Here is a 54,537-nt window from a genome sequence, read left to right on the forward strand (position 1 = left end):
TGCTCGCCCTCAACGCCGCCATCGAAGCCGCGCGGGCTGGCGAGCAGGGTCGCGGTTTCGCCGTGGTGGCCGACGAGGTGCGGGCGCTGGCGGCGCGTACCCAGGATTCGACCAAGGACATCCAGGCGCGCATCGAGCGCCTCCAGGCCGGGGTGCAGAACGCCGTGCGGGCCATGCAGTCGGGCAGCCTCAAGGCGCGCGACAGCGTCGAGCGCGCCGCCGGGGTCGACGGCGTGCTGGCCGCCACCGGCGACGCGGTGGGGCGGATCAACGACCTCGCCGCGCAGATCGCCTCGGCCTGCGAGGAGCAGAGCCGGGTAATCGACGAAATCGCCCGCAACATCAGCGAGGTGCGCGAGCTTTCCGCCCAGGCGGCGGAACATTCGGAGCAGGGTACCGGGGCCAGCCGCCGGCTGTCCGAGCTGTCCTCGGAACTGGCGCGGCTGGTCGGCCGTTTCCGCGTCTGAAGCGCCGCCGCCTAGCGCGGCGCCAGCCAGATCGCCACGCCGGCCAGTGCCGCCGGGACCAGGAAGACCAGCAGCAGGATCGGCAGTTCTTCGCGCAAGCCGTAGCCGGCGTGCTGGACGCCGACCCACAGGTTGACCAGCGCGACGGCCAGCCAGGTCGGCAGGAACAGGCCGGCAGCGAGCGCCGGCCCGGCATCCCAGAGTTTGCCGAAGAGCAGGAACAGGCCGAGCAGGACGATGCCGCCGGCGATTACCAGGGTCACGTGCATGAAGGGTTTCCGCAGGCAGGCAGCGACCGCCGTGGCGGCCGCTGCGTGGCTCACTTGGTGGAGAAGCCGCCGTTGATGAGGATGGTCTGGCCGGTGATCCACCAACCTTCGCTGACCAGGTGGCGGATGAACGGCACCACGTCGTCGATGTCGGTCAGGCCGGTTTTGGAGAACGGCGACAAGGCCGCGGCGTTCTTCAGGTAGTCCACCGCATCGGCACCTTCGGCGGGGTAGAAGAAGGGCGTGTCCATGGGGCCCGGGCCGACCGCGGTGACCGAGATGCCGCGCGCGCCGAACTCCTTGGAAGCGGCACGGGTGAAGTGCTCCACCGGCGCCTTGGTGCCGGCATAGGCGGCGTAGTACGGGGTATAGGCGCCAAGCAGGGAGGTCACCAGGGTGCAGATCTTGCCGTTGTCGTTGACGTGCTTGCCGGCTTCGCGCAGGAAGAAGAACGCAGACTTGGAATTGACCGCGCTCATCTCGTCGTATTCGGTCTCGCTGATCTCGGTGATGGGTTTCTTCAGCACCTTGCCGACGGTGTTGATGGCGATGTCCGGCTTGCCCACCGCGGCGATGGCGTCGGCGAACAGCTTTTCCATGGCCGCGGCGCTGGTGAGATCGCCCTGCAGCGCTACCGCCTTGGCTCCGGCTGCCTGCAGCGCGGCGACGGTGGCGTCGGCATCGGCCTTGCTCGCGGCGCTGTTGTAGTGGATGGCGATCGCCTTCGCGCCGTGGGCGGCGAGATCACGGGCGATCAGCCCGCCCAGGTTCTTGGCGCCGCCGGTGATGAGGACGGTCTTGCCTTTGATGGAGTGGTCGACCATGGGGTGTTTCTCCTGCGGTGAGTGGAGAACCCAGTCTAGGGAGGGCGGCCTTGCGGAGTAATCGCGGCGGCCTGGATAGATTGTCCAGAAACGCCGATCAATTCCCGCCTCCGGAGGAGCGCAGCCGCCTGCACGAATCTTCTAGAACCCCGGGACGGGCGCGTTATAGTCGCGGCGACGAAACCAACGAGTGGGAAGACCTGACGCACGATGGGGAGCCGAGACTGGATCGACCTGGCCCGCGACGCCGAGACCGGGATCGAGACCCTGCGCGCCCATTTCGAGGGCCACGCCTACGATCCGCACTGGCACGACAGCTACCTGATCGGCTACACCGAGATCGGCGTGCAGCAATTCAACTGCCGCCGACGCCGACACGACAGCACCGCCGGCCAGGTATTCCTGGTCGAACCGGGGGAGATCCACGACGGTCGCGCGCCGATCGCCGGCGGCTTCACCTACTCGATGCTGTACCTGCAGCCGGACTGGCTGCGGCGCGAACTGCGGGCGACCTTCGACGATGCGCCCAGCGACCGCGACCCCGGCTTCCACGCCAACCTCACCGAAGACCCGCGCCTGACCCTGGCCATCGCCCAGGCCTTCCGCGTCCTGCATGGCCGCGAGCTGCGACTGCTGCGGCAGACCGCCCTGGAGCTGGTGCTGGAGCGGCTGCGCGTGCACCTCGGCTGGCGCGAGGCGAAGCCATTCGATCCGCGCCTGCCGCTGGTGGCGCAGAAAGCCCGCGACTACCTGCATGCGCACTTCTACGAGGACATCGGCCTGGACGAGCTGGCCAGCGCCTGCGGCACCGACCGCTTCCGCCTGAACCGTGCATTCAAGGCCGCCTACGGCTTGCCACCCTACGCCTACCTGGTCCAGTTGCGCCTGGCCAAGGCGCGGCAGATGCTCGCTGTCGGCGGGCAACCGGCGGACCTCGCCAGCGCTCTCGGTTTCGCCGACCAGAGCCATCTCGGCCGCTGGTTCCGGCGCGCCTACGGGATGACCCCGGCGGCCTACCGCCGGCAGTGCACCCAGCTTCCAGACTGAGGCCCGGCGCGTCGCCAGGATGAAGGCTCCCCCGCCACAGGAGCCCGTCCATGCAATCCCTCGTGCCCTTCCTGCTGTTCGCCGTCGTCGCCTCGATCACCCCCGGACCGACCAACATCCTGGTCCTGAGCAACAGCCAGCGCCACGGCCTGGCCGCCGCCTGGCCGATCGTGCTCGGCGCCTGCGCGGCGGTGGCGGCGCTGATCCTGCTGCTCGGGCTCGGCCTGGGCGAGTTGCTGCGACGCCATCCGCTGCTCCAGCAGGGGCTCGCCTGGCTCGGCGTCGGCTGGCTCAGCTACCTGGCCTGGAGCCTGTTCCGCAGCGCGGGCGGCATCGACGGCGCGGAGCCGCCGCGGCGCCTCGGCGTGCTCGGCGGCGCGGCGTTGCAACTGGTCAATCCCAAGGCCTGGATGATGGCCCTCGCCGCGCTGGCACTGTTCGCCGGGGAAGGCGCCGGACAGGCCGGGCGGATCGGCCTGCTGGCATTGCTGTTCTTCCTGGTTTCGCTGCCGTGCCTGGCCAGTTGGGCCTTGCTCGGCGTCGGCAGCGCGCGGCTGCTGCGCTCGCCGTCGCTGATGAAACGCTTCAACCAAGGCATGGCGCTGTTGTTGCTGGCATCGGCCTGGGCCGCCCTGCTGCTCTGAGGCGGTCCGGTAGCTTCCTGACAAACCTGTGGGTTGGTACGCCGGGCCCGGGTTGGCTATGGTGGGACGATCCGTAGCCATGGCGCGGTCGCCGTCAGCACGCCGCGCAAGGAACCTCCATGTTGAAACCCGACATCACTGCCTTCTTCGACCCGGCCACCTCCACCTACAGCTACGTGGTGCGCGACCCGTCCAGCCGCGCCTGCGCCATCGTCGACCCGGTGCTCGACTACGACCCGGCCGCCGGGCGCACCAGCCATGCCAGCGCCGAACGCCTGATCGCCCATGTTCGCCAGCACGACCTGCAGGTGGAATGGCTGCTGGAGACCCACGTGCACGCCGACCACCTGTCGGCGGCCATCTTCCTGCAGCGCGAACTGGGCGGGTGCCTGGCCATCGGCGCGCGAATCACCCAGGTGCAGGCGAAATTCTCCGGCCTGTTCAACCTCGGCGAGGCGTTCCCGGTGGACGGCCGCCAGTTCGAGCACCTGTTCGAGGACGGCGAGTCGTTCCGCATCGGCGCCCTGGAATGCCGCGCGCTGCATACCCCGGGGCATACCCCGGCGTGCATGACCTACCTGGTCGGCGACAGCGCCTTCGTCGGCGATACCCTGTTCATGCCCGACTACGGCACCGCCCGCTGCGATTTCCCCGGCGGCGACGCGCGCCAGCTGTATCGCTCGATCCAGCGCCTGTTCGCGCTACCCGACGCGACCCGCCTGTTCATGTGCCACGACTACACGGCTCCCGGCCGCGACGAGCACCGCTGCGAAACCAGCGTCGGCGAGCAGCGCCGGCACAACGTGCACGTCCGCGAAGGCGTCGACGAGGAGGCGTTCGTCGCCATGCGCCAGCAGCGCGATGCCACCCTCGGCATGCCGACCCTGATGCTGCCGGCGATCCAGGTCAACATGCGCGGCGGCAACCTGCCGCCGGTGGAAGGCAACGGGGTGCGTTACCTGAAGATCCCGCTGGATCTGTTCTGATCAGCTGCGGCGACGTAGCAGGAGAATGAAGAACAGCCCACCGATGGCCGCGGTGGCGATGCCGATGGGCAGGTCCTGGGGGGCGATCAGGGTGCGCGCGGCGACATCCATCCAGACCAGGAACAGCGCGCCGAGCAGGGCGCACACCGGCAGCAGCCGGCGGTGCTCGGCGCCCACCAGCAGGCGCGCGGCGTGCGGCAGCATGAGTCCGACGAAGCCGATGGCGCCGCTCACCGAGACCAGCACGCCGGTCAGCAGCGAGCAGCAGATGAAGACCCACAGGCGTACGCGACGGGCGTCCAGGCCGAGGGTCACGGCGGTCTGTTCGCCGGCCATCAGCGCGTTCAGCGCACGGCCCAGCCCGAGCAGTACCAGCAGGCCGCCGGCCACGCACAGCGCCGGCAGCCAGATCAACGACCAGCGCGCCAGGCCGAGGCCGCCGAGCATCCAGAACAGCACAGAGGAGGCGGCGCGGTGGTCGCCGAGGAACAGCAGCAGGTTGGCCAGCGCCAGGAGCACGAACGACACCGCGACCCCCGCCAGCAACAGCCGGTCGCTGCCCAGGCGGCCGCCGCGACTGGCCACGCCGAGCACCAGCAGCATGCTGCCGAGGGCGCCGAGGAAGGCCGCCAGCGGCAGGGTCAGCAGGCCGATCACCTCGCCGATGTAGAGCACCACCAACACCGCGCCGAGGGTCGCGCCGGAGGTGGCGCCGAGCAGGTGCGGATCGGCCAGCGGATTGCGCGTGACCGCCTGCAGGGCCGCTCCCACCAGCGCCAGGCCGGCGCCGACGCAGGCGCCGAGCAGTACCCGTGGGGCGCGGATCAGCCAGACGATGTGCTCCTGGCCGGCGCTCCAGGCACCGGGCTCCGCCGCCACGCCGAACAGGCGCTGGAGGACGATGCGGCCGACCAGGCCGCTGTCCAGTCGCGCCGGACCGAAGCCGAGGGCGACCACGCAGGACAGGCCGAGCAACATGACCAGGCTGCCCAGCAACAGGCAATAGGCGCGAGGGCTGCGGAACAGGGTCATGGACGTGGCGCCCGAGGGTGGAGGCCGGCGACCAGGGTTTCTATCGCCGCGGCGTTGCCGATGCCCGGCGTGGCCTGGTTATAGGGCAGGACGATGAAGCGTCGCTCGCGGATCGCGGTCAGGCTGCGCAGCGCCGGGTTCTCTTCGAGGAAGCGCTGCTTCTGCGCGGCGCTGGTCTCGCCGTAGTCGACGATGACGATGACCTGCGGATCGCGGGCGACCACGCTTTCCCAGTTGACCTGGGTCCAACTGGCCGCCACGTCGTCGGTCACGCTGCGGCCGCCGGCGGCCTCGATCAGCGCCTGCGGCATGCCCAGGCGGCCAGAGGTGAAGGGGCGGTCCTCGCCGCTGTCGTAGAGGAATACCCGCGGCGCCTCGGCGTTCGCCGGGATGCCGGCGCGGGCGCGCTCGATGCGTGCCTGGAGGCTGGCGACCAGGCGCTCGGCGCGCGGTTCGACGTCGAAGATCCGCCCCAGGTTGCGCAGGTCGCGGTACAGCTCGTCGAGGCTGGCGCGGCGCGGCTCGCCGATCTGCGCGCAGGATTCGCTCAGCTCGTAGACCTTCACCCCCAGCGGCTCCAGGCTGGCCGGAGTGAGGTCGCCGCCGACGCGCATGCCGTAGCCCCAACCGGCGAAGAAGAAGTCGGCGTCGACATCGAGCAGGGTTTCCGCCGTGGGGTAGCGCGCCACCAGCTCGGGCAGCGGCTTGAGCGCGGCGATCAATCCGGGATCGGCATTCTTCCACCAGCCGCTGATGCCGGTATAGCCGACCATGCGCGTTTGCAGACCGAGGGCGACCATCATCTCGGTGAGGTTGATGTCGTGGCTGACTGCGCGCGACGGCGCGCGCTCGAACGTCACTTCGCGCTCGCAGCTGCGCACGCTGAGCGGGTAGCGCTCGGCCAGCGCGGCATCGGCGCAGGCGAGCAGGGCGCAGAGCAGCAGGTGGTGCAGGATCGGGTGCTTCATGCTTGGGTAATCCAGGTCAGGCGCGGGTGGTCGGCGAGGGGGTGGCGGTCGACCAGGGCGCGGACGCCGAACACCCGCCACAGCAGGTCGGCGTCGAGCACCTCGGTCGGCGTGCCCTGGGCGACGATGCGGCCGCCGTCGAGCACGTAGAGGCGGTCGCAGAAGGCCGCCGCCAGGTTGAGGTCGTGGAAGCTCGCCAGGGTGCTCAGGCCGAGGCTGCGCAGCAGGCGCAGAAGCTCCAGCTGGTAGCGCGGGTCGAGGTGGTTGGTCGGTTCGTCGAGGATCAGCAGGCGCGGCTCCTGAACCAGCGCGCGAGCCAGCAGGGCGCGCTGCTTCTCGCCACCGGAGAGGCTGGCGAAGGGGCTCGCGGCACGCCCTTCGAGACCGACCTGGAGCAGCGCCTGGCGGACCCGCTGGCGGTCGTCCGCGCCGTGGCCGTCGAACAGGCCCTTGTGCGGCGTGCGGCCCATGGCGACCACGTCCTCGACGGCAAGGCCGAAGTCCTCGGGGAACTCCTGCAACACCACCGCGATACGCCGGGCGGCCCAGCGCGGCGGCTGGCGCCAGAGGTCGTCGCCGTCGAGCACCACCCGGCCGCGCTGCGGTCGCGCATAGCGGAAGGCGCAGCGCAGCAGGCTGGTCTTGCCGCTGCCGTTGGGGCCGATCAGGCCGACGAAACTGCCGGCCGGGACTTCCAGATGCACGCCGCGCAGCAACTCGGTGGAGGCGTCGGGCGACCAGTGCAGGGCATCGAGGTGAAGGGACGACATGGCTACTCGCAGGTCCGGTGGTTCAGCAGAGACGATTGCCGCGGCGCCGGCTTCAGAAACTGAAGTCGGCGGTGACGTTGAACGAGCGCGGCTGGCCCATGATCCATTGCTGGCCGTTGTTGTTGTCAGCCAGGGCGTACTGGCGGTCGAACAGGTTGTACAGCTCAAGGCCGAGGGTCAGGTCCGGCCGTACCCGCCAGCCCAGGTTGGCGTCGACCACCGTGTAGCCGGGCAGGCTGGCCTGGTTGGCGGCGTCGGCGTAGCGCCGGTCGACGTAGCGCAGCCCGGCGCCGACGCGCAGGGTCTCGGCGAAGGACTTGTCCAGCCAGAGGTTGGCGGTGCGCCGTGGCACGTTCCTGGGGCGGTTGCCGTTGCGCGAGTAGGTCTGCCCGTCGATCGTTTCGTCGAAGTCGTCGTATTCGGCACGCACCAGCGCGGCGTTCGCCGACAGCCGCCAGTCCTGGGCCAGGTTCAGTTCCAGGCTGGCCTCCAGGCCGTCCGAACTCTGCTGGCCGACCTGCTGCGCGTCGTGCGGCGGCAGCGGGTTGGCGCTGAGCAGCTTCTTCTTGACGATATGGTAGGCGGCCAGGGTCCATTCGCCGCGACCGTCCGGGAACAGCTGCTTGAGGCCGACCTCGGTCTGCTTCGAGTGGGTCAGGTCCATCTGCTGCTGGGCCGCGTTGAGGGTGATCAGGTTGCTCACACCGTCCTCGCTGGTGGAGTACTGGCCGTACAGCGACAGTTCCGGGGTCAGCGCGAAGACCATCCCGGCGCGCCAGTTGCCGCCCTGCAGGCTGCGGTCGCTGCGGGTGCCGGCGCGCAGGTCGTCGCGGTCGATATGGTTCTGGTCGCGGCGCACCCCGGTCACCAGCGACAGGCGCTCGTTGAGCTGCAGGCGGTTCTCGGCGAACAGGGCGAAGGTGCGGGTCTGGCTGCGCGAGTGCGGCCGGTAGGGCGAGCGGCTTTCGAAGTAGCCGGGCGCGGGATGCCAGGGGTCGATGTAGTCGCCGCCGACATCGGTATAGGGCGAGTTGTTGCTCAGGCGGAAGCGGATGCGGTTGTACTCGGCGCCGACCAGGGTGCGGCTGTCGAGGCCGAACAGGGCGTGCTGGAAGGCGAAGGTCTGGCGGTCGCCGATCTGCTCCTGCTCGTGGCTGATGCGCAGGTAGTCCCTGCGCAACAGCTCTTCGCGCGGGACGTCCCATTCGTAGGTTTCGGCGTTGCGCCAGTGGCGGCGGGCCTTGATGTAGTACAACTGGTTGCTCGCGGTGACGCTGTCGGAAAGGCTCCAGTCGCTGGTCAGGCGGGTCCACTGGTCGTTGTAGCGCTGCACGTCGTTGCGCACGTTGTAGTTCTTCTCGCGCAGGCGCTTGTGGTACTTGCCGCCGACCAGCGGGGTGCCGAAGTCGTTCATCGGCTCCTGGTCGCCATAGTCGTGGGCGAGGGTGAAGGCCAGATCGTCGCTGGCCTGCCAGCGCAGCGCCGCGCTGATGCCCAGGTTGCGCGAGTCGCCACGGTCGATCCAGCCGTGGCTCTGCTGCTGGTTCAGGTTGAGCCGGTAGCTGAGGCTGTCGGTCAGCGAGCCGCCGCTGTCCAGGGCCAACTGGCGGTTGTCGTAGGAGCCGTAGCCGAGGCGCAGGTGGTTGCGGATCTCGCCGGCGAAAGGCTTCTTCGGCACCACGTTGATCACCGCGCCGGTGGCGCCTTCGCCGTACAGCACCGAGGCCGGGCCGCGGATCACGTCGATGCGCTCGACCATCCACGGATCGCTGGGGAAGTTCACCGTGCCCATGCCGGTGTACAGGCGCGTGCCGTCGAACAGCTGCATCACCGATGCATGGCCGCTGAAGCCGCGCGCCGAGAGGCCGGTACCGCCATCTCCGGGGGTGCCGATGAAGCTGATGCCGGGGCTGCGGGTAACGGCGGCCTGGACGCTGGGGTTGTTGCGCCGGCGAACTTCCTCGCCGCTGATGCTGCTGGTGCTCGCCGGGGTGTCCAGGGCGCTGAGGCCCAGGCGCGAACCGGCACTGACCGGAGTGGCGAGGTCGATGTGGTCGAGTTCGGCGGGATCCTGGCGAACGCTGACCAACTGGCTGGGCAGGGCGAGGGCGGCTTCCTCGGTTTCGGCGAGGGCGGGCGGTACCAGCAGCAGGCTGGTGGAGAGGCCGAGGGCGAAAGGCTCGGTGCGCAAACGGCTGAAGCGGGGCATGGGCGTTCCATCTCATGGCCGGGCAGGACGGAACGCGCAGGAAATCGCAGGCGCGACAGCGCCTCGAACAACCGGCTCGCTCCCGCCCACCGCGGGTGTGCCAACAGGGCGTTGCAGGCCGGTCTCCGGGCTTGCGAGGGTCGTGAAATCCTCGCCTTCCCATGCTGGAGCACAGTGGCCTGAAGAGGATTTCGCTCGCTTACCGTTGCGGGGGCAGCGCCGGACTGATCACCGAAGTGACGCACCGGCTTCCCGTTTCACCTCCTGCGCGGCGGCAGGAGGCACCTGGAACGGGCCGGATGGGAACATCCGCACCGTTTCCAGTCAAGCCTTGAACGATCTGGATTGAATAAAATGTTATACTATAACAATTCGCTTGTGCAGTCTTTCTTCGCCGGACCCCACGCCCTGGCGCAGCTTCCCGGGTCATCACATTTTCTTCACGCCGGCCTGCTATGCTGCCGGCCTTCCTTGGGGAGTAGCCTGCCGTCACCCGTTGACGGCGCGCTGGTCAACATTCTTGGCAACCTGCCATGGCCAGCGCATCCAACCGGATTGGTGAGACCAACGACATTCCTGCGCCAAAGCCGGGCCGCGGGGTCATGTCGTTGACTCATGCCCGGCTGGAGTATCCGCGTGAATCCCGTTTCCCTGATCTTCCTCGCCTTCGCCATGTCCACCGATGCCTTCGCCGCGGCCATCGGCAAGGGCTCCAGCCTGGATCGGCCGCGCCTGTCGGAGGCGCTGCGCACCGGGATAATCTTCGGCGTGATCGAGGCCATCACCCCTCTGGTCGGCTGGCTGCTTGGCCAGGCCGCCAGCCAGTTCGTCGCCGACTGGGATCACTGGATCGCCTTCGTCCTGTTGGTGCTGCTCGGCCTGCACATGATCCACAACGGCCTGCGCGCGGATCATGAGACGGAACAGGAAAAGCCCGGCCAGCATTCGTTCTGGATTCTCGCGGTGACGGCGCTGGCCACCAGCATCGACGCGCTGGCGGTGGGCGTCGGCCTGGCCTTTGTCGACGTCAACATCTTCCTCGCCGCCGGTGCCATCGGCCTGGCCACCATGACCATGGTCACCCTCGGCACCATGCTCGGCCGGGCGCTCGGCGCAGTGACCGGCAAGCGCGCGGAGATGGTCGGCGGGGTGGTGCTGATCCTGGTCGGCGCGACCATTCTCTACGAGCATCTCAGCGCGGCGTGAGCGGCGCCGGAGATGGAGGCGGGACAGGTCGCGGCGAGTGGGTGGGCGTTCGCTTCAGGCGCTTTCCCAATCGCGGATCGCCGTCAGCAGCGCCTCGCCGTCGGCGAACTCGCGGTCCGCCGGCGGCAGCGCCGGACGCGCCAGGACCAGCACCGGCAGGCCCATTTCCCGCGCCACCTGGAGCTTCGGCTCGGTGGCCTGGCTACCGCTGTTCTTGCTCACCAGCACGTCGCAGGCGAGGCGCTCGAACAACGCCCGTTCGCCATCCAGGCTGAACGGCCCGCGCGCGCCGATCACCTCGGCGCGCGGCGCGGCCGGCTGGCCTTGCAGGCAGCGCACGGTCCAGTGCTGGTGCGGCGGGACCTGGCCGAGATGCTCCAGCGGTTCGCGGCCGAGGGTGAACAGCGGACGGCGGAAGGGTGCGAGGGCGGCGATAAGCTCGCGCCAGTCGGCTACCTCGCGCCAGTCGTCGCCGGGCCCGGCCTGCCAGCCGGGCCGGCGCAGCGCCCAGCAGGGCACTCCGGCCAGTCGCGCGGCGCGCACGGCGTTCTGGCTGATCCGTGCGGCGTAGGGGTGGGTGGCGTCCACCAGCAGGTCGAAGCCCTGCTCGTCGATGAACGCCGCCAGCCCTTCGGCGCCGCCGTAGCCGCCGACCCGGACCCGGCAGGCCAGGTCGCCGGGCACCTTGCCCAGCCCGGCGAGGCTGTAGAGATGCGCCGGACCGAGCCGGCGGGCGAGGGCCAGGGCCTCACCGATCCCGCCGAGCAGCAACAGGCGCTTCATCGGCGCTCCTCGCAGGCCTGGCCGACCAGGTTGCCCTGGCGGTCGATGGCGAAGACTTCCAGCGCCACCTCGGTGGGCACGATGCCGCGGGCGAAGCGCAGGGCGTGGGCGCAGACCGCATCGCCCAGGGCCACGCCTTCGGCGTGTGCCTGGGCCAGCGCCTGCTGGCTGGTGTTGGCGGCGCGCATGCTGTCCTGTAGCGCGGTGCTGGCACCGAGCGCGGCGGCCCAGCCGGCCAATTGCGGCAGGTCGATGCTGGAATGGCGACTGTGCAGGTCGAGGTGGCCGCCGGCGAGCTTGCTGATCTTGCCGAAGCCGCCGCACAGGCTGAGCTTTTCCACCGGCGCCCTGCGCAGGTGCTTGAGCACCGCGCCGGCGAAGTCGCCCATCTCGATCAGGGCGATCTCCGGCAGCGCATAGCGCCGGCGCATGGCGTCCTCGCTGGCGTTGCCGGTACAGGCGGCGATGTGACGGACGCCGTTGGCGCGAGCGACATCGATGCCCTGATGGATCGAGGCGATATAGGCCGAGCAGGAGAACGGCCGGACGATGCCGCTGGTGCCGAGGATCGACAGCCCGCCGAGGATGCCCAGGCGCGGGTTCATGGTCTTCAGCGCCAGCTCGGCGCCGCCCTCCACGCCGATGGCGACCTCGAAGCCGCCGGCGTAGCCCCGTTCGGCGGCGAGCTGGGCGAGGTGGCGTTCGATCATCTGTCGCGGCACCGGATTGATCGCCGGCTCGCCGACCGCCAGGGTCAGCCCCGGGCGGGTCACCGTACCGACCCCGGGGCCGGCATGGAAGCGCACGCCAGGCTCGGCGCTCAGGCGCACCCGGGCGAACACCAGGGCGCCATGGGTGACGTCGGGATCGTCGCCGGCATCCTTGAGGGTGCCGGCTTCCGCGCCGTTTTCCCAGGCGCGGCAGAATTCCAGGCGCATCAGCACCTGCTGGCCCTTGGGCAGGACGATCTGCACCGCGTCGCTGATCGTGCCGCCCAGCAGCAGGCGCGCCGCCGCCAGGCTGGTGGCGGTGGCGCAACTGCCGGTGGTGTAGCCACTGCGCAACGGCGCGGGCTGCTCGGGGGTTTCCTCACGCATCGCGGGGAGGCTTCCTGGCGGCGGGCTTGCGCAATTCCAGCAGGGTGATCGGCAAGGCCTGGCGCCAGGTGTCGAAACCGCCCAGCGGTCGCGCGTGGGCGACGCCGAGGCGGGTGAGGTCGCCACCCAGGCGTTGCTGCCAGTCGAGCAGCACCCGTTCGCTCTGCAGGGTGACCGCGTTGGCGAGCAGGCGGCCGCCGGGCCGCAGGCGCTCCCAGCAGGTTTCCAGCACGCCCTCGGCGGTGACTCCGCCGCCGATGAAGATGGCGTCCGGCTCGGGCAGTTCCAGCAGCGCCTCCGGGGCGCTGCCGGCGACCAGGTGCAGGGTCGGTACGCCGAGGGCGTCGCGGTTGTGGCGGATATGTTCCTGGCGCTCGTCGTTGGCTTCGATGGCGATCGCCCGGCAACTGGGGTGCGCGCGCATCCATTCGATGCCGATGGAGCCGCAACCGGCACCGACGTCCCAGAGCAGCTCGCCGGGGCAGGGCGCCAGGCGCGCCAGGGTCACGGCGCGGACGTCGCGCTTGGTCAACTGGCCGTCGTGACGATAGGCCTCGTCGGCCAGGCCCGGGGTCAGCGGCAGGCGCACGGCGCCGGCGCCGGCGCGGCATTCCACCGCCACCAGGTTGAGATCGGCGGCGCGCGGCAGCGACCAGTCGCCGGCGAGGCCGTCGAGACGGCGCTCGAGCGGCCCGCCGAGGTGTTCCAGCACGCTCAGGCGACTGGCGCCGAAGCCACGGGCGTTCAACAGGCGGGCGATGGCGGCCGGGCTGTCGCCGTCGTTGCTCAGGACCAGCAGGCGCCGGCCGTCGTGGACCTGTGCCTGCAGCGCCGCCAGCGGACGCGCCACCAGCGACAGGCAGGCGACCTCCTGCAGGGCCCAGCCGAGGCGGGCGGCGGCCAGCGAGAGGGAGGAGGGCGCCGGCAGGACCCGCAGTTCGGTCGCCGGCAGTTGCCGGGCGAGACTGGCGCCGACGCCGAACAGCATCGGGTCGCCGCTGGCCAGCACGCAGGTCGGCTGGCCGCGCCGGGCCAGCAATGGTTCCAGGGAGAACGGCGTCGGCCAGGTTTCGCGGGCGGCGCCGATGCACGGCGGCAGCAGTTCCAGCTGGCGCGCCGCGCCGACGATCCGGCTGGCGTGCAGCAGGGCACGCCGGGCCTGCTTGCCGAGGCCGGGATAACCGTCCTCGCCGATGCCCACCAGGGTCAGCCAGGGCGGCGTCGAGTCTGCCGATGACACGGTTCCGATACTCCTGAAATGCGTCTGTGAAGGGCCCGCGACGGCTTCCGGACGGAATGGGTTTTCCCGGCCCCGGGCTGGGCGGCATAATAGCGCGTTCGTCGGTGCCCGGCCCTTTCGCGTTAGCGCGGGGCCAACGAGGGCCGAAGAGGGAACACGGAGCCGCGGTCTTTTCGAAGCCCGGGCCTAGCCGTGGCTGCCCCCGCAACTGTATGCAGCCTGTATTCGCGCCATTCGCCACTGGATTACCGGGAAGGCGGCGCGAAGCGGAGGTTCCTCCCCCGGGTGGAACGCCGGGCTGCGAGCCAGGAGACCTGCCGCCGAAACCAGTCGCGAGTGCCAACATCGGGCGGGGTGTACCGATGCCGTGGTCTGTCCCTGGGGGACAGCGGTGCGGTCGCCGCGACGCCGATTCGAGTAGCGTTTTTGAACGACGACCAGACCCCGGCGCCCCTGCCCGTACCACGTCCGTCGCCCTGTCCCGGCCTGCTGCGTATCGTCCAGGCGCTGGACGGCGGCATCTGCCGCATCAAGCTCGACGCCGGCCGCCTGGACGCCGCCCAGGCACGCGCCGTGGCGGCCGCGGCGCGGGATTGCGCCAGCGGCGTGATCGAGGCGACCAACCGTTCCAACCTGCAATTGCGCGGCGTCCGTCGCGGCGAGGAAGAGCGGCTTGTCCGCCGCCTGCTGGACGCCGGCCTCGGTCCCCGGCATGGGTCCCTGGCCGGCGCCGACGACGTGCGCAACCTGATGCTCAGCCCGGCCGCCGGGCTCGATCCGCACCTGTCGCTGGACGTGCGCCCGCTGGCCGCTCGGCTGTTGCTGCGGCTCCAGGCGGACAGCCGCTACCACGCGCTGTCGGCCAAGTTCGCCATCCAGCTGGACGGCGGCGAAGACCTGGCGATGCTCGAACATCCCCATGACATCTGGCTCTCGCCGATGCCCGCGGCGCCGACCGCGACGCTGGTCTTCGGACTCGCCGGCTGCCCGGCCCGCGACCGCCCCCTGGCGGCGTTGCCGGCGGAGCGGGGCGAGTCCCTGGTGCTGGCGCTGCTCGACCTGTTCCTCGAACGCGCCCAGCCGCAACAGACGCGGATGCGCCACCTGTTGCAGAAGCTGGCCGGAGAACCCTTGCTGGAGGCCTTGCAGGCGCGCCTGGATTTCCCTCTGCGGCGTGACGAGCGGGTGGCGGCCTGGCAGCGTCCGCCGGGGCGTGCGTGGAGTCATCTCGGCGTCCAGCCACAACGCCAGCCGGGCCTGGTGATGGTCGGCGCGGCGGCGCCGCTCGGCCGGCTCGACAGCGCTTGCCTGGAAGGCCTGGCCGAGCTGGTCGAACGCCATGGCGACGGCAGCCTGCGCCTGACCCCCTGGCAAGGCGTGCTCCTGCCGAACCTGGCGCACGCCGAGGCCGACCAGGCGCTGCTCGGCCTGCGCGGACTCGGCCTGCTGACCGAGCCCGATGCGCCGTTGGCGCGGCTGATCGCCTGCAGCGGTTCCAGCGCCTGCGCCAGGGGCCTGGCCGACACCAAGGGCGACGCCTTGCGCCTGGCCGAACGCCTCGGCCCGCGCAGCGACCTGCCGCAACTGCACCTGTGCGGCTGCGAACGGTCCTGCGCCGCCGCCCACCGCGCGCCGCTCACCCTGCTGGCGCGCAGCGGCGGGTTCTACGACCTGTACCGGCACGACCCATGTCACCCCGGATTCGGCCAGTTGCTGGCCAGCCGCCTGACTTTCGCCACGGCCGCCGACTACCTGGCGGCCCTGCCTTCCCAGCACACTTCCGGAAAACCCGCATGATTGACTACATCCGCGATGGCCAGGCGATCTATCGCCAGTCGTTCGCTACCATCCGCGCCGAAGCGAACCTCGCCGGCATCCCGGCCGACCTTGAAAAGCTCGCGGTCAGGGTGATCCACGCCTGCGGCATGGTCGACGTGGTCGACGACCTGCGCTTCTCGCCCGGCGCCGGCGCCGCCGGCCGCGCCGCGCTGGCCGCCGGCGCGGCGATCCTCTGCGACGCGCGGATGGTCGCCGAAGGCGTGACCCGCTCGCGGCTGCCCGCCGCCAACCGTGTGATCTGCACCCTCAACGAAGCGGACGTGCCGGCGCTCGCCACGGAACTCGGCAATACCCGCTCGGCGGTGGCCCTGGAGCACTGGCGCGAGCACCTGGAGGGCAGCGTGGTGGTGATCGGCAACGCGCCGACCGCGCTGTTCTACCTGCTGGAAATGCTCGACGCCGGCGCGCCGAAACCGGCGCTGATCCTGGGCTTCCCGGTCGGCTTCGTCGGCGCCGCGGAATCCAAGGAGATGCTCGCCGCCGATAGCCGCGGGGTGCCCTACGTGATCGTCCGCGGTCGCCGTGGCGGCAGCGCCATGGCCGCCGCGGCGGTGAACGCCCTGGCCACGGAGCGCGAATGATGAGTGTCGTGAAGGGCCGCCTGCTGGGCCTGGGCGTCGGGCCCGGCGATCCCGAACTGATCACCCTCAAGGCCCTGCGCCTGCTGCGCGCGGCGCCGGTGGTCGGCTATTTCGTGGCCAAGGGCAAGAAGGGCAACGCCTTCGGCATCATCGAGGCGCACCTGGACCAGGCCCAGGTGCGCCTGCCGCTGGTCTATCCGGTGACCACCGAGAAGCTGGAACCGCCGCTGTGCTACGAGACCATCATCAGCGATTTCTACGACACCGCCGCCGAACAGCTGGCCGCGCACCTGGACGCCGGCCGCGACGTGGCGGTGATCTGCGAGGGCGACCCGTTCTTCTACGGTTCCTACATGTACCTGCACGACCGCCTGGCGACGCGCTACGAAAGCGAAGTGGTGCCTGGCGTCTGCTCGATGCTCGGCGGCGCGGCGGTGCTCGGTGCGCCGCTGGTGTACCGCAACCAGAGCCTCTCGGTGCTCTCCGGAGTGCTGCCCGAGGAGGAGTTGCGCCGGCGCCTGGCGGATGCCGACGCGGCGGTGGTGATGAAGCTCGGCCGCAATTTCGACAAGGTCCGCCGCGTGCTGGTCGAGCTTGGCCTCGAGCGCCGCGCGCTGTACGTCGAGCGGGCGACCATGGCCAACCAGCGGATCGTGCCGTTGGAACGGGTGGAGCCGATGGCCTCGCCGTACTTCTCGCTGATCGTCGTCCCCGGCGACAAGTGGCAGGGAGGGGCCGGCGGTGAGTGACGCCCAGCAGGTTCCGGCCATCGTCATCCTCGGCCAGGGCGCGCTGGATACCGCGCGGCGGGTCCAGGCGCGCTATCCCGGGGCGCTGGTCCACGGGCTCGCCGGGCGGGTCGAGGCCGACCGTTCCTATACGGACTTCGGCGACACCCTGCGCGAACTGTATTGCGCCGACCGCCCGATCGTCGCCCTGTGCGCCGCCGGCATCGTCATTCGCAGCCTGGCGCCGTTGTTGCAACGCAAGGGAGCGGAGCCGCCGGTGCTGGCCCTGGCCGAGGACGGTAGCGCGGTGGTGCCGCTGCTCGGCGGGCTGGCCGGGGTCAACCGGCTGGCGCGGGAAATCGGCGAGGTGCTGGCCGTGGCGCCGGCGATCACCACCAGCGGCGAGCTGCGCTTCGGCACCTGCGTGCTCAACCCGCCCGCCGGTTATGTCCTGGCCGACCTGGAGCAGGGCAAGCGCTTCGTTGCCGATTTGCTCGGTGGCCAGCCGGTGCGCGTCGAGGGTGCCGCCGGCTGGCTCGACGCGGCCCGTTTGCCGCGCGACCCGGCGGCGGCGCTGGCGATTCACGTGACGCCCTCGGCGCGTGCGCCGCGGGCCGAGGAACTGCTGATCCATCCGCGCTGCGTGCTGGCGGCGCTCGAACCTGCCGACGCGGCGGCGGACGCGGTGCGCCAGGCGCTGGTCGATGCCGGCCTGGCCGCGGCGGCGCTCGGCGGCTTGCTGGCCGACAGCGCGCGGATGGCCGATCCGCGCCTGCAGGCCGCCGCCGATGCGCTCGGCGTACCGCTGCGCTTCCTGCCGCAGACCGATCCCGCTGCGCGCCTGCGCCAGGCCTTGCCCGCCGCCGAGCAGGTCGGCGACCGGCTGGCGGTGGCCGCCGCGCCCTTGGCGATGGACCGCATCGGCCAGCGTCGCGGCCGACTCACAGTGATCGGCCTGGGGCCCGGCTGCGCCGAGCTGATGGTGCCTGCGGCGCGGCGGGCACTGGACGAGGCCGAGGACATCCTCGGCTACCAGACCTACGTCGACATGGCCGGACCCTTCCGCGCCGGACAGGTGCTGCATGGCAGCGACAACCGCGAGGAATTGCAGCGCGCCCGGCATGCCTTCGAACTGGCGGCGACGGGCAGGGCGGTGGTGCTGGTATCGTCCGGCGACCCCGGCGTGTTCGCCATGGCCGCCGCGGTGCTGGAAGCCCTGCATGGCGCTGGCGAGCCGGCCTGGGACGCGGTCGAGCTGCGGATCTTCCCTGGCGTCTCGGCGGCCCTGGCCACCGCGGCCAGGGCGGGGGCGCCTCTGGGCCACGATTTCTGCCTGCTGTCGCTGTCCGACAACCTCAAGCCCTGGGAGGTGATCGAGCGGCGCCTGGACCTGGCCGGCGCCGCCGACCTGGCGATGGCTTTCTACAATCCGATCTCGCGGGCGCGGCCCTGGCAACTGGGACGGGCGCTGGAGATCGTCGCCCGCCATCGTTCGCCGCAGACCCTGGTGGTGCTCGGTCGCGACATCGGGCGGCCCGGTGAGCGCCTGCTGCGCACCACCCTGGGCGAGCTGCGTGCGGAGCAGGTGGACATGCGCACCCTGGTGATCATCGGCTCGTCCACTACCCGCAGCTTCCCGCGCGCCGACGGCGAAGCCTGGGTCTACACGCCGCGCTGGTACCCATCGGAATAGCGGGGCGGGAGCGCGCGCGGAAATGTGGCAGACTGCTGCGCGCATCCCTGTACCGCGGAGCCTGAATCCATGTCCTTTCGCTGTTCCCCGTGCCGCCTGGCCGGCATCCTGCTGGCGGCGCTGTTCGTTCCGGGGCTGGCCGCGGCGGCCGGCTCCTGCGAGCGCCTGGTGGCCACCGGCAACCCGGAGTACCCACCCTACCTGTGGCGCGACCCGCAGGATCCGAAGCGCCTGATCGGAGCCAATGCCGACCTGTTGCAGCGCCTGGGCAAGGAGCTCGGCGTGCGCATCGACGTGCTCTATAGCGGCTCCTGGGAGAAGGCCCAGGAAGAGGTGACCAGCGGTCGCGCCGACCTGCTCGCCGGGGCCTACCTGACCCTGGCACGGCTCGGCAGCATGGACTATGTGCATCCGCCCTTCCTGATGACCAGCGGGGTGGTCTGGGTGAACAAGGACGCCGCGTTCCCGTTCATCGGCCGCGACGACCTGATCGGGCACAAGGGCAGCGTGCTGGCCGGCAGCAGCCTGGGCGAGGAGTTCGACCGCTTCGCCAAGGCCAGTCTCGACCTGAAGCCGGTGCCGAGCCTGACCCAGGGCTTGCAGGACCTGATGCTCAAGCGCAGCGAGTTCCTCCTCTACCAGGCGTTGCCCGGGCAGGCCCAGGTCGAGGCGCTGGGCATGGCCGACGACCTGGAGGCGCTGGAACCGGTGCTGAGCAGCGAGGGGCTGTACCTGACGCTGTCGCACAACTCCGCCTGCAACGATCCGTGGCTGCGCGGACAACTGGCGAAAAAGATGACAGAATTGTCGGCTGCCGGCGTTCCCGTAACGCTCTTGCAGGACAATCTCGAACGCTGGAAAGCCCAGCAATTGCCGGCTTCCGGCGCCAGTTCGACTACGCAGGAAAGTGACTTGTGAGCATTCGATGGATGATGGCCGCAGGCCTCGCCGCGCTGACCCTGAGCGGTTGTGCGAGCAACGACCCGGCTCCGCTGGAGCAGATGCGCCTGACCGAACAGGCGCTGGAGCAGGCCAAGGCGGTGGGTGCCACCGACGACGTGGCCGAGCTGAAACTGGCCCAGGACAAGTACGCCGCGGCGCAGATCGCGATGACCGCGGAGTCCTACAAGAAGGCGCGCCTGTTGGCCGAGCAGGCCGAGCTGGACGCACGCCTCGCCGAGTCCAAGGTGCTGACGCAGAAGAGCAAGGACCAGCTCGGCGAGCTGGACAAGAGCCTGAAACGTCTGCGCAAGCAACTGGGGGAGACCGACTGATGCCGGGCAAAGCGACTCTCTTCGCCACCCTGCTGGCCTGCGCCGCGCTGGCTGGCTGCGCCGACCACAAGCTCAGCGAACAGTCGCTGGCCAAGGCGCAGAGCGAGTTCGACCAGGTCAAGGAAGATTCCGACGTGCTCCGCGCGGCGCCCAAGGATGTGATCCGCGCCGGCGAATCGCTGGCCCGCGCCGAACGCCTGTCCAGCTACTGGGGCAGCAGCAGCGACGTGATCCAGTATGCCTACCTGAGCCAGCGCTACAGCGAGATCGCTCGCCAGCACGCCTTGCTCAACCTCAACCAGGAGCGCCTGACCCGCCTGCAACTGGAGCGCGAGCGCCTGCAACTGGCCCTGCGCGAAGCCAAGCTGCTCAGCGTGCAGGAGCAGGGCCAGCGCCTGAGCGAGGAGATCGCCAGTCTCAGCACCGAGGAAACCGAGCGTGGCCTGGTGCTCACCCTTGGCGACGTGCTGTTCGACTTCAACCGCGCCGAACTCAAGCCGGCGGCCAACCGCACCGCGCTGAAGCTGGTGCAGTTCCTCCAGCTCAATCCGCGGCGGGTGATCCGCATCGAAGGCTATACCGACAGCGTCGGCGACAGGCAGGCCAACCTCGACCTGTCGCGCGAGCGCGCCCAGGCGGTGGCCGACGTGCTCGCCGATCTCGGCGTGGATCCCGCGCGCATGCAGGTGGTCGGCTACGGCGAAGCCTTCCCGGTCACCGACAACGCCTCCAACCGGGGGCGGGCGCAGAACCGCCGGGTGGAGATCGTCTTCTCCAACGACAAGGGCCAGCTCAGCGCGCCGCGCTGAGTCCCGCGCTGCCGCAGGGAGCCCCGGTACCCCAAAGGGTCCGGGGCTTTTTTCGCCTGGCGAACCGGGTGGCGCCGGATTTCTCTGTCAGACCTTGCGCAAGAGCGGGCTATCATCGGGATCGAACTAGTTCGAGCAGCAATCCGTGCAGCATAAGCACCTTGTATTTCGTTATAACGAGTAGAGAGGCGCAATGAGTTCGAACGAAACCCTGCCGGGGCTGGTGATCGCCGATTCCTTCCCGGTCATGCAGTGGGCGCTGCAGCGCTACCTCAGCGAGGAGTGCGGACGCCAGGTGCTGGCGGTGGTCGGCGATAGCGACAGCCTGGTGGAGCGCCTGGCCGACCTGCCGCCGGAAAGCATCCTGATCACCGAGCTGGGCTTGCCTGGCCAGCGCAGCCGCGACGGTATCCACCTGGTGGAATGGCTGACCCGGCACTGCCCGCAAATGAAGGTGATGGTCTACTCGGTGTTCAGCGCGCCGTTGCTGGCCAAGGCGGTCCTGCGCAGCGGCGCCTCGGCCTACATCAGCAAGCGCAGCCCGCTGGAGACGTTGAAGGCGGCGCTGGAGTGCATGGCGCTCGGACAGACCTTCCTCGACCCCGGCCTGCACCCGCAGCGGCATACCGGCAAGCCGCTGAGCCCCACCGAGGTGGACATCCTCCGGCGCCTGGCGCGTGGCGACACGGTCAGCGAGATCGCCCAGCGGACCATGCGCAGCGTGTCGACCATCAGCACCCACAAGAAGAACGCGATGGTCAAGATAGGCCTCAACAGTGACGCCGAACTGATCGCCCTGGGCGTGATGAACTGGCTCCACGAACTCGCCTGACCGGGTTCGAAACATCTCGACCGCCAGTTGCGGAACAATCCTCGCCAGCCCCCGGGAGCCATCCCGCCGCAGCCGAGGAATCCGCATGATCCGCCAGCCCCGCTTTGCCCGTTTCGTCCTGCCGTTGTTGCTGAGCCTGTGCCAGCCGTCCTTCGCCGCCGAACTCCGCGCGGTTGCCGAAGCACGCCGCCAGGAACTCCTGCTGGAGGACTCGCCGGTGGCGTGCGGCGAGGCGGGCTGCACGGCGCGGGAAAGCCTCAGCCTGGTGGCGTTGCAGGTGCAGGCCCGGGTTCTGGTCACCCGCCTCGGCCGCGATGATTTTTCCCCGGCCGCCCGCCAGCCCGCCGCCGTCCCGGACTACCGCCTGTTCGGCGATCTCGGCCTGGCGCCAAGCCCCTTCGCCTGGCAAGCGTTGACCGGCGAGAGCGCGGCGGCGGACGCGTTGCGTTTCTGACTTTCCCTATGGCCGCTCCCCAGGCGGCTCTTGGCGGACTGTTTCCCGCCCGCACCCGGCCGGTGGCGACCGACCGGGTTTTCTTTTTCTCGCGAACGCGCCGTCTCTGCGACCGACCCGTACAGTTTTGCGACTGTATGCCTGGTTGTCGGCCGAACTGTTCTGGAGCAGTTTCACGAATTGAGCTACTGTTTCGGTTCAATCGCCGAGGAAAACCCGCCATGACCAATCTGCTGCTTTACCAACGCATCGCCCAGCAGTTGGCCGAGGACATTCGCCGTGGCGTCTACCAGCCGGGCGAGCGGGTACCGTCGGTGCGCAAGCTCAGTACCCAGTTGAACGTCAGCCACGCCACCGTGCTGCAGGCCTACGCCACCCTCGAGGACCAGGGACTGATCCGCGCCCGTCCGCAATCCGGCTTCTACGTCCACCGCACCCCGGCGCTGACCGCGCCGACCCCGGATATCGCGCGGGTCGAGCGTCCCGGCCTGGTCACCCGCAGCAGCATCATCAACCAGGTGCTCGCCGAGTCCCGCCGCGAAGGGGTATTCCCGCTCGGCGCGGCGGTGCCGCACGTGGACTACCTGCCGGTGCGCGCCTTGCACCAGCAACTGGCCAAGGTCACCCGCTTCCAGAGCCCACGGGCGTTCAGCTACATGTTCAGCCCCGGTTTCGAGCCGCTGCGGCGGCAGGTGGCGATCCGCATGCGCGACGCCGGCGTGGTGGTCGACCCGTCGCAGGTGACCATCACCCACGGCTGCGTGGATGCGATCCACATGGCCCTGCGGGTGCTGACCCGTCCCGGCGACCTGATCGCCACCGAGTCGCCGAGCTACTACGGCCTGCTGCAACTGGCCGACGTGCTGGGCCTGAAGGTCATCGAGATCCCCAGCGACCCGCGCACCGGGATCAGCCTTGAAGCGCTGCAACTGGCGGCCAACCAGTGGTCGATCAAGGCCTTGGTGCTGACCGCGCGGCTGAGCAATCCCTTCGGCGGGACGATTCCCGAGGATCGCCAGAAGCAACTGCTGAAACTGACCGCCGAACACAACATCGGGGTGGTCGAGGACGACATCTACGGCGAACTGATGTTCGACCAGGGCCAGGCGCGCTCGCTCAAGTCCCACGACCGCGACGGCCGGGTGATCTACTGCTCGAGTTTCTCCAAGACCATCTCGCCCGGCGTACGCATCGGCTGGATCATCGCCGAGCGCTACCAGGAGGAGATCCGTCGCTTGCAGACCTTCACCACCCATTCGGCCTGCACCGTGACCCAGATGGGCGTCGCCGCCTACCTGGAGAACGGCGGCTACGACCGCCACCTGCGCTACATCCGCCAGGAGTACCGGAAGAACATGACCGCCTACCAGTTGGCGGTGCAGCAGTACTTCCCGGAAGGTACGCAGATGACCCGGCCCAAGGGCGGCTTCATCCTCTGGGTCAGCCTGCCGGCCAAGGTCAACACCAAGGAACTCCACGTGCGGGCCCTGGAGCAGGGCATCAGCATCGCCCCGGGGCTGATCTTCAGCAACACCGAGCAGTTCAACAACTGCCTGCGGCTGACCTGCGGGATTCCCTGGAACCGCGAGGCGGAGCGGGCGATCATGACCCTCGGCATGCTTGCCGGGCAGCTTTGCCAGGAAGGCCTTATCGCCGCCTGAGCGCGAGGCGCTCCCCTGGCTGAGGGGCGCCCCGCGACAGTCCGCGAAGAATTTTCCCGGGGATTAACCCGAATCCACCGACAGCTTCGTCTCAGCGGGTATCTCCGCTGCACGACGAGGTCGTCTCGATGTTTTTCCCGGCTTCCATCCGGACCGGCACTTTCGCCGAACTGTCCGACGCTGGAAAATGTCTACCGATAGCCGCTCCGGCCGCGCTTCTGGCGACGGCCCGGGCGTTTCGTGGCGACGCCGATGCGTGCCGCGAAGGATGTGGCCGATGAGCCTGCTCTCGGTCGCCTTTGACACAGGACAGGAGTCGACCAGCGGCATGCATGCCTCCACCAGCGCCACGACGGCCGCCGGCAGCGACGAAACGCTGCTGGCGCGTTACCGCAAGGGCGACAGCGCGGCCTTCGAGGTGCTCTACCAGCGCCATCGGCAAGGTCTCTACCGTTTTCTCTGCGGCCTGGCCGGACAGACCGAACTGGCCGACGAGATCTACCAGGAAACCTGGCTCAGCCTGATCCGCAGCGAGAGCCAGCCGCAGGGCCGGGCGAGCTTCCGCACCTGGCTCTACCAGATCGCCCGCAACCGCCTGATCGATCATTGGCGCAAGCATGGCCAGCGCCAGCCGTTGCAGGACAGCTACGACGAACAGTTGCACGCGCAACCCGACCAGGGCGCCGGCCCCGAGCAGCAGCTCAGCCTGAGCCGCGACGGCGAGCGCTTGCAGAGCGCGCTGGAGACCCTGCCCGAGGAACAGCGCGAGGTATTCCTGATGCGCGCCCACGGCGAACTGGAACTGGCCGAGATCGCCACGCTCACCCAGTCGCCGCTGGAGACGGTGAAGAGCCGTTTCCGCTACGCGGTGCAGAAGCTGCGCCGGCTGCTGGCCGAGGAGGTGGCGGTATGAACCCACAGAAGCATTCCGCGAGCGTCGCCGAAGAGCAGATGCTGGCGCATTTCCGCGCCCACGCGCCGCAGCAGCCGGCGCCGGCGCTGGACCAGGCGATCCTCGCCGCCGCGCGACGCCAGGCGGCGCATGTCGAACCCGCCCGGTCCTGGTGGCGGCGCTGGCTGGAAGCCTCCCGCAGGCCGCGTTGGCAGGCGGCTTTCGCCAGCCTGCTGGGCGTGGCGCTGGTGCTGGGGCTGGTCAGCCACAACGTGCTGGACGACGCCGAGCGCCAGGCCCGCCCCGAAGTGGCGTTCAGCGATGTGCCCCTGCGCGACGGAGTCGCCGGGGCCGCTGCGGCGAAGCGGGCCATGCGCGCGCCGGCGGCGCCGGCTCCGCTGTCCGGCGAGATGTCGGAGCCCCCGGCCTTGCTGGCCAGCTACGCATCGTCCGGGGAGGCGCCGCAACTGATGGCCGAGGCCGCGCCGCCGGCTCCGGCTGCCCTGGCCGACCGACCGCCGGCCCAGGCCGCGCAGCAGGCGAAGGTCCAGGCGGCGCTGGCCGGCGACTTCGTCGCCCAGGCCAGGGGCAAGGCGGTTGCGGTGAAGCCGGAGGTGCTCGACGAGGCGCTCGGGGCGGTCCTTGCCCTGCGTGAGCAGGGCAAGACGGAGCAGGCCGCGACCCAGTTGGCCGAGCTGCAGAAACGTTTCCCCGGAGAGAACCTGGTGGAACGACTGGAACGCCTCGCGACGATAGCCGCGAGCGCCAGGAAACGGCCGTGACGACCATGGCCCGCGACGCGGCGGCGGCGTCGCGGGCTGACATCAAGCGGTTACCCGCGCATGACAGGTTAGACATGGGGCGAACAACAGAGAGAGTGCCAGGATGACGATAGTGACCCCTTGCCTTGGTTGCAGTCTGCCGTCAGCATTGCCGCAATTGGCCATACCTGCGTGACTATGAAACGTCTTTGCCGAATTTGCGTCGTTGTTCTTTTCGGTTGCTTCCTGGCGGCCTGCGATGACGGCTCCAAGGCACCGGAAAAGAAAGCCCCGGAAGCACCGCCGCAGGAGCAGCGCGCCCCTGCCAAGCCAGTGAAGCCTGAACGAGCGGAGCCAGCGCCTGCCGTGCCTGCCGCGCCGAAAACAGCTTCGAAGAAGGTCGCGCCAGCCGCGGAGCAGGTTGCCGAACCCAAGCCGCCGGCCAAGCCGAAGCCTGCGGCTGCGCCGCCGAAGCCGGCCAGCAGGCCGGTCGCCAAGGACAAGCCGGCGCCGGCGAAGCGCGCTTCCACCGCTCGTCTCGACCCCGAGGTACGCAAGCCGCTGCCGAGCGCCAAGCTGGACCTGCGCCTGCCGAAGGAACTGGTGCAGAAGATGGCGCCGCCCGGCACGGAAGAGACCCATAAGCCCAAGCCGCTGTTGCCGCCGATGTTCGAGGAAAAGGACGACAGCGACTTCCGCCTCAACGGCCAGTTGCTCTATCGCGACCGCGAACTGGGCGTGTCGCGGCCCCTGGAAGGGGCCGAGTTGCAGTTCGAGTTCCGCCAGTAGGCCGCCACGGTGCTCAGAAGCGGTAGCGCTGCTCCTGCAACGCCTGGTACAGCTCCGCGTCCAGCGGCTGGTAGCCGGCGCTGCCGGGCAACCTGACGAAGAGTTTGTCGCTGACCCGCGCGGGATCGTAGGCGTCGCGCTTGAGGTCGGTCTTCTTGTACTTGAAGGTGCCGGTGGTCTCGACTTCGCGCAGCAGGCGCAGGAACACCGGTGTGGCATAGGCCGGCAACTCGCGGTCGAGGTGCGCGGCGAGAGCGTCGCGGTCCAGTTCGACGCCATCGGCCAGGCGCAGCGCGGCCATCCCGCAGCGGCCGTTGGTGCCGGGAATCTCCACGCCGTAGACCACCGCATCCTCGACCCCGTCGAAGGCGCCGAGGGCGTTTTCCACCTCGGTGGTGGAAACGTTCTCGCCCTTCCAGCGGAAGGTGTCGCCGAGACGGTCGACGAACTGGGTGTGCTTGAAACCGATGTCGCGCATCAGGTCGCCGGTGTTGAACCAGGCGTCGCCCTTCTTGAACACGTCGCGGAGGATCACCGCTTCGCTCTTGGCCGGATCGGTGTAGCCGTCGAACGGCCACTTCGCACTGATCTCGCTGATCAGCAGGCCGACCTCGCCCTTGCCGACCTTCTCCATGAAGCCCTTGGCGTCGCGCACCGGATGGTCGTTCTCCAGGTCGTAGCGGACGATGGCGTAGGTGGCTGGGGAGAAGCCCACCGTATTGTCGAAATTGAATACATTGGTGAAGCCGATGTTGCCTTCGCTGGAAGCGTAGAACTCGGTGATCCGCTGGATCTCGAAGCGTTGCTTGAACTCGGCCCAGATCGACGGGCGCAGGCCGTTGCCGATCATGCAGGTCAGGCTATTGCCGCGTTCCTCGGCGCACGGTGGCTGGTTCAGCAGGTAGCGGCAGAGCTCGCCGATGTAGCCGAAGCAGGTCGCCCGGTAGTGTTGCACGTCCTTCCAGAAACCGCTGGCGGAGAACTTGCGGCGCAGGGCCATGGCCGCGCCGCCGGCGAGCGCCGCGCTCCAGCAGACGGTCACGGCGTTGTTGTGGTAGCAGGGCAGGGTCAGGTAGAGCACGTCGTCGCGGCCCAGGCCCGGGCCGGAATGGCCGAAGCCGCCGTAGGCCTTGATCCACTTGCCGTGGCTCATGATCGAGGCTTTCGGCAGGCCGGTGGTGCCGGAGGTGTAGATGTAGAAGCAGGAGTCCTTGAGCCGCACCCTGCCGGTGTCCTCGAGGTTCTCCGAGGTCTGTCCCTGGGCCAGGCGCATCAGGTTGCGCCAGCCCATCGGCGGCGAGCCGGGATCGCCGAGGGTGTCGCCGTCGTCGACCCAGTAGCAATGGCCGGCGTTGCCGAGCACCTCCTGGCGGACTTCCTCGAACACCTCGCGCAACTCTTCGCCGACCACGAAGTGGCCGGGCTTCACCAGGTTCAGGCTGTGCACCAGGACCTTGCCGCGCTGGGTGGTGTTGACCAGTGCGCCGATGGCGCCGAGCTTGGCCAGGGCGGCGAGGATCGCCAGCAGCTCGACGCGGTTTTCCAGCATCACCGCGACCACGCTGCCGTGGCCTACGCCCTCGGCCTTGAAGGCGCGCGCCAGGCGATTGGCCCAGCCGTTGAACAGGGCGTAGCTGATCCGCCGCTGGCCGTCGAGCACCGCCGGGTTGTCCGGGTACAGGCGTGCCGCGCGCTCCAGCGCCCAGCCCAGGGACAGGCTCTTCTCGCGGTTACGGATCGCGGTGTAGTACAGGCCGCGCAGCATGCGCGGCACGCGGCCGAAGGTGGCAGGCAGGCGGGCAACGAAACGGTTGAAAGTGATCAGGTCGGCGTGGGTCATGGCTCTCGCGCTTGTCGTTGTTGTGCGGGGCGTAGGACGCTCCCGCGACTCTAGACCGCAGCCGCCGCCTCGGCTATGACCGTTGCGCGGTCGCCCCGGGGCACTTCGGCAAATAGCCCGGAAGCCCGCCGCAGAGCGCCGCGCGCCTTTCGTCGGAGACCTCAGTCGAGGAACAGGTCAGGCACCAGCGCGCCACCCTCCGGGTCGTAGCGGTACTGCTCGAAATCGCTCTGGCCGCGCTCGCGCAGCAATTCCTCGTCGACCAGCAGGCGCCCGCTGAGGCTGCGCCCCTCGCTGGTGAGAATGGCGTGCGCGGCGTCGGCCATGATCGCCGGGGTGCGCGCGCGGCGGAAGGCGTCACGGCTGCCCAGCTCGAACTCGATGGCGGCGGTGGCGATCATGGTCTTCGGCCACAGCGCGTTGACGCTGATGGCGTATTTCCCGAACTCCTCGTGCATCCCCAGGGTAAGCATGCTCATGCCGTACTTGGTGACCGTGTAGGGGCCGTGCTGGGCGAACCACCTGCCGGCCAGGTTGATCGGCGGCGACAGGCTGAGGATGTGGCCGTTGGCGCTCCTGCGCAGGTAGGGCAGGGCGGCCTGGCTGCAGACCAGCACCGCGCGGGTGTTGATCTGGTACATCAGGTCGAAGCGCTTGGGCTCCAGCTTCTCCACCCCGACCAGGCGGATCGCCCCGGCGTTGTTGACCAGCGCGTCGATCCCGCCGAAACGTTCGGCGGCGCGGGCCATGGCCGCCGCCACGGCCTGCTCGTCGCGCACGTCGAGTTGCAGCGGCAGGGCCTGGCCGCCGGCGGCCTCGACCTCGGCGGCGACGCTGAAGATGGTGCCTTCCAGCTTCGGATGCGGCTCGGCGCTCTTCGCCGCGATCACCAGGTTGGCGCCATCGCGCGCGGCGCGCAGGGCTATCTCCCGGCCGATGCCGCGGCTGGCGCCGGTGATGAACAGGGTCTTGCCGTGCAGTGACATGGGCGTCTCCGTTTTCTTGTCGTTGTCGTTGCGGATGAGCGGCGGGGTGTCTCAGGCGTCGGCTTCCACCTCGACCAGCACCTGCCGGTTGCGCACCTGCTCGCCACGGCCGACCTGGACGCGGCGGACCACGCCGTCGACTCCGGCCTTCAGCGGGTGTTCCATCTTCATTGCCTCCAGCACCAGCAGCAGTTGGCCCTTGCCGACCCGTTCGCCCTCGCCGACCAGCACCTCGACGATGGCGCCGTCCATCGGCGCCTTGAGCGTGCCGGAACTGGCGCCGACCTGGGCGCTGGCGCCGGCGTGGGTGACGTCGAGCAGTTCGAGGTTGCCGCCGTGGCCGTATAGCCAGAGGCGCCCGCCGTCCAGGTGGTAGGCGTGGCGGCGGCGAATGCCGTCGAGTTCGGCGCTGGCCCAGCGTCCGTCGCAGTCGAGCAGGCGCACGGCGATCTCGCGTCGCTCCAGGCGCGCCAGCAGTCGCGGCCGGCGACCGCTTTCGAGGACGTCCAGGCCGATCTCCAGGCGCTGTTCGGCGTGCTTCAGGACGATCTTCCACGGTGCCCCGGCGGCGCTGCGCCAGCCGGCCAGGCCGGGCTGGTGCGCACTGGCCTCGGCGCCGGCCTGGTAGAGCAGGGCGGCGGCCAGGGCCAGTTCCTCGGCGCCCGGCTGGCGCGGTTGCAGGCTGGGGTCTTCGGCGAAGCGTTCGCCGATGAAGGCGGTGGTCGCCTCGCCGGCGGCGAAGTCCGGATGCGCCAGGAGGTTGGCGAGGAACCGCTGGTTGCCGTCGACCCCCAGCAGCACGCAGCGCTCCAGCGCGCGGATCAGCTTGCGCCGGGCTTCGTCGCGGGTCGCCCCGTAGGCGATCAGCTTGGCCAGCATCGGGTCGTAGAAGGGCGTCACCGCCTGCCCCTCGACCAGGCCATGGTCGATGCGTACGCCGGGCAGCAGTTCCGGGTCCCAGCGCAGCACCGTGCCGGTCTGCGGCAGGAAGCCGCGACCGGCGTCCTCGGCGTAGAGGCGGACCTCGATGGCATGCCCGCGCAGTTCCACCTGTTCCTGCCGCAGCGGCAGCGGATGGCCCTCGGCGACGCGGATCTGCCAGGCCACCAGGTCCTGGCCGGTGACCAGTTCGGTGACCGGGTGTTCGACCTGCAGGCGGGTATTCATCTCCAGGAAGTAGAAGCGGCCATCCTCGCCGAGAAGAAACTCGACGGTGCCGGCGCCCACGTAGTTGACCGAAGCCGCGGCCTTCACCGCCGCCTCGCCCATGGCGCGACGCAGGTCGGCATCGAGCACCGGGCAGGGGGCTTCCTCGATGACCTTCTGGTGGCGGCGCTGCACCGAGCAGTCGCGTTCGCCGAGGTAGAGCAGGTTGCCGTGGCGGTCGCCGAACACCTGGATCTCCACATGGCGCGGGCGCAGCACGGCCTTCTCCAGGATCAGTTCGGCGCTGCCGAAGGCGCCCAGCGCTTCCGAGCGTGCGGTGCGCAACTGCTCCAGCAGTTGGTCGGGTTCCTCCACCAGGCGCATGCCGCGGCCGCCGCCGCCGGCGCTGGCCTTGATCATCAGTGGGTAGCCGATGCGTTCGGCCTCGCGCCGCAGGGTCGCGTCGTCCTGTTCGGCGCCTTCGTAGCCGGGGATGCACGGCACCCCGGCGGCGAGCATGGCGATCTTCGACAGGCGCTTGCTGCCCATCAGGTGGATGGCTTCCGCATCCGGGCCGATGAAGACGATCCCGGCGGCTTCGCAGGCACGGGCGAACTCGGCGTTCTCGGAGAGGAAGCCGTAGCCGGGGTGGATCGCCTCGGCGCCGCTGCGACGGGCGGCGTCGAGGATCGCCTCGAGGTTCAGGTAGGACTGCGCCACCGCTGCCGGGCCGATGTACACGGCCTCGTCGGCCAGTTGCACATGGCGGGCGTCGGCGTCCGCCTCGCTGTACACGGCGACGCTGCGGTAGCCCAGTTCATGGGCGGTGCGCAGCACCCGGCAGGCGATTTCACCGCGGTTGGCGACGAGGATCTTGTTGAAGCTGGGCATGTCGTTCGGCTCCTGGAGGCTGTTGCCCTGTTTCGCGGTCGTGGCTCACTGGGCCCAGACCGGCTTGCGTTTCTGTACGAAGGCCAGGGTGCCTTCGCTGCCTTCGGCGCCGCCCACCGCTTCGGCGAACTGGCGCGCCGCATCGTCCAGCAGGGCGCCGAGTTCGCCGCTTTCGCTGGCCAGCAGCAGGGCCTTGGTGGCGGCGTTGGCGTTCGGCGCGCAGCGGCGCAGTTGCTCGAGGGTTTCCTCCAGGCGCTGTTCGAGGGCATCGGCGTCGGCCTCGCAGAAATGCACCAGGCCCAGGCGCAGCGCCTCGCGGCCGTCGAAGCGGGCGGCGGTGAGGGCCAGGCGGCGGGCCTGGGTCAGGCCGATGCGGCGGACCACGAAAGGCGCGATCTGCGCCGGGAGAATGCCGAGGCTGGTTTCCGGCAGGCCGAACTGCGCATCGGCGGCGGCGATCGCTACGTCCGACACGCAGGCCAGGCCGAAACCGCCGCCGAGCACCGCGCCTTCCACCAGCGCCACCAGCAGTTGCGGGGCGGCCTGGGCTTCCTCCAGCAGGCTGCCGAAGGCGCGGTTCAGCGTGCGGTAGGCTTCCGCCCCGGCGGCGCGGGCACCGGCCATGTCCTTGATGTCGCCGCCGGCGCAGAAGTGCCCGTCGGCGCCGCGCAGCACCAGCGCCCGCACGCTACGGTCGTCGCGCACGGCGGCGAGCACCGCGCGCAGTTCGCCGACCATCGCCAGGCTCATGGCGTTGCGGCTTTGCGGGCGGTTCAGGGTGATCCGCAGGACGCCCTCGACGGGTTCCAGCAGCAGGGTCTCGCAATGCGGCAGGCTCATGCCGGTTTCCTCCTGGAACGTCAGCCTTTCTTCTTGCCCGGCAGGATGCCCATCAGCTTGCAGATGATGCCGAGCATGATCTCGTCGGCACCGCCGCCGATGGATACCAGGCGGGTGTCGCGGTAGGCGCGGGAGACCGGGTTGTCCCACATGAAGCCCATGCCGCCCCAGTACTGCAGGCAGGCGTCGCTGACCTCGCGGCCGAGGCGGCCGGCCTTGAGCTTGGCCATGGAAGCCAGGCGCGTCACGTCCCTGCCTTTCACGTACAGCTCGGTGGCCTGGTAGACCAGGGCGCGCAGCGCCTCGACCTCGGTCATCATCTCGGCCATGCGGAAGTGGATGACCTGGTTGTCGATCAGCGGCTGGCCGAAGGTCCTGCGCTCCTTGCAATACTCGATGGTGACGTCGATGCAGTGCTCCAGGCCCTTGATCATGTTGGCCGCGCCGAACAGCCGTTCTTCCTGGAACTGCAGCATCTGCATCATGAAGCCGGCGCCTTCCGCGCCGATGCGGTTGCGCTGCGGTACGCGGACGTTATCGAAGAACACCTGGGCGGTCTCCGAACTGCGCATGCCGAGCTTGTCCAGGTGCGGGCTGAGGGTAATGCCCGGGGTCTTCATCGGGACCACGATCAGCGACTTGTTGACGTGCGGCTTGTCGTCGGAGGTATTGGCGAGCAGGCACATGAAGTCGGCCGACGGCGAGTTGGTGATCCACATCTTGCTGCCGTTGATCACATAGTCGTCGCCGTCCTTGCGCGCGGTGGTCTTCAGGCCGGCGACGTCGGAGCCGGCGCCGACCTCGGAGACGCCGATGCAGCCGACCATCTCGCCGGCGATGGCCGGGCGGAGGAACTCCTCGCGCAACTCGTCGGAACCGAAGCGGGCCAGGGCCGGGGTGCACATGTCGGTCTGCACGCCGATGGCCATCGGGATGCCGCCGCAGGTGATGCTGCCGAATTCCTCGGCGGCGACGATCGAGTAGCTGTAGTCCAGGCCCATGCCGCCGAACTTCTCCGGCTTGGAGATGCCCAGCAGGCCGAGTTCGCCGGCCTTGCGGAATATCTCGTGGATCGGGAAGCGGCCGTCCTTTTCCCACTGGTCGACGTTGGGGTTGATTTCCCGCTCGACGAAGCTGCGAACGGTGCGGCGGAGTTCCTCGTGTTCCTGGGTGAAGATCATGGGTTGTCTTTCCTCCTGGGCATCATTGTTTTCCGGCAGGATCCGCTTGCTCTCTCCCAACCCTCTTCCTTCAGGGAGAGCGGGGAGAGGGGCTGTCGCCGGCTCGCCTGTTGCAGTCAGAACCTCGCGACCCCGAAGCTGTTGCCCTTCAGCGGCCGCGCCTCGGCTTCCGCGCAGATATCCAGCAGGTAGCCGAGCAGCCTGCGGCTGTCGCGCGGGTCGACCAGGCCGTCGTCCCACAGGCTGGCGGTGCCGTAGAGCGCGGTGGACTGGCTGTCGAGCTTCTGCGCGGTGACGGTTTCCAGCATCTCGAGCATCTTCGGATCGGCTTCCTTGCCTTCCTTGGCGTGTTTCTCCTCGGTGACGATGCGCAGCACCTTGCCGGCCTGGGCACCGCCCATCACCGCGGTGCGACTGTTCGGCCAGGCGAAGATGAAGCGCGGGTCGAGGCCGCGTCCGCACATCGCGTAGTTGCCGGCGCCGTAGGAGCCGCCGACCACCAGGGTCAGCTTGGGCACGCGGGCGTTGGCCACCGCCTGGATCATCTTCGAGCCGTGCTTGATCACGCCCTGGCGCTCCGACTCGGTGCCGACCATGAAGCCGGTGGTGTTGTGCAGGAACAGCAGCGGCGTGTTGCTCTGTTCGCAGAGCTGGATGAACTGCGCCGCCTTGGCCGCGCCCTGCGGGGTGATCGGTCCGTTGTTGCCGATCAGGCCGCAGGCGTGGCCCTCGATGCGCAGGTGGCCGCAGACGGTCTGGCCGTCGAACTCGTTCTTGAAGTCGAGGAACTCGGAGCCGTCGGCGATGCGCGCGACGATCTCGCGGACGTCGTAGGGCTTCTTCGGGTCGGCCGGAACCACCCCGAGCAGCTCCTCCACCGGGTACAGCGGTTCACGCCAGGAACGCGCCGGGCGCGCCGGCAGTTGTGCGTTCCACGGCAACATGCCGACGATCTCGCGGGCCAGGCGCACGCCGTCGGCGTCGTTTTCCGCCAGGTATTCCGCGGTGCCGGCGACCTGCGCGTGCAGTTCGGCTCCGCCGAGCTCCTCGTCGCTGGCGATCTCGCCGGTGGCGGCCTTGAGCAACGGCGGCCCGGCGAGGAACATCTTGGCCTTGCCGCGCACCACCACCACGTAGTCCGACAGCCCCGGCTGGTAGGCACCGCCGGCGGTGCTGGAACCATGCACCACGGTGACCTGGGGAATGCCCATGGCGGAGATCCGCGCCTGGTTGGCGAAGCCGCGCGCACCTTCGACGAAGATCTCCGCCGCGTAGTTGAGGTTGGCGCCACCGCTTTCGGTGAGGGTCACCACCGGCAGCTTGTTCTCCATGGCGATCTGCTGCAGGCGCAGGGTCTTCTTCAGCCCGGTCGGGGAGATGGTGCCGCCCTTGATCGCGCTGTTGCTGGCACTGACCAGGCAGCGCACCCCGGCGATGTAGCCGATCCCGGCGATGATCCCGCCGCCGGCCTGGGTGCCGTCCTTGTCGTCGTGCAGCTTGTAGCCGGCCAGCGAGGACAGTTCGAGGAACGGCGCGCCCGGGTCGAGCAGCAGCGCCAGGCGTTCGCGCGGCAGCAGCTGGCCGCGTTTCTCGAACTTCGGCCTGGCCTCGGCGGCCTTGTCCAGGACCTTCTGCTCCAACTCGCGGAAGCCGGCCACGGCGGCGAGCATGGCCTCGCGGTTGCGGGCGAAGTCCTCGCCGTTGACGTCGAGTTCCGACTGGATCGCGGGCATGTCAGTCCTCCTGGTCCTTCAGTACGTCGGGCAGGTAGGCGCGGTGGAAGCCGTTGTACGCGCGGCTCTGTCCCGGCTTGCCCTTGAATAGCGGGAAGGCGCGGCTGCCCTGGCTGGCGGCGCCGTCGATGCGGATCGTGTTGCCGCTGACGAAGGCGGCGCCGGGGGAGAGCAGGAAGACGATGGCGGCGGCGACTTCCGACTCGCTGCCGATGCGCTTGAGCGGCACGTGCTCGCGCAGGGTCGGGATCACCGCCTTGAACGCGCCTTCGTAGGTATCCATGCCGCTGGACGCGATCCAGCCCGGCGCCACCGCGTTGACCCGCACGCCGGCATGGCCCCACTCGACGGCGGCGGTCCTGGTGAAATTCTCCATGCCGGAGCGTGCGGCGCCGGAGTGACCCATGCCGGGCATGCCGCCCCACATGTCGGCGAGCATGTTGACGATGCTGCCGCCGGTCTTGCTCATCGACTGGTTGAACACTTCGCGGGCGACCAGGAAGCCGCCGACCAGGTTGGTGCGGAGCACGGTCTCGAAGCCCTTCTGGCTGATCGAGGCGAGGGGCGAGGGATACTGGCCGCCGGCGTTGTTGACGAGGTGATGGATGGTTCCGCGTTCGGCCAGGATATTCGCCACCAGCGTCTTCACCGCTTCCTCCTCGCGGATGTCGCAGGCGTGCCAGCTGACGCTGCCGCCGTCCTCGACGATCTCGCCGGCGGTCTTCTCCAGCTTTTCCGCCTTGCGTCCGACCAGCACCACGTGGGCGCCGAGGGCCGCCAGCTCGTGGGCGGTGCAGCGGCCGATGCCGCTGCCGCCGCCGGTGACGATGATGGTCTGGCCGTCGAACAGGCCAGGTCGGAAGATCGAGTCGTAGCTCATTGTTCTGGTGACTCCGATGAATCCCGTAGAGGGGCAGCGGAACGCCGCATTCGCCGTTCCTGGTTGTGGTTATCTGCCTTGCGTTTCCAGCGCGTCGGCGAGCGCCTGCGGCACCGCCACCGGGAACTCCAGCAACTGCTGGGCAAAGGCCTTGCCCTGCGGGTCGATGCGCAGGCTGGCGACGCCGCCGCCGCCGAGGGCGTTCTCCAGCAGGAAGTTCAGGCTGTGGCTGCCCGGCAGGTACCAGCGGCCGACCCGGCCGGTCTGCGGGTCGAGCACATGCTGCATCCAGTCCACCACCGCGCCTTCCTCCAGCGCCTCGGCGATCCACGGCAGGTACTCCGGGCGCCGCGCCATGACCCCGATGTTGCTGTGGTTGCCTTTGTCGCCGGAGCGCGCCACCGCTAGCTTCACCAGCGGCACGCTGGCGCTGGCGGGCTGCTCCGGGCGTGGCGGCTGGTGCGCCTCGGCCAATCGTGCCGGATCGAAGGCTTCGAGGACGGGCAGTTCCAGCGGATGGCGCTGGCCGTCGATCTCCACGCTCAACGCGCATTGCGCCTTGTCGATCAGGAAAGAGAACAGGCGGATCACCGGATACACCGTCGGCCGGCCGCCGACGATGCCGGTCAGGCCGGGCGCCATCCCGGTGGCGGCCTGGGCGATCTCGCGGGAGAACAGCACCAGGGCTTCCTTGCGCGGATGCCGGACGGCCAGCTTGACCACCACTTCGCGGCTGTCCTGCCGTCGCCCATGGGGACCATAGGTGGCTTCGCTGCCGAGCAGTTCGACATTGACCTCGCGGTAGGGCTCCCAGCCGCGCTCGGCGAAGATTTCCTCGGTCCTGGCGATGATCGCCTGGCTGACCCGCTCGGCCTTCTTCAGCGCATCGATGCCGGCGATCAGGCAACTGGCGGTGCAGCGGAAACCGTCCGGATAGGTGGCGCTGACCTTGTACCGGTCGGTGGGCGGCAGGCCGCGCGCGCCTTCCACCGCGACCCGGTCGGGACCGGCCTGGCGCAGACGCACCTCGGTGAAGTCGCAGACCACGTCGGGCAGCAGGTAGGCGCGTGGGTCGCCGATCTCGTAGAGCATCTGTTCGCCGACGCTCAGTTCGCTGACCAGGCCACCGGTGCCGGGCGCCTTGGTCACCACGAAACGCCCGTCGGCCTCGACCTCGACGATGGGGAAACCGATGTGCTCATAGTCCGGCACCTGCTCCCAGTCGGTGAAATTGCCGCCGGTGCATTGCGCGCCGCATTCGACGATGTGCCCGGCGAGGGCGGCCTGGGCCAGTCGGTCGTAGTCGTCCCAGGCCCAGCCGAACTCGTGCACCAGGGCGGCGCTGACCACCGCGCTGTCGACCACCCGGCCGGTGATCACGATATCCGCGCCCAGGCGCAGGGCCTCGACGATGCCCGGCGCGCCGAGGTAGGCGTTGAGCGAGACGCACATCGGCGGGAAAGGCGCGTCGCTGAACATCTCGCGGATGCCGGCCTTGGCCAGTTCGGCCTGGCGCGCTTGCAGGTTGTCGCCATGGAGCACGGCGATCTTCAGCTGCACCCCGGCCTTCTCGCAGGCCGCGGCGAGGGCGGCGGCACAGGCCTGCGGATTGATCCCGCCAGCGTTGCTGATGACGCGGATCTTCTTCTCGGCGATCTCGCCCAGCAGTGGTGCGAGGACCTCGACGAAGTCGGTGGCGTAGCCGGCGTCCGGCTGTTTCAGGCGGGCGCCGGCCATGATCGACATGGTGATCTCGGCCAGGTAGTCGAACACCAGGTAGTCCAGCGGCGCGCCGCGCACCAGCTGCGCGGCCGCGGTGCAGGTGTCGCCCCAGAAGGCCGAGGCGCAGCCGATGCGTACGGTCTTTTGCATTGTTCTTGACCCGTGACGGCGGAAGTGTGGGGCGACATTACCAAGCAAGCGCTTGGTTGAGAAGGGGGCAGAAACAAATCCGTTCTCGGCTGTTACCCAAGCGCTTGCTCGGTCGTCTTCGCAGGCATACATTTCATGAATGCCGACAAGCACTTGCGGGGCAATCCCGAGGCCGGTCGGCAAATACGGAGCGGCCGGGCGCGCGGATGAGCGGCACCGAGCCGCCGACGATCCGGAAAAGGGGTACTCAGCGTTGGACGATCAGAAAGCCCGGGAAGTGATGCTGGAGCTGGTGGCTACCGGACAGCTCACCGATCCGGAAAGCGCCCGCGGCAAGCTGCTGCAGACCGCCGCCCACCTGTTCCGCAGCAAAGGCTACGAACGCACCACGGTGCGCGACCTGGCCAGCGCGGTGGGCATCCAGTCGGGCAGCATCTTCCATCACTTCAAGAGCAAGGACGAGATCCTGCGCTCGGTGATGGAAGAGACCATCCTCTACAATACCGCGCTGATGCGCGCCGCCCTGGCCGACGCCGAGGACCTGCGCGAGCGGGTGCTGGGACTGATCCGCTGCGAGCTGCAATCGATCATGGGCGGTACCGGCGAGGCGATGGCGGTGCTGGTCTACGAGTGGCGCTCGCTGTCCGCCGAAGGCCAGGCGTACATCCTCGGCCTGCGCGACATCTACGAGCAGATGTGGCTCGACGTGCTGGGGGAGGCGCGGCTGGCCGGCTACTGCCAGGGCGATCCGTTCATCCTGCGGCGCTTCCTCACCGGCGCGCTGTCCTGGACCACCACCTGGTTCCGTCCGGAAGGACCGATGAGTCTCGATCAGCTCGCCGAGGAGGCCCTGGCGCTGGTGATCAAGGACGCCTGATCACTCGGAGATCAGGCGGAACGGGTAGCTCAGCAGGAGGAAGTGCAGGGTGTTGATCGAGGCGTGCAGCAGCACCGCCAGGGACAGCCGCCCGCTGAAGTGCAGGACCATGCCGTAGCCCAGCCCGGCGATCCCGGCCAGTAGCGCATACACCGGGTTCACCAGCAGGTGCAGCGCGGCGTAGGCGAGGGTCGCGACGATGATTCCCGGCCAGGCGCCGAACCAGCGGATCAACTGGCTTTGCAGCAGGCCGCGGAAGAACGCCTCCTCGGCCAGCGAGACCACCCCGACGTTCAGTACCAGCCACCACCAGAAGGCATCCGGCCACTTCGGCTGCCAGCTCGCGGCATTGGTCATGATCGACAGCAGCGGCACCACGAAGAAGGTCAGGCAGAAGGCCAGCGCGGTGATATCCAGCGACACCAGCGGCTGCTTCGGCCGGCGTAGCCACCAGGCGAGCAGGGTAAGGGCGACCAGGGCCTTGTCCCAGGGCAGCCAGATCATCTGGATCGGCGGGCTGGCGCTGGCAAGGTCCCAGGGGAACAGGCGCAGGGGAATGAAGCCGGGCAGGTAGTGGATGGCGATCAGGGCGCTGGCGGCGAGGCTCACCGGCCACCAGAGCAGGGTCGGCAGCCAGCGCTCGGCGTAGGTCACCCAGATGATGTAGAGCAGGACGATGACCGCCGTCAGCAGCGCGATGTGCCCGGTGAAGAAGCCCCCGAGCAGGAACAGAATGGGTAGAAGCGGTATCAGACGCCCGAGCATGCAGCCTCCCGTTTAAAGGAGGGATTCTAAAGGCATTTCGACCCGCGGATGGGAAAAGCGCAAGGAACGAACCTTCTGCCAGAGGGAAACACACGGGGAACGAACCCCAGGTTGCGCAGGAAAAACCACGCGCGGCCCGCATGACTCCGCCCCGCGAGCCTTCGCCTCGCCGGTTTTTCGCCCGCCGGGGTTTTCCTACGAGACCTAGTGACCCGCCGGCAGGCCAATAGGTTCAGCGGTCCTTCGCCTCCTGCGCGTCCAGCTCGGCGTTGCGTTCATGGATGCGTTTGAGCTGTTCCTCGCTCAACGGCAGCTTCTTCGCCGAGTCGCGTAGCAGCAGGAGTCCGCCGACGATGGAGCCCAGGGCGAGGACGATGATCAACCAGGCGTACCAGGGCATGTTGTTCTCCCTCATCGATATGAATGTTCACCATACGCCGGGTTTGCCTTTCTGTCAGACAACGCTCCGGCGCGAGGCCCTGTGGTTGAGACTCCCGGCGGCGCTCGGAAGTTGCGGGCGGAGAAAACGCTGAGCCTGGCCGGCGTGATGCCTGTCACATGTTGGCAATCTGACATTGCTTAACTGGCGGGTATCCCTTCATTGCCCCGTCCGGGCCTGCCAGCGAGAGGTTGCCGATGTCTCCGAGCGCGTTGTCCCGTCTGTTGCGCCCGGTGGAACCCCTGACTCCGGCGATGAGCATCAGCGACGTCGCCGACCGCCTGCTGATGCCGGAGCACCGTGCCTTCCTCTCGCTGCCGGTGGTCGACGACGAGCGCCGGGTCCTCGGCCTAGTCAGCCGCTACACCCTCCAGGACATCTTCATGCAGCGTTTCGGCCGCGACCTCTGGGGCCGCCATCCGGTGCGCGACGTCATGAACCGGGCGCCCCTCAGCGTCTCCCTCGGCGCCAGCCTGGAGGAGGCGGCGCAGCAGGTCACCGGTCGCCTGCAGTATCCGATCACCGAGGACTTCGCCCTGGTCGACGAAGAGGGCCGCTACCGTGGCCTGGGCACCGTACTCGACCTGCTGAAGGCCATGGAGGCGCGCATCGCCCAGCGCAACCGGGTGCTGCGCAAGGCGCTGGTGGACCTCAAGGAGTCCCAGGCGCAACTGGTGCAGTCGGAAAAGATGGCTTCGCTCGGGCAGATGGTGGCCGGGGTCGCACACGAGCTGAACACGCCGCTCGGCTACGTCGGCAACAACCTGGCGCTGCTGGAGGAGCTGAGCGATCCCTTGTTGCGCCTGGCCGATGCCCAGGCGGCGCTGGTCGACTGCCTGGGCGACCCGCAGTGCGACGAAGCGCGCCTGGCGCAGGCGCTGCAGGCGGCCGACGCGGTGCGCCGCGAAGCCGCCGTCGAACAGTTGCGCGAGGACCTGCGGCAATTGTTCGTCGATACCCGCTACGGCCTCGGCCAGATCGGCGAGCTGGTTTCCGGGCTCAAGGACTTCGCCCGCCTGGACCGCGCCTTCAGCGAGGAGGTCGACCTCAACGACTGCGTGCGCAACGCCGTGCTGATCGCCCGCACCGCCATCAAGGACAAGGCCGAGATCAGCAGCCAGCTCGGCGAGCTGCCGCTTATCGCCTGCGCGCCGTCGCAGATCAACCAGGTGCTGCTGAACCTGCTGACCAACGCCGCGCAGGCCATGGAGCGTTTCGGCCGCATCCTGCTGAAGAGCTGGGCCGACGAGCGCCAGGTGTTCCTCTCCGTGCAGGACAACGGCAAGGGCATGCCCGCCGAGGTCCTCGGCCGGATCTTCGACCCGTTCTTCACCACCAAGCCGGTGGGGCAGGGCACCGGGCTCGGCCTGTCGATCAGCTACAAGATCATCCAGCAACATGGCGGGACCATCCGCGTGGCCTCCGAACCGGGCCGCGGAACCCGCTTCCTCATCAGCCTGCCGCGAGAGCAGGCCCGCGAACTGAAACGGAGCGCCTGACATGAGCCCATCTCCCGTCCGCATTCTCTTCGTCGATGACGAGGAGCGCATCCTGCGCAGCCTGGCCATGCAGTTCCGCCGCCATTACGAGGTGCTCACCGAGAGCGACCCGCGGCGCGCCCTGGAGCGCCTGAAGACGGAACGGATACAGGTGCTGGTCAGCGACCAGCGCATGCCGCAGATGAGCGGCGCCGAACTGCTGGCGCAGGCTCGCGAGCGCTATCCGGAGACCCTGCGGATTCTCCTCACCGGCTATTCCGACCTCGATGCCGCCGTCGACGCGCTCAACGACGGTGGCATCTTCCGCTACCTGACCAAGCCCTGGAATCCCCAGGAAATGGCCTTCACCCTGCGCCAGGCGGCGGAGATCGCCAGCCGCCAGGGCCTGCCGGCGCCGCCCGCGGCCACGCTGGCGGCGCCGCTGAGCGTGCTGCTGCTCGACGACGACCCGGAAACCCTGGACTGCGTCGGGGCCTTCTGCCATGCCGGCGGGCATCGCCTGCTGCGCGCGCGCAACCTGGCCGAGGCGCTGGTGTGGCTGAACACCGAACCGGTGGAGGTGCTGGTCAGCGACCTGAAGCTGGCCGGGGAGCATACCGCGCCGCTGCTGAAATCCCTGGCCCAGGCCCATCCGCGCCTGCTCAGCCTGGTGGTTACGCCGTTCCGCGACACCCAGGCCCTGCTCGAACTGATCAACCAGGCGCAGATATTCCGCTACCTGCCCAAGCCGATCCGCAGGGGATTGTTCGAGAAAGGCCTGAAGGCGGCCGCCGAGCAGGCCTTGCTGTGGCGCGGGCGAAGCCTGCCGGAGGTCGACCGGCTGGCCGAGGTGCCGCGCGACGAGCGCGAGAAGGAACGGGTCGGCAGCCTGCTCGGCATGCTCGGCCGCCTGCGCGAGCGGCTGACGGCCTGAACGCCGGCCTAGCCGGCGTCGCAACCGGCGGCCTTGGCCTGGCGGCTTTCCACCAGGCGTGCGCGGAGGACGTCGTAGCTCCAGTTGAAGGCCATGGTGTAGGGCAGGAAGAACAGGATCAGGCCCATGTCGAGGAGGAACGCCTCGACCAGTCCGATCGACAGCCACCAGGCGGCCAGCGGTACCAGCACCACGATCAGACCCAGCTCGAAAAGCATCGCATGCAGCACCCGGACCTGCAGGGTGCGCTGGAAGCCCATGCGCCGCTGGGCGCGGTCGAAGAGGCTGTTGAAGAGCATGTTCCAGAGCATCGCCACGGTGGAGAACATCAGCGTCAGCGCACCCATGTGCGCCAGGGGCTTGTTCATCACCAGCGACAGCACCGGCGCGGTGAGGAGGACGGCCAGGCCCTCGAAGGCCAGGGCGTGGAAGATCCGCTCCTTGAGAGTCTTGTCGAGGGCGGTGTGGGTGTGGGTCATGGCGAACGCTCCCGGTTCGTCGTTGAAGTCGGGCTGTATTGTCATCGGTCTTTGGGATAGGGTTAAGTTGGATACCATCGGAAAAACCGATATGCATTTGTCGCCCGAATCCCTCGAGGCCTTCGTCCAGGCCGTTTCCCTCGGCTCCTTCAGCGCCGCCGCGCGCAAGCTGGGCAAGAGCCAGTCGACCGTCAGCGAGGCCATTGCCCGGCTGGAGATCGACCTCGGCCTGGAACTCTTCGATCGCAGTGGCCGCCAGCCGCAACTGACCGAGGCCGGGCGCACCCTGCTGGGACGGGTCGAGGAGGTCCTCGGCGCATCCGACCGCCTGCGCCGGGTCGCCGCGCTGCTCGCCGGCGGCTCGGAACCACGGGTGACCCTGGCGCTATCCGACACCTACCATTCGGCGCGCTACGAGGCGCGCCTGGCCGAACTGGACGAGCGTTACCCTGAGCTGGAGTTCGAATGCCTGATCGCCGAGGACCAGGACGTGATCGCCCAGGTCAGCCGCGGCCGCGCCACCCTCGGCCTGCTCGCCGCGCAGCCGCACTACCCGCCGGAGCTGGGCGTGGCGGCGGTCGCCGAGCGTGCCGAGTTCGGCCTGTTCGCCGCCGTCGACCATCCGCTGGCGGGCCTGGAGCGGGTCAGCGAGCGTGACCTTTCCGAATGGCGTCTGCTGCGCCTGAACACCTATAGCGAGACCGGCGCGGCGATCAACGACGGCCTGCCGTCCAGCGGCGGGCGCTGCTGGTCGGCGCCCAACTACCTGTTGCTGCTGGAAATGGCCACCCACGGCTTCGGTTGGGCCGAGCTGCCGCGCTGGCTGGTCAGCGGCTACGCCAACGGACGGCTGAAGGAGTTGCCGGTGTCCGGCTGGCCGCGCAGCCAGGCGGTGGACGTGGTCTGGTCGCGGCAGCGGCCGTTGGGACCGGCGGCCAACTGGTTGCTGGACCGCTTGCTGGATCGCGACCTGCCTATCTAGGGAGGGCCGGCTGAGCCCCGGTTCAGCCGGCGAAGCCGCCGGCGGCGAGGAAGGCGAGTTCCTCGGCGCTGGACGGGCGACCGAGGATCGGATTGCGATGGGGAAAGCGCCCGAAGCGGCGGATGATCTCGCGATGCTCACGAGCGTGGGCGAGGAAGGGCTGGCCGAGTCCGTGGTTCAGCGCTACCGAGCGATCCTGGTCGGCAAGGTTCTCGGCATGGGCGAACGGCAGGTAGAAGAACAGCCGCAGCGCGTCCCCGACCTGGCGGTCGAGGCCTTGTCCCAGAGCCCGCTCCGCCCAGCGCCGCGCTTGGGCGTCGCTGGCGTACATGCGCGGGGTTCCACGGAAGGCGTTGCGCGGGTACTGGTCGAGCAGCAACAGCAGGCCGAGATGGTCCTCGGCTTCATCGGCAGCCGGGCGCAGCGCGTCGGCGCAGGCAAGCTCGTAGAGGTGGGCGAAGCGCTCGCGGAAGCGCCGGTCGAAATCGGCGTTCCTGGCGAACCAGAGGGTAGGGCCGGCATCGCGCCAGAAACCGACCACTTCCGGCAGCGGGGACGCGCTGGGAGGAAGCAAAAGCGCTGCATGGGGCATCTGCGGATCCAGGAAGTAGAGTAGGGACTCCAGGCTATTGGTCCGGGTTCTTTGGATAAACGTAGGTGGCATGGATAGACTGTCCAGCCATCCCGAATAGAGAGAAGGGGCCTGCCCATGGATCGTCTGGACAGCATGCGCGTGTTCCTGCGCGTTGCCGAAACCGGCAGCTTCACCAAGGCCGCGGACCTGCTGGACATGCCGCGGGCGACGGTCTCGGCGGCGGTCCAGCAGCTCGAAGCGCAACTCGGCAGCCGGCTGCTGCATCGCACCACCCGGCAGGTCCAGCTGACCCACGACGGCAGCGTGGTGCTGGAGCGTTGCCGCCACCTGCTGGAAGACATGGAGGAGCTGGAGAGCCTGTTCCACGACGGCAGCCGCGCCAGCGGCCGGCTCAAGGTCGACGTGCCGAGCCGGGTGGCGCGACTGCTGATCGCCCCGGCGCTGCCGGAATTCTTCCGCCAGCATCCGGACATCGAACTGGAACTGGGTTCCAGCGACCGTTCGGTGGACCTGGTGCAGGAGGGCGTCGACTGCGTCCTGCGGGTCGGCCAGTTGGGCAACAGCAGCCTGGTGGCGCGACGCCTTGGCGAGATGCAACTGATCAATTGCGCCAGTCCCGCCTACCTGGAAGAGCATGGCGAGCCACGGACGCCGGCCGACCTCGACCGGCACTGGGCGGTCAACTATGCCTCGCCCAGCAGCGGCCGGGTGTTGCCCTGGGAGTACCGCGAGGATGGGCGCACCCTGACCCGCGCGTTGCGCAGCCGGGTCACGGTGAACAACGCGGAAAGCTACATCGCCTGCTGCCTGTCCGGACTGGGCCTGATCCAGATCCCTGCCTACGACGTGCGCGAGCACCTCCAACGCGGCGAGCTGCGCGAGGTGCTGCCGCAGTGGCGGGCCGAAGCGATGCCGGCGTACGCCCTGTATCCGCACCGGCGGCATCTGTCGCGGCGGGTCAGGGCATTCGTCGACTGGCTGGAGCAACTGCTCCGCGCCCGCCTCTAGTCCACGACGTTCATCTCCCCGGCGCGTTCCGGGCTACGGCAAACGGCCGGATTCTGCGACAATGCGCGCCGTTTTCGATTCGCCGCGAGAGAGCCCATGTCCGCCTGCCAGTCCCCCATCATCGTCGCCCTGGATTTCCCCACCCGTGAGGCCGCCCTGGCGCTGGCCGATCAGCTGGACCCGAAACTGTGCCGGGTGAAGGTCGGCAAGGAACTCTTCACCAGTTGTGCCGCGGGTATAGTCGAGACCTTGCGTGGCAAGGGCTTCGAGGTGTTCCTCGACCTGAAATTCCACGACATCCCGAACACCACGGCGATGGCGGTGAAGGCCGCCGCCGAGATGGGCGTGTGGATGGTCAACGTGCACTGCTCCGGCGGCCTGCGCATGATGGCCGCCTGCCGCGAGACGCTGGAGGCCTTCAGCGGGCCCAGGCCGTTGCTCATCGGCGTGACCGTGTTGACCAGCATGGAGCGCGAGGACCTGGCGGGCATCGGCCTCGACATCGAGCCCCAGGAGCAGGTGTTGCGCCTCGCCGCCCTGGCGCAGAAGGCCGGCATGGACGGCCTGGTCTGCTCGGCCCAGGAAGCGCCGGCGCTGAAGGCCGCCCATCCGGGCCTGCAACTGGTCACGCCGGGCATCCGCCCGGCCGGCAGCGCCCAGGACGACCAGCGGCGCATCCTCACCCCGCGCCAGGCCCTGGACGCCGGCTCCGATTACCTGGTGATCGGCCGGCCGATCAGCCAGGCCGCCGACCCGGCCAAGGCGCTGGCGGCGATCGTCGCCGAACTGGGCTGAGGCGGCTTCCCCCACGCCTGCCGTCGGCGACCGTCGCGCGCCGTGTCGAGCCGGACTGGCGCAGGCATCATCCGCGCCGGCGCCCAGGGGGGCGCCTGTCCCTCCCCAGCGTCTAGGCTTGTAGCGGGCACTCCGGCAAGTACCGGTGGCAACGGTTTCACAGTTTCGTGAGGAAAAATTGCAAGTGCCTTGCCGGCTGGCCCCAGGCCAGTAGGATCGCTGTTTTCCCCGGAAACGCGAGGTCGGGATGCTGAACACCCTGGAAGCCTGCCTGAAGGCGGTCGATGAGATTCTCCTGGGCAAGGACCGCCAGGTGCGCCTGGCCCTGGCCTGCCTGCTGGCCCGTGGGCACCTGTTGATCGAAGACCTGCCGGGGATGGGCAAGACCACCCTCAGCCATGCCCTGGCGCGGGTGCTCGGGCTCAGTTTCCAGCGCATCCAGTTCACCTCGGACCTGCTGCCGGGCGATATCCTCGGTACCTCGGTGTTCGACAAGGACAGCGGGCAATTCGTCTTCCATCCCGGGCCGATCTTCGCCGAACTGGTGCTTGCCGACGAGATCAACCGCGCCACGCCGAAAAGCCAGAGCGCCTTGCTCGAGGCGATGGAAGAAGGCCAGGTGACCATCGAGGGCGCCACCCGGCCCTTGCCGGAACCGTTCTTCGTCATCGCCACGCAGAACCCGGCCAGCCAGGGCGGCACCTTCTCCCTGCCGGAATCGCAGCTGGATCGCTTCCTGATGCGCCTGTCGCTGGGTTACCCCGGGCGCGCGGCGGAACGCTCGCTGTTGCTCGGCGAAGCCCGGCGCGATCTGCTGCCGCGCCTGGAACCCTTGCTCGACCACGCGGCGCTGGCCGCTTTCCAGGCCGAAGTGCCGAAGGTCCGCGCCAGCGATGCGCTGGTGGACTACGTGCTGCGCCTGGTCGAAGCGACCCGCACGCAGCCGGCCTTCGCCCTCGGCCTGTCGCCGCGCGGTAGCCTGGCGTTGCTCGCCGCGGCGCGTGCCTGGGCGCTGCTGGCGGGACGCGACTATGTGATTCCGGAAGACGTCCAGGCGGTGTTGCCGGCGGTCGCCGGGCATCGCCTGCGCGACCAGGCGGACCCCACCGGGCACGGTGGCGGCGCGCTGGTGCAATGGCTGCTGCGCGAAGTCCCGGCGCTCTGATGCGCCTGCGCAACTGGCCGCGCTGGCAGCGCTGGCTGAACCGGCGGATACCGCCGGCGAGCAGCGTCGAGCTGAACCAGCGTCGCGTATTCATCCTGCCGACCCGCCAGGGCGGCGCTTTCGGCCTGGCGCTGCTGGTGATGCTGCTGGCGGCGATCAACTACCAGAACAGCCTGGCCTACGGGTTGACCTTCCTGCTGCTGTCCCTGGGCGTGGTGACCATCCTCCATACCTATCGCAACCTTGCCGGCCTGCGCCTCACCGCGTTGGGAGCGGACCCGGTGTTCGCCGGCGAGCGCGCCGGTTTCCGGGTGCGCCTGGAAAGCCCGCGGCGGGCGCGCCAGGCCATCGCCGTCGGCTGGCCGGAGCGGCCGCTGGAATACGCCGACCTGGCAGGCGACGCGGCTGCCGAGGTGCTGCTGTTCCACCCGACCGAGCGACGCGGCTGGCTGCGGCCGGGGCGCCTGCGGGTGGAGAGTCGCTTTCCCCTCGGCCTGCTGGTGGCCTGGAGCTGGGTCGACCTGCGCCAGCAGGCGCTGGTCTACCCTCGGCCGCTGGCCGGCGAGCCGTTCCTCGGGCCGGGCGCGGAGGATGCCGAGGACCAGGGGCGCGCGCTGGCGAGCGCGGGCGTCGACGACTACCAGGGACTGCGCGCCTACCAGCCTGGCGACTCGCGGCGGCGCCTGCACTGGAAGGCGTTTTCCCGTGGCCAGGGGCTGCTGGTGAAGGACTTCGCCGCGCTCGGCGGGGAAGACCTGTGGCTGGAATTCGAGCGCATCGGCGGGGATCTCGAAAGTCGCCTGGGCCGCTTGTGCCATGCAGTCCTGGAACTCTCCGCGCGGCAGCAGCCCTATGGCCTGGCGCTGCCCGGCACACGCCTGCAACCGGCCAGCGGCGAGGCCCAGCGCGAGGCCTGCCTGCGCGCGCTGGCGTTGTTCGGAGCGGCGCGATGAACGCGATTCCGCGGGTCGCGCTGGTCTGGCTGCTGGTGGCGCAGGTACTGGTGATCCTGCCGCACCTGGCCTACATGCCGCTGTGGATCGCGGCCATGTGGCTCGGTTGCGCGGCCTGGCGGGTGCAGGTCTTCCGCATGCGTGCCGGCTATCCGCGCGCCTGGGTCAAGCTGGCCCTGGCGCTGCTCGCCGGGGCCGGGGTCTGGTTGTCGCGCGGCAGCCTGGTGGGCCTGGACGCGGGGGCGGTGCTGCTGATCGCCGCGTTCATCCTCAAGCTGGTGGAAATGAAGACCCGCCGCGATGCGCTGGTACTGGTGTTCCTCGGTTTCTTCGCAGTGGTGGTGGGCTACCTGTTCGACGACGGTTTCCTCGCCGCGCTGTACAGCCTGCTGCCGGTGACCGCGTTGCTGGCGGCGCTGATCGGCTTGCAGCAGAGCGCTTTCGCCAGCCGGCCCTGGCCGACCCTGCGGCTGGCCGGCGGGCTGTTGCTGCAGGCGCTGCCGCTGATGCTCCTGCTGTTCCTGTTCTTCCCCCGCCTGGGGCCGCTGTGGTCGTTGCCGATGCCCGGCAACAAGGGGGTCACCGGACTCTCGGAGAGCATGGCGCCAGGGGATATCGCCGAGCTTGGGCGCTCCGCCGAACTGGCGTTCCGGGTCCGCTTCGAGGGCGCACCGCCGCCGCGCGAGCAGCTCTACTGGCGCGCCTTGACCATGGAGCGTTTCGACGGACGACGTTGGGCTCAGGCGCCGCAATGGTCGGGCGAGGATGCTATGCACTGGCAGAAGCGTGGCCCCGAGCTGCGCTACGACGTGATCATGCAGCCCAGTTCGCAGCCCTGGCTGTTCGCCCTCGACGTGGCGCAGACCGACCAGACCGACACGCGCCTGATGAGCGATTTCCACCTGCAGCGGCGGCAGCCGGTCGAGCAACGTCTGTTCTACCGAGCCAGTTCCTGGCCACAGGCGCTGCGCGAGTCCAGCATCGATCCGCGCATGCGCTGGCGCAACCTGCAGTTGCCGATGCACGGCAATCCGCGCGCGCGCGCCCTGGCCGAGCAACTGCGCCAGGCCCATGCGCAACCGCAGGCACTGGTCGCGGCCCTGTTGCAGCGCTTCAACCGCGAGCCTTTCGCCTACACCCTGAAACCGCCAGCGACCGGTGCCGACGGGGTGGACGATTTCCTGTTCGACACGCGCAGCGGCTTCTGCGCGCATTACGCCGGGGCGATGGCTTTCGTCCTGCGCGCCGCGGGCATTCCTGCGCGAGTGGTGGCCGGCTACCAGGGCGGCGAGCTGAATCCGGCGGGCAACTACCTGCTGGTGCATCAGTTCGACGCCCACGCCTGGGTCGAATACTGGCAGCCGGAGCAGGGCTGGCTGAGCGTCGACCCGACCTACCAGGTGGCGCCCGAACGGATCGAACAGGGGCTGGAGCAGGCCCTGGCCGGGGACAGCGAGTACCTCGCCGACGCACCGCTGTCGCCGTTGCGCTACCGTGGCCTGCCCTGGCTCAACGACATGCGTCTGGCCTGGGACAGCCTGAACTATGGCTGGCAACGCTGGGTCCTGGCCTACCAGGGTGAGCAGCAGGGCGCCTTCCTGCAGCGCTGGTTCGGCGGGCTCGATCCGACCCGACTGGGCCTGTTGCTCGGTGCCGCGGCGATATTGTCGGTCGGTCTGCTCGCGCTGTTCCTGCTCAAGCCCTGGCAAGGCCGTGACGATCTGCGCAGCCGCCAACTGCGCCGCTTCGAACGCCTGCTGGAGATGCATGGCCTGCGCCGTTCCCCCGGCGAAGGGCTACGCTCCTACGGCGAGCGCGCCGCCCGCGTCCTGCCGGCGCAGGCGCCAGCCATCGCGGCCTTCGTCGGCGCGTTCGAAGCGCAACGCTATGGACACGGCGGTGCCGATGATCCAGGGTTGCGTCTGCGCGCATTGCGCCGGGCGCTGCCCTGGCGCCTGGTGCGCACGCCCACGCGGGATGGCCGGGGAGAGGAGCAGGCATGACGGGGTTCATCGATGAACTGCTGGCCGAGGTGATCGGCCAGCAGGTGGCGTTGATGTCGGCGGTCGCCCGCCTGGAGGCGCGCACGGATGGCGAGGCACTGCACGACCTGCGCATCGCCCTGCGCCGTCTGCGCAGCCTGCTGCGGCCGATCCGCGGAGTCCCCGGCGTCGAGGAGCTGGAGCATGCCGCCGCCGAGGTCGGGCGGCTCAGCGGGCCGATCCGCGACCTGGAGGTGCTGCTGCCGGCGCTCGCCGCCGAAGGGCTGCGGGATGCGCTGGCGGTGCGCCGGCCGGTGCTGGAGTCCGGCTACGTGGCGGTTCTCGCCAGCCAGCCGCTGCACCGCCTGCAGCTTTGCCTGGACGTCTGGCCGGCCCTGTTGCGTACGGCCCAGCGGCATGCCGTGCTGGATGGCCTGCACGGCCGGGTGCGCAAGCGCCTGCGCCGGCAATGGAAGACCCTGCGCGCCGAGCTGGCGGACACCACCTACGAGCACTGGCACCCGCTACGGCTGCGGATCAAGCGCGTGCGCTACGGGCTGGAGGCCTATCCGCACGATTGCAGCATTCCCGGCTCGCTGCTGGCGTCGCTCAAGGCGGCCCAGTCGGCGCTGGGCGATTGGCACGACCTCGAACAGTGGCTGTTGCGATGCCAGCGCGAGCCGGACCTGGCGCCCGTGCGCGAGGTCTGGACGGCACGCTTCGAACTGGCCCGGGAGCGTGCCGGACGGGCCCTGTCGACATTGCAGCAGGCGCTTGCCGGGCACTGAGGCCGCCGGTATTCCGATCGGCTTTTTCCCAAGGATCGCCTCGCCTAAGATGGGCCCTCGAATCCCCTCGCGAGGCACACATGAATTTTTCCGAATTGATCCAGGCGGTCCGCCGCGACCCTTCCTCGGTGGTAGTACCGGCCAGTTGGGGCCAGGGCCGCGCCACCTTCGGTGGCCTGGTGGTGGCGTTGGCCTACGAGGCCATGCTTGCGGTGGTTGAGGCGGGGCGTCCGTTGCGCTCCATCGGCGTCAGCTTCGTCGGACCGCTGGCCCCCGAGCAGCCGGCGAGCTTCAGCGCCCGGTTGTTGCGCGAGGGCAAGGCGGTGAGCCAGGTACAGGTCGAGGTCCGTCAGGGCGAGCAGGTGGTGACGCTGGTCCAGGCCAGTTTCGGCGTCGCCCGCGCGTCGGCGGTGGCGGTGGAAGCGTTGCCGGCGGCCGGGATGAAGGGCCCCGAAGAGAGCCAGGAGCTGCCCTATATCCGTAACGTGACCCCGGAGTTCACTCGCTACATCGCCATGCGCTGGGCAGTGGGCGGCCTGCCGTTCTCTTCGAACAAGTCGCGCCAGATGGGCGGCTGGATGCGTTTCCGCGACGAACCCGAGGGAGAGCCCATGGAGGTTTCCCACCTGCTGGCGCTGCTCGACTCCTGGCCGCCGGCGCTGTTGCCGCACCTGGGCACCCCGGCGATGGCCAGCTCGCTGACCTGGACCGCCGAGTTCCTCCAGCCGCTGCCGCAGCAGGGCAGCGGCGACTGGTGCCGTTACCTGGCGGAGATCGAGGAGGCGCGCGACGGCTACGGCCACGTGGCGGCGCGGATGTGGAGCGCCGACGGCCAGTTGCTGGCGATCAGCCGGCAGATGGTCACGGTGTTCGGCTGAGGCGCATGTCAGGCGGGCGCGTACTCGGTGCGGTTGCGCCCGCCGCTCTTGGCCTGGTAGAGCGCGCTGTCGGCGCGCACCAGCAGGCTTTCCAGGTCGTCCCCGGCGTCCCTGCGCAGGGCGACGCCGATGCTCACGGTCATCCGCAGCGGTTCGCCGTCGGGATTGTTCACCCGTAGCGCCTCGACGCCGGCGCGCAGCCGTTCGGCGACGTCCAGCGCCTGGTCCAGGCTGACCTCTGGAAGCAGCGCGGCGAATTCCTCGCCGCCCAGGCGACCGAGCAGGTCCACCTCGCGCAGGCCCTGGCGCAGGGTCTCGGCGACACGTTGCAGGGCGCGGTCGCCGGTCAGGTGGCCGTGGCTGTCGTTGATGTTCTTGAAGTGGTCGATGTCCAGCATCAGCGCCACGCAGGGGTGGCGGAAGCGTTCGGCGGCCTTGAGCATGAGTTCCGCCTGGTGCAGGAACGAGTGGCGGTTGTGCAGGCCGGTCAGGGTATCGGTGCTGGCCAGCAGGCGCAGTTCCTGCTCCATGGCCTTGCGCCGGCTGATGTCGTAGCACCAGATCAGGGTCGCCGGCTCGCCGTCGATTTCCAGGTGGCGCGCGCAGATCACCGCCCAGCAAGGCGTTTCCCCGCATAGCTGGGCTTCCCAGCCATCCACCTGGCCGCGCGCCTCCAGGGCGTTCTGCAGGCGGCTGTATTCGCTGGTGCTGGCGAACAGCCGGGGCAGGTTGAAGTCGTCCTGGGCCTGGCAACCCAGGCGCTTGAGCAGGCGTGGGCTGACGTAATGGATGCTGGCGCCGCAGGCGCTGAGCAGGACCACGTCGCTCGGGCTGGCCTCGAGGATGAAATGCAGCAGCGCCTTGCCTTCGCTGAGCTGGCGGGTGCGCTCGCCGACGCGTTTCTCCAGGGTGGCGTTAAGCTCGATCAGATGCCCGGCCAGTTGCTGTGCGCGTTTGAAGTCGGTGACCAGGCGCAGCACCAGCAGGGCACCGCCGGCACCGATCCCGAGCAGGGCCCAGAACAACGCGTAGAACGCCCGGTGCAGGCGCTTGCGGTCGACGTCCAACTGGTTGGTCAGGGCGATGTTGCTGGCGACGACGATCTGGTGGGTCGGTTCGAGCAAGGGCGGAACCTGCTGGACGATCTCCGCGGCCAGGCGGCGCGCGGCGACGGGATCGCCCCAGGGGGCCTGGTTCGACCAGCGATCGCTGAGCTCGATCAGGCGTTGCAGGGTGGCCTGTACCTCCGGACGCGGTTCGGCGAGATGCCTGAACAACGACTGGCGGCGCAGCGGCGCGATCAGGCTGGCGAGGACTTCGAGACGGATCGCCAGGTCGTCGGCTTGGCCTTCGCCGCTCTCGGTGTGCCGCGCGGCGTCCAGCGTGCGATCCAGTTCGGCGCGCAGCGAGTAGGTCTGCCACAGCTCGTTGTGCAGGTTCGGCTGGGCCAGTTGCTGGGCCTGGCGCACCGCCAGCCACAGCGCAGCCCCGGCGATCAGCGCCATGAGCAGCACCAGGCCGAGCAACAGCCCCATGATCTGGCGTTGCCGGCGCAGCTTTGTCGGATCGAGCAGCGGCACAGTCATGTCCGTTACTTACTCAAGAGTGATGGAGCTGACCTGCCAGACGGTACGGTTGTAGTAGACCTGGTTTCTCAACTCAGGATAGCGGGCCATCGGGTAGATGATGAAAAGCGGTCCGCGTTCGCGGATCGCCATGTAGGCGCCGTTGCGGCGATAGGCGAGGATGGGCTGGTAGCTGTCGAGGTCGCTGTACGGGATGATCGCCGAGTAGTCGTTCAGCGCCAGCACGCGCAGGCGCGTGGGCGGCGCCAGGTCCAGGTGGCGCAGCAACAGGCTGAGGCGCACGCCTTGCCAGCGGGCGTTGGCCTCGCCGGGGAGCTGGGCTTCCAGGGTCTCGCTGGGCAGGGCTTCGAGGTCGGACAGGGTCAGCCGTACGGGAGCGTCGCCGGACCGCTGCAGGGTGACGATCGGACGTCCGCCCAGCGGCACGGGCTCCGCGGCCTGGGCAAGAGGCAGCCCCAGGCAACAGAGAAAGACGATTAATTGACGCGTTGACGGCATGTTGTCGGTCCACGACAGGATTCCGTCGATTATATCGGCAGCGTCGCGCTAAAACTGAAGGGCTGTGCAAAATCCCGGACGAACTGTCACTTATGCCGTTCGCGCCAAGCCCGCCACCAGGCGCCGCTGAGGACGAAGCGGGGGAAGGTGACGAACTGCTCGACGAGCAGGCGACTGACAGCGTCGCGCCGATCGCTGAATGGCTCGGGTGCCTGTTCCTCCAGCGCGTGTCCCTTGGCCTGGATCGCCAGGCCGGCGCCGATGCCGATGACACCGAGCACCACCTGCAGCAGGTCCAGGCCGAACAGGCCGCCGAGCAGCAGGATCGCAGCGACGATGAACAGCGGCACGGCGATCAGGTGCAGGACCAGGTTGGTCGGGTTGCGGTGGTTGGCGGCATAGCCGCGCCATTGCCAGGCGAGCAGGTTGGGATGACGTTTGCCCATGTTCTCGGTACTCCGTGACGGCGACCCGCGGGGCGGATCCTTGCATGTCGTCGAGTCTAGGCGGGGTGCGGCAGCGCGGCGAATGATTCCTGCCTATCCGGGCGATAGGCAGGTGCGCCTGCGGATCAGAGGCGTAGCTGGCCGATGGCGCGGGTCAGATCGCCCGCCAGGTCGACCAGTTGCTGACTGGTGGCCGCCGACTCGACGGTCTGCTGCACGGTGAGTTCGGTGACGTCGCGGATGCCCACCACCGAACGGGTCATCTCTTCCGCGACCTGGCTCTGCTGTTCCGCGGCGACGGCGATCTGCGTGTTGCTTTCACGCATCTGCGCCACCGCGTTGGCGATCGCCGCCAGCGCCTCGCCGGCGTCGCCGGCCTGGCTGACGCAACCGTCGGCCTTGAGCGAGCTTTCCTGCATGAACTCCACGGCGTCGCGGGTACCCGACTGCAGGGCGAGGATCATCTGGGTGATCTCGTCGGTGGAGTCCTGCACGCGACGGGCGAGGTTGCGCACCTCATCGGCCACCACGGCGAAGCCGCGGCCCATTTCCCCGGCCCGCGCGGCCTCGATGGCGGCGTTGAGGGCAAGCAGGTTGGTCTGTTCGGCGATGCCGTGGATCACGTTGACCACGCCGCTGATCTTCTGGCTGTCCTCGGCCAGCTT

The 54,537-nt window shown here is 69.2% G+C and carries 54 protein-coding genes and 3 riboswitches (1 of these 57 only partly in view); of the genes, 29 read left to right on the plus strand and 25 right to left on the minus strand.

Features of this window, described 5'->3' with window-relative positions:
* The coding region (locus tag HMPREF2716_RS19570) for a methyl-accepting chemotaxis protein (protein ID WP_031803920.1) at positions 1–467 on the plus strand (467 nt) is incomplete at its 5' end.
* An 11-nt stretch (positions 468–478) separates the two neighbouring features.
* Here HMPREF2716_RS19570 and HMPREF2716_RS19575 read toward each other — a convergent pair.
* Complete coding sequence (locus HMPREF2716_RS19575) at positions 479–736, minus strand: hypothetical protein (RefSeq protein WP_003101434.1); 258 nt, start codon at positions 734–736, stop codon at positions 479–481.
* 50 nt (positions 737–786) lie between these two features.
* The gene (locus HMPREF2716_RS19580; protein ID WP_003101432.1) at positions 787–1,560 is read right to left on the minus strand and encodes an SDR family oxidoreductase; all 774 of its coding nucleotides are present in this window, start codon (positions 1,558–1,560) and stop codon (positions 787–789) included.
* 210 nt (positions 1,561–1,770) lie between these two features.
* Between HMPREF2716_RS19580 and HMPREF2716_RS19585 the strand changes: the two genes are divergently transcribed.
* From HMPREF2716_RS19585 to HMPREF2716_RS19595, 3 genes are all read left to right on the plus strand, one after another.
* Entirely contained in the window at positions 1,771–2,607 is an 837-nt protein-coding gene (locus HMPREF2716_RS19585) for an AraC family transcriptional regulator (RefSeq protein WP_003160598.1), read from the plus strand.
* A gap of 50 nt (positions 2,608–2,657) precedes the next feature.
* Positions 2,658–3,251, plus strand: coding sequence for a LysE family translocator (locus HMPREF2716_RS19590; protein WP_003114018.1), 594 nt, complete (start codon positions 2,658–2,660; stop codon positions 3,249–3,251).
* 119 nt (positions 3,252–3,370) lie between these two features.
* Complete coding sequence (locus tag HMPREF2716_RS19595; protein ID WP_003101427.1) at positions 3,371–4,237, plus strand: MBL fold metallo-hydrolase; 867 nt, start codon at positions 3,371–3,373, stop codon at positions 4,235–4,237.
* On the opposite strand, the gene HMPREF2716_RS19600 is transcribed toward HMPREF2716_RS19595, so the two are convergent.
* From HMPREF2716_RS19600 to HMPREF2716_RS19615, 4 genes are read right to left on the minus strand one after another with little or no spacing between them, the layout of a single operon-like run.
* Complete coding sequence (locus HMPREF2716_RS19600; RefSeq protein WP_003114019.1) at positions 4,238–5,269, minus strand: FecCD family ABC transporter permease; 1,032 nt, start codon at positions 5,267–5,269, stop codon at positions 4,238–4,240.
* The gene (locus HMPREF2716_RS19605) at positions 5,266–6,237 is read right to left on the minus strand and encodes an ABC transporter substrate-binding protein (RefSeq protein WP_003162552.1); all 972 of its coding nucleotides are present in this window, start codon (positions 6,235–6,237) and stop codon (positions 5,266–5,268) included. The genes HMPREF2716_RS19600 and HMPREF2716_RS19605 overlap by 4 nt, the downstream gene beginning before the upstream one ends.
* Complete coding sequence (locus tag HMPREF2716_RS19610) at positions 6,234–7,007, minus strand: ABC transporter ATP-binding protein (RefSeq protein ID WP_003101422.1); 774 nt, start codon at positions 7,005–7,007, stop codon at positions 6,234–6,236. Before HMPREF2716_RS19610 ends, HMPREF2716_RS19605 begins: the two co-directional genes overlap by 4 nt.
* A 52-nt stretch (positions 7,008–7,059) precedes the next feature.
* Positions 7,060–9,216 carry a TonB-dependent receptor gene (locus tag HMPREF2716_RS19615; RefSeq protein WP_003452422.1) on the minus strand — a complete coding sequence of 719 codons (2,157 nt, stop codon included), beginning with the start codon at positions 9,214–9,216 and terminating at the stop codon, positions 7,060–7,062.
* A 98-nt stretch (positions 9,217–9,314) separates the two neighbouring features.
* Positions 9,315–9,520: riboswitch (cobalamin riboswitch) on the minus strand.
* Between the two features lie 157 nt (positions 9,521–9,677).
* Positions 9,678–9,843: riboswitch (yybP-ykoY riboswitch) on the plus strand.
* A gap of 9 nt (positions 9,844–9,852) precedes the next feature.
* Between HMPREF2716_RS19615 and mntP the strand changes: the two genes are divergently transcribed.
* On the plus strand, positions 9,853–10,422 hold the full coding sequence (gene mntP / locus HMPREF2716_RS19620; protein WP_003122506.1) for a manganese efflux pump MntP: 570 nt from the start codon (positions 9,853–9,855) through the stop codon (positions 10,420–10,422).
* A gap of 54 nt (positions 10,423–10,476) precedes the next feature.
* Here mntP and HMPREF2716_RS19625 read toward each other — a convergent pair whose 3' ends face one another.
* The 3 genes from HMPREF2716_RS19625 to HMPREF2716_RS19635 are packed head-to-tail and all read right to left on the minus strand — an operon-like array spanning position 10,477 to position 13,542.
* Complete coding sequence (locus HMPREF2716_RS19625) at positions 10,477–11,205, minus strand: cobalt-precorrin-6A reductase (protein ID WP_003160595.1); 729 nt, start codon at positions 11,203–11,205, stop codon at positions 10,477–10,479.
* The gene (locus tag HMPREF2716_RS19630) at positions 11,202–12,302 is read right to left on the minus strand and encodes a cobalt-precorrin-5B (C(1))-methyltransferase (RefSeq protein ID WP_003114022.1); all 1,101 of its coding nucleotides are present in this window, start codon (positions 12,300–12,302) and stop codon (positions 11,202–11,204) included. Before HMPREF2716_RS19630 ends, HMPREF2716_RS19625 begins: the two co-directional genes overlap by 4 nt.
* A complete protein-coding gene (locus HMPREF2716_RS19635) occupies positions 12,295–13,542 on the minus strand; it encodes a bifunctional cobalt-precorrin-7 (C(5))-methyltransferase/cobalt-precorrin-6B (C(15))-methyltransferase (RefSeq protein WP_025297487.1) in 1,248 nt (415 codons plus the stop codon). Before HMPREF2716_RS19635 ends, HMPREF2716_RS19630 begins: the two co-directional genes overlap by 8 nt.
* An 85-nt stretch (positions 13,543–13,627) precedes the next feature.
* Positions 13,628–13,879, plus strand: a riboswitch (cobalamin riboswitch).
* An 89-nt stretch (positions 13,880–13,968) separates the two neighbouring features.
* Here HMPREF2716_RS19635 and cobG point away from each other — a divergent pair.
* From cobG to HMPREF2716_RS19700, 13 genes are all read left to right on the plus strand, one after another.
* Complete coding sequence (gene cobG, locus HMPREF2716_RS19640) at positions 13,969–15,339, plus strand: precorrin-3B synthase (RefSeq protein WP_025297486.1); 1,371 nt, start codon at positions 13,969–13,971, stop codon at positions 15,337–15,339.
* On the plus strand, positions 15,336–15,962 hold the full coding sequence (locus tag HMPREF2716_RS19645; RefSeq protein ID WP_003107929.1) for a precorrin-8X methylmutase: 627 nt from the start codon (positions 15,336–15,338) through the stop codon (positions 15,960–15,962). Before cobG ends, HMPREF2716_RS19645 begins: the two co-directional genes overlap by 4 nt.
* Positions 15,959–16,711 carry a precorrin-2 C(20)-methyltransferase gene (locus HMPREF2716_RS19650; RefSeq protein ID WP_003091011.1) on the plus strand — a complete coding sequence of 251 codons (753 nt, stop codon included), beginning with the start codon at positions 15,959–15,961 and terminating at the stop codon, positions 16,709–16,711. The genes HMPREF2716_RS19645 and HMPREF2716_RS19650 overlap by 4 nt, the downstream gene beginning before the upstream one ends.
* Positions 16,704–18,383, plus strand: a complete 1,680-nt coding sequence (gene cobJ / locus HMPREF2716_RS19655; protein WP_033877211.1) for a precorrin-3B C(17)-methyltransferase — start codon at positions 16,704–16,706, stop codon at positions 18,381–18,383. The genes HMPREF2716_RS19650 and cobJ overlap by 8 nt, the downstream gene beginning before the upstream one ends.
* A gap of 69 nt (positions 18,384–18,452) precedes the next feature.
* A complete protein-coding gene (locus tag HMPREF2716_RS19660) occupies positions 18,453–19,301 on the plus strand; it encodes a substrate-binding periplasmic protein (protein WP_003091009.1) in 849 nt (282 codons plus the stop codon).
* Positions 19,298–19,657, plus strand: a complete 360-nt coding sequence (locus tag HMPREF2716_RS19665; protein ID WP_003091008.1) for a DUF4398 domain-containing protein — start codon at positions 19,298–19,300, stop codon at positions 19,655–19,657. Before HMPREF2716_RS19660 ends, HMPREF2716_RS19665 begins: the two co-directional genes overlap by 4 nt.
* Positions 19,657–20,466: an OmpA family protein gene (locus HMPREF2716_RS19670; RefSeq protein ID WP_003091007.1), complete on the plus strand. Its 810-nt coding sequence runs from the start codon at positions 19,657–19,659 to the stop codon at positions 20,464–20,466. The genes HMPREF2716_RS19665 and HMPREF2716_RS19670 overlap by 1 nt, the downstream gene beginning before the upstream one ends.
* A gap of 193 nt (positions 20,467–20,659) precedes the next feature.
* Complete coding sequence (locus HMPREF2716_RS19675; protein WP_003091005.1) at positions 20,660–21,298, plus strand: LuxR C-terminal-related transcriptional regulator; 639 nt, start codon at positions 20,660–20,662, stop codon at positions 21,296–21,298.
* Between the two features lie 85 nt (positions 21,299–21,383).
* Positions 21,384–21,752 carry a hypothetical protein gene (locus HMPREF2716_RS19680; RefSeq protein WP_003107036.1) on the plus strand — a complete coding sequence of 123 codons (369 nt, stop codon included), beginning with the start codon at positions 21,384–21,386 and terminating at the stop codon, positions 21,750–21,752.
* Between the two features lie 221 nt (positions 21,753–21,973).
* Entirely contained in the window at positions 21,974–23,413 is a 1,440-nt protein-coding gene (locus tag HMPREF2716_RS19685) for an aminotransferase-like domain-containing protein (RefSeq protein WP_003091003.1), read from the plus strand.
* A gap of 328 nt (positions 23,414–23,741) precedes the next feature.
* A complete protein-coding gene (sbrI, locus tag HMPREF2716_RS19690) occupies positions 23,742–24,326 on the plus strand; it encodes an ECF family RNA polymerase sigma factor SbrI (RefSeq protein WP_003119848.1) in 585 nt (194 codons plus the stop codon).
* Positions 24,323–25,087, plus strand: coding sequence for an anti-sigma factor SbrR (gene sbrR / locus HMPREF2716_RS19695; RefSeq protein ID WP_003114735.1), 765 nt, complete (start codon positions 24,323–24,325; stop codon positions 25,085–25,087). Before sbrI ends, sbrR begins: the two co-directional genes overlap by 4 nt.
* Before the next feature lie 345 nt (positions 25,088–25,432).
* Positions 25,433–25,855 (plus strand): hypothetical protein, encoded by a 423-nt coding sequence (locus tag HMPREF2716_RS19700; protein WP_003091000.1) that lies wholly within the window; start codon positions 25,433–25,435, stop codon positions 25,853–25,855.
* A 13-nt stretch (positions 25,856–25,868) separates the two neighbouring features.
* Here the strand turns inward: HMPREF2716_RS19700 and HMPREF2716_RS19705 are convergent, their stop codons facing one another.
* The 8 genes from HMPREF2716_RS19705 to HMPREF2716_RS19740 all read right to left on the minus strand — a co-directional run bounded on the left by HMPREF2716_RS19705 (position 25,869) and on the right by HMPREF2716_RS19740 (position 37,224).
* Positions 25,869–27,695, minus strand: a complete 1,827-nt coding sequence (locus HMPREF2716_RS19705; RefSeq protein ID WP_070621989.1) for a long-chain-acyl-CoA synthetase — start codon at positions 27,693–27,695, stop codon at positions 25,869–25,871.
* A gap of 161 nt (positions 27,696–27,856) precedes the next feature.
* Entirely contained in the window at positions 27,857–28,681 is an 825-nt protein-coding gene (locus HMPREF2716_RS19710) for an SDR family oxidoreductase (protein ID WP_003101741.1), read from the minus strand.
* A 51-nt stretch (positions 28,682–28,732) separates the two neighbouring features.
* Positions 28,733–30,718, minus strand: coding sequence for a geranyl-CoA carboxylase subunit apha (atuF, locus tag HMPREF2716_RS19715; protein ID WP_070621990.1), 1,986 nt, complete (start codon positions 30,716–30,718; stop codon positions 28,733–28,735).
* Positions 30,719–30,763: 45 nt separating this feature from the next.
* On the minus strand, positions 30,764–31,558 hold the full coding sequence (gene atuE, locus HMPREF2716_RS19720) for an isohexenylglutaconyl-CoA hydratase (RefSeq protein WP_003090995.1): 795 nt from the start codon (positions 31,556–31,558) through the stop codon (positions 30,764–30,766).
* Positions 31,559–31,578: 20 nt separating this feature from the next.
* Positions 31,579–32,739: a citronellyl-CoA dehydrogenase gene (atuD, locus tag HMPREF2716_RS19725; RefSeq protein ID WP_003101733.1), complete on the minus strand. Its 1,161-nt coding sequence runs from the start codon at positions 32,737–32,739 to the stop codon at positions 31,579–31,581.
* Between the two features lie 116 nt (positions 32,740–32,855).
* Positions 32,856–34,472 (minus strand): geranyl-CoA carboxylase subunit beta, encoded by a 1,617-nt coding sequence (gene atuC / locus HMPREF2716_RS19730; protein ID WP_003114738.1) that lies wholly within the window; start codon positions 34,470–34,472, stop codon positions 32,856–32,858.
* 1 nt (position 34,473) lies between these two features.
* Positions 34,474–35,352: an SDR family oxidoreductase gene (locus tag HMPREF2716_RS19735; RefSeq protein ID WP_003090991.1), complete on the minus strand. Its 879-nt coding sequence runs from the start codon at positions 35,350–35,352 to the stop codon at positions 34,474–34,476.
* Positions 35,353–35,421: 69 nt separating this feature from the next.
* Entirely contained in the window at positions 35,422–37,224 is a 1,803-nt protein-coding gene (locus tag HMPREF2716_RS19740; RefSeq protein WP_016253215.1) for an acyclic terpene utilization AtuA family protein, read from the minus strand.
* A 253-nt stretch (positions 37,225–37,477) separates the two neighbouring features.
* Between HMPREF2716_RS19740 and atuR the strand changes: the two genes are divergently transcribed.
* On the plus strand, positions 37,478–38,101 hold the full coding sequence (atuR, locus tag HMPREF2716_RS19745; RefSeq protein WP_003117641.1) for an atu genes transcriptional repressor AtuR: 624 nt from the start codon (positions 37,478–37,480) through the stop codon (positions 38,099–38,101).
* Here atuR and HMPREF2716_RS19750 read toward each other — a convergent pair whose 3' ends face one another.
* The gene (locus HMPREF2716_RS19750) at positions 38,102–38,866 is read right to left on the minus strand and encodes a CPBP family intramembrane glutamic endopeptidase (RefSeq protein WP_003090986.1); all 765 of its coding nucleotides are present in this window, start codon (positions 38,864–38,866) and stop codon (positions 38,102–38,104) included.
* A gap of 232 nt (positions 38,867–39,098) precedes the next feature.
* Positions 39,099–39,266 (minus strand): DUF2897 family protein, encoded by a 168-nt coding sequence (locus tag HMPREF2716_RS19755; RefSeq protein ID WP_003090984.1) that lies wholly within the window; start codon positions 39,264–39,266, stop codon positions 39,099–39,101.
* Between the two features lie 236 nt (positions 39,267–39,502).
* On the opposite strand from HMPREF2716_RS19755, the gene HMPREF2716_RS19760 reads away from it, so the two are divergent.
* Both HMPREF2716_RS19760 and HMPREF2716_RS19765 read left to right on the plus strand, forming a co-directional pair.
* Positions 39,503–40,804, plus strand: coding sequence for a sensor histidine kinase (locus HMPREF2716_RS19760; protein WP_003160587.1), 1,302 nt, complete (start codon positions 39,503–39,505; stop codon positions 40,802–40,804).
* 1 nt (position 40,805) lies between these two features.
* Positions 40,806–41,717 (plus strand): response regulator, encoded by a 912-nt coding sequence (locus HMPREF2716_RS19765; protein WP_003090981.1) that lies wholly within the window; start codon positions 40,806–40,808, stop codon positions 41,715–41,717.
* An 8-nt stretch (positions 41,718–41,725) separates the two neighbouring features.
* On the opposite strand, the gene HMPREF2716_RS19770 is transcribed toward HMPREF2716_RS19765, so the two are convergent.
* Positions 41,726–42,196 carry a multidrug/biocide efflux PACE transporter gene (locus tag HMPREF2716_RS19770; RefSeq protein WP_003101714.1) on the minus strand — a complete coding sequence of 157 codons (471 nt, stop codon included), beginning with the start codon at positions 42,194–42,196 and terminating at the stop codon, positions 41,726–41,728.
* Between the two features lie 91 nt (positions 42,197–42,287).
* Between HMPREF2716_RS19770 and HMPREF2716_RS19775 the strand changes: the two genes are divergently transcribed.
* Positions 42,288–43,178: a LysR family transcriptional regulator gene (locus tag HMPREF2716_RS19775; protein ID WP_003090978.1), complete on the plus strand. Its 891-nt coding sequence runs from the start codon at positions 42,288–42,290 to the stop codon at positions 43,176–43,178.
* Positions 43,179–43,200: 22 nt separating this feature from the next.
* On the opposite strand, the gene HMPREF2716_RS19780 is transcribed toward HMPREF2716_RS19775, so the two are convergent.
* The gene (locus HMPREF2716_RS19780; RefSeq protein ID WP_003122518.1) at positions 43,201–43,842 is read right to left on the minus strand and encodes a DUF924 family protein; all 642 of its coding nucleotides are present in this window, start codon (positions 43,840–43,842) and stop codon (positions 43,201–43,203) included.
* 45 nt (positions 43,843–43,887) lie between these two features.
* On the opposite strand from HMPREF2716_RS19780, the gene HMPREF2716_RS19785 reads away from it, so the two are divergent.
* The 7 genes from HMPREF2716_RS19785 (at position 43,888) to HMPREF2716_RS19815 (ending at position 51,342) form a co-directional block, all read left to right on the plus strand.
* Complete coding sequence (locus HMPREF2716_RS19785; RefSeq protein WP_003101696.1) at positions 43,888–44,781, plus strand: LysR family transcriptional regulator; 894 nt, start codon at positions 43,888–43,890, stop codon at positions 44,779–44,781.
* A gap of 96 nt (positions 44,782–44,877) precedes the next feature.
* On the plus strand, positions 44,878–45,576 hold the full coding sequence (gene pyrF / locus HMPREF2716_RS19790; protein WP_003090975.1) for an orotidine-5'-phosphate decarboxylase: 699 nt from the start codon (positions 44,878–44,880) through the stop codon (positions 45,574–45,576).
* A gap of 247 nt (positions 45,577–45,823) precedes the next feature.
* Entirely contained in the window at positions 45,824–46,741 is a 918-nt protein-coding gene (locus HMPREF2716_RS19795; protein WP_003090974.1) for an AAA family ATPase, read from the plus strand.
* Positions 46,741–47,694 (plus strand): DUF58 domain-containing protein, encoded by a 954-nt coding sequence (locus HMPREF2716_RS19800; protein ID WP_031628648.1) that lies wholly within the window; start codon positions 46,741–46,743, stop codon positions 47,692–47,694. The genes HMPREF2716_RS19795 and HMPREF2716_RS19800 overlap by 1 nt, the downstream gene beginning before the upstream one ends.
* A complete protein-coding gene (gene tgpA / locus HMPREF2716_RS19805; protein ID WP_023517768.1) occupies positions 47,691–49,697 on the plus strand; it encodes a protein-glutamine gamma-glutamyltransferase TgpA in 2,007 nt (668 codons plus the stop codon). The genes HMPREF2716_RS19800 and tgpA overlap by 4 nt, the downstream gene beginning before the upstream one ends.
* Positions 49,694–50,464: a CHAD domain-containing protein gene (locus tag HMPREF2716_RS19810; RefSeq protein WP_023089274.1), complete on the plus strand. Its 771-nt coding sequence runs from the start codon at positions 49,694–49,696 to the stop codon at positions 50,462–50,464. The genes tgpA and HMPREF2716_RS19810 overlap by 4 nt, the downstream gene beginning before the upstream one ends.
* A gap of 80 nt (positions 50,465–50,544) precedes the next feature.
* Complete coding sequence (locus tag HMPREF2716_RS19815; RefSeq protein WP_003090970.1) at positions 50,545–51,342, plus strand: acyl-CoA thioesterase; 798 nt, start codon at positions 50,545–50,547, stop codon at positions 51,340–51,342.
* 8 nt (positions 51,343–51,350) lie between these two features.
* On the opposite strand, the gene HMPREF2716_RS19820 is transcribed toward HMPREF2716_RS19815, so the two are convergent.
* From HMPREF2716_RS19820 to HMPREF2716_RS19835, 4 genes are all read right to left on the minus strand, one after another.
* Positions 51,351–52,928 (minus strand): GGDEF domain-containing protein, encoded by a 1,578-nt coding sequence (locus tag HMPREF2716_RS19820; RefSeq protein ID WP_003119859.1) that lies wholly within the window; start codon positions 52,926–52,928, stop codon positions 51,351–51,353.
* Positions 52,929–52,937: 9 nt separating this feature from the next.
* Positions 52,938–53,426 carry a putative pterin-binding protein gene (locus HMPREF2716_RS19825; protein WP_003119860.1) on the minus strand — a complete coding sequence of 163 codons (489 nt, stop codon included), beginning with the start codon at positions 53,424–53,426 and terminating at the stop codon, positions 52,938–52,940.
* A gap of 86 nt (positions 53,427–53,512) precedes the next feature.
* A complete protein-coding gene (locus HMPREF2716_RS19830) occupies positions 53,513–53,872 on the minus strand; it encodes an Mpo1-like protein (protein ID WP_003101677.1) in 360 nt (119 codons plus the stop codon).
* 125 nt (positions 53,873–53,997) lie between these two features.
* On the minus strand, positions 53,998–54,537 hold the 3' end of the coding sequence (locus HMPREF2716_RS19835) for a methyl-accepting chemotaxis protein (protein ID WP_003110283.1). The gene runs 933 nt beyond the window's last position; 540 of the gene's 1,473 nt are visible here — the last part of the coding sequence; its start codon lies off the right edge, out of view; it ends in the stop codon at positions 53,998–54,000.

The sequence above is a fragment of the Pseudomonas sp. HMSC076A11 genome, from assembly GCF_001810205.1.
Classification (GTDB): Bacteria; Pseudomonadota; Gammaproteobacteria; order Pseudomonadales; family Pseudomonadaceae; genus Pseudomonas; species Pseudomonas aeruginosa.

Coding starts and splice junctions, on each gene's coding strand:
- HMPREF2716_RS19575 (WP_003101434.1), bottom strand. CDS start 736: ATGCACGTGACCCTGGTAATCGCCGGCGGCATCGTCCTGCTCGGCCTG.
- HMPREF2716_RS19580 (WP_003101432.1), bottom strand. CDS start 1,560: ATGGTCGACCACTCCATCAAAGGCAAGACCGTCCTCATCACCGGCGGC.
- HMPREF2716_RS19585 (WP_003160598.1), top strand. CDS start 1,771: ATGGGGAGCCGAGACTGGATCGACCTGGCCCGCGACGCCGAGACCGGG.
- HMPREF2716_RS19590 (WP_003114018.1), top strand. CDS start 2,658: ATGCAATCCCTCGTGCCCTTCCTGCTGTTCGCCGTCGTCGCCTCGATC.
- HMPREF2716_RS19595 (WP_003101427.1), top strand. CDS start 3,371: ATGTTGAAACCCGACATCACTGCCTTCTTCGACCCGGCCACCTCCACC.
- HMPREF2716_RS19600 (WP_003114019.1), bottom strand. CDS start 5,269: ATGACCCTGTTCCGCAGCCCTCGCGCCTATTGCCTGTTGCTGGGCAGC.
- HMPREF2716_RS19605 (WP_003162552.1), bottom strand. CDS start 6,237: ATGAAGCACCCGATCCTGCACCACCTGCTGCTCTGCGCCCTGCTCGCC.
- HMPREF2716_RS19610 (WP_003101422.1), bottom strand. CDS start 7,007: ATGTCGTCCCTTCACCTCGATGCCCTGCACTGGTCGCCCGACGCCTCC.
- HMPREF2716_RS19615 (WP_003452422.1), bottom strand. CDS start 9,216: ATGCCCCGCTTCAGCCGTTTGCGCACCGAGCCTTTCGCCCTCGGCCTC.
- HMPREF2716_RS19625 (WP_003160595.1), bottom strand. CDS start 11,205: ATGAAGCGCCTGTTGCTGCTCGGCGGGATCGGTGAGGCCCTGGCCCTC.
- HMPREF2716_RS19630 (WP_003114022.1), bottom strand. CDS start 12,302: ATGCGTGAGGAAACCCCCGAGCAGCCCGCGCCGTTGCGCAGTGGCTAC.
- HMPREF2716_RS19645 (WP_003107929.1), top strand. CDS start 15,336: ATGATTGACTACATCCGCGATGGCCAGGCGATCTATCGCCAGTCGTTC.
- HMPREF2716_RS19650 (WP_003091011.1), top strand. CDS start 15,959: ATGATGAGTGTCGTGAAGGGCCGCCTGCTGGGCCTGGGCGTCGGGCCC.
- HMPREF2716_RS19660 (WP_003091009.1), top strand. CDS start 18,453: ATGTCCTTTCGCTGTTCCCCGTGCCGCCTGGCCGGCATCCTGCTGGCG.
- HMPREF2716_RS19670 (WP_003091007.1), top strand. CDS start 19,657: ATGCCGGGCAAAGCGACTCTCTTCGCCACCCTGCTGGCCTGCGCCGCG.
- HMPREF2716_RS19675 (WP_003091005.1), top strand. CDS start 20,660: ATGAGTTCGAACGAAACCCTGCCGGGGCTGGTGATCGCCGATTCCTTC.
- HMPREF2716_RS19680 (WP_003107036.1), top strand. CDS start 21,384: ATGATCCGCCAGCCCCGCTTTGCCCGTTTCGTCCTGCCGTTGTTGCTG.
- HMPREF2716_RS19685 (WP_003091003.1), top strand. CDS start 21,974: ATGACCAATCTGCTGCTTTACCAACGCATCGCCCAGCAGTTGGCCGAG.
- sbrI (WP_003119848.1), top strand. CDS start 23,742: ATGCATGCCTCCACCAGCGCCACGACGGCCGCCGGCAGCGACGAAACG.
- sbrR (WP_003114735.1), top strand. CDS start 24,323: ATGAACCCACAGAAGCATTCCGCGAGCGTCGCCGAAGAGCAGATGCTG.
- HMPREF2716_RS19705 (WP_070621989.1), bottom strand. CDS start 27,695: ATGACCCACGCCGACCTGATCACTTTCAACCGTTTCGTTGCCCGCCTG.
- HMPREF2716_RS19710 (WP_003101741.1), bottom strand. CDS start 28,681: ATGTCACTGCACGGCAAGACCCTGTTCATCACCGGCGCCAGCCGCGGC.
- atuF (WP_070621990.1), bottom strand. CDS start 30,718: ATGCCCAGCTTCAACAAGATCCTCGTCGCCAACCGCGGTGAAATCGCC.
- atuE (WP_003090995.1), bottom strand. CDS start 31,558: ATGAGCCTGCCGCATTGCGAGACCCTGCTGCTGGAACCCGTCGAGGGC.
- atuD (WP_003101733.1), bottom strand. CDS start 32,739: ATGATCTTCACCCAGGAACACGAGGAACTCCGCCGCACCGTTCGCAGC.
- atuC (WP_003114738.1), bottom strand. CDS start 34,472: ATGCCCGCGATCCAGTCGGAACTCGACGTCAACGGCGAGGACTTCGCC.
- HMPREF2716_RS19735 (WP_003090991.1), bottom strand. CDS start 35,352: ATGAGCTACGACTCGATCTTCCGACCTGGCCTGTTCGACGGCCAGACC.
- HMPREF2716_RS19740 (WP_016253215.1), bottom strand. CDS start 37,224: ATGCAAAAGACCGTACGCATCGGCTGCGCCTCGGCCTTCTGGGGCGAC.
- HMPREF2716_RS19750 (WP_003090986.1), bottom strand. CDS start 38,866: ATGCTCGGGCGTCTGATACCGCTTCTACCCATTCTGTTCCTGCTCGGG.
- HMPREF2716_RS19755 (WP_003090984.1), bottom strand. CDS start 39,266: ATGCCCTGGTACGCCTGGTTGATCATCGTCCTCGCCCTGGGCTCCATC.
- HMPREF2716_RS19760 (WP_003160587.1), top strand. CDS start 39,503: ATGTCTCCGAGCGCGTTGTCCCGTCTGTTGCGCCCGGTGGAACCCCTG.
- HMPREF2716_RS19765 (WP_003090981.1), top strand. CDS start 40,806: ATGAGCCCATCTCCCGTCCGCATTCTCTTCGTCGATGACGAGGAGCGC.
- HMPREF2716_RS19770 (WP_003101714.1), bottom strand. CDS start 42,196: ATGACCCACACCCACACCGCCCTCGACAAGACTCTCAAGGAGCGGATC.
- HMPREF2716_RS19775 (WP_003090978.1), top strand. CDS start 42,288: ATGCATTTGTCGCCCGAATCCCTCGAGGCCTTCGTCCAGGCCGTTTCC.
- HMPREF2716_RS19780 (WP_003122518.1), bottom strand. CDS start 43,842: ATGCCACCTACGTTTATCCAAAGAACCCGGACCAATAGCCTGGAGTCC.
- HMPREF2716_RS19785 (WP_003101696.1), top strand. CDS start 43,888: ATGGATCGTCTGGACAGCATGCGCGTGTTCCTGCGCGTTGCCGAAACC.
- pyrF (WP_003090975.1), top strand. CDS start 44,878: ATGTCCGCCTGCCAGTCCCCCATCATCGTCGCCCTGGATTTCCCCACC.
- HMPREF2716_RS19795 (WP_003090974.1), top strand. CDS start 45,824: ATGCTGAACACCCTGGAAGCCTGCCTGAAGGCGGTCGATGAGATTCTC.
- HMPREF2716_RS19800 (WP_031628648.1), top strand. CDS start 46,741: ATGCGCCTGCGCAACTGGCCGCGCTGGCAGCGCTGGCTGAACCGGCGG.
- tgpA (WP_023517768.1), top strand. CDS start 47,691: ATGAACGCGATTCCGCGGGTCGCGCTGGTCTGGCTGCTGGTGGCGCAG.
- HMPREF2716_RS19810 (WP_023089274.1), top strand. CDS start 49,694: ATGACGGGGTTCATCGATGAACTGCTGGCCGAGGTGATCGGCCAGCAG.
- HMPREF2716_RS19815 (WP_003090970.1), top strand. CDS start 50,545: ATGAATTTTTCCGAATTGATCCAGGCGGTCCGCCGCGACCCTTCCTCG.
- HMPREF2716_RS19820 (WP_003119859.1), bottom strand. CDS start 52,928: ATGACTGTGCCGCTGCTCGATCCGACAAAGCTGCGCCGGCAACGCCAG.
- HMPREF2716_RS19825 (WP_003119860.1), bottom strand. CDS start 53,426: ATGCCGTCAACGCGTCAATTAATCGTCTTTCTCTGTTGCCTGGGGCTG.
- HMPREF2716_RS19830 (WP_003101677.1), bottom strand. CDS start 53,872: ATGGGCAAACGTCATCCCAACCTGCTCGCCTGGCAATGGCGCGGCTAT.